Raw genomic sequence first — 57,671 nt, 5'->3', positions numbered from 1 at the left:
TATTGCTCAAGAAGCTTTTGTCAAATTATGGCAGCAAAAGCAAGATGAAGAATTCACTGATGAGAATGCTTTGCAGGCGTATTTGTATGTCCTTGTGAAAAACGCCTGTATCTCACATTTACGCAAAGAGAAAAACATAAAAAACACCTCCATTGAAGAAGGTTTAACAGTATCTGATGAAGCGTTTTTACATGAAGTTCTTAGGGAAGAAACCTATCAGCTTCTGTATGATGAGATCAAGAAACTGTCTCCTCAAGCTGAACTTGTAGTACGACTTACCTTAAAAGGTTATACTAATCAGGAGATTGCAAATGAATTGAGTGTTAGTATTAACACAGTTAAAACAGTGAAAAAAAGAGCTTATAAAGCTTTGAGGGAAGGTCTTGGTAGTCAGTTTGTTACGATTTTATTGACAAGTTTTATCCAATTTTTTTAGATTTTTTTCATAAAACTTGTCACCCACCTACATAAAGATTTGCGTCATGTGAGTAACACGAAAGGATATCTTGTGAAAATTAAGACGGAATGATGAATTTTGAAAAAATAAGGGAGTTGTCAGAATTATTGGCAAGAGGTTTTTTGGGAGCTTTAGATGAAGAGAAACAGAAAGCCTATCAGGAGTGGAGGAAAAATTCACAGAATAAGCAGATAGAAAAGGATATCCTGAATTTCGATGCTTTTGAAGATTGGCGAAAGAAAATCGAGAAAGTGGAAACGTCACAACAATGGGATAGTTTTCTAGAACGCATGGATAATCGACATATTGATAAAAAGGTAGTTAGGCTGAGTGTAATGAAAAGAATTGCAACAATTGCAGCTGCCTTTCTTATTGTATTTGTTGCCTATCAACTTTACCAATCATCAAACTTTGGCAAAAACTATCAGACTATTAGTGAGGCTGTAATCAAGCCTGGGACGCCGCATGCGCAGTTGGTATTGTCCAATGGTGATGTGGTTGACCTAGATGAGGAATCGAATGATAAGCTTACCGAGGGAAGCATGTCATTGGTGAACAGTGATGGTGAATTGGCATACAGTGAGTCTAGTGAAAGTGTTGAGCCGATCGTGAATACATTGAAGATTCCGAGAGGGGCTGAATATAAGTTGGAGCTTCCGGATGGAACAAAAGTTTGGTTGAATTCAGAGTCTGAGTTGAGTTACACTTTGCCGTTTGTCGGAGATAGAAGAATTGTAAACTTGAAAGGGGAAGCATATTTTGATGTTGCACCTAACAAAGTGAATCCGTTCATTGTGTCTGTGGAAAAACAGGATGTGGAAGTACTGGGAACGGAGTTCAATATTTCAGCTTATAAGGGGGATGAAAGTATTGTAACTACACTGGTAGAAGGTAAGGTCAAAGTATCTCATCAGGAAAACGGTCAGGTAAAAGCACAGGAGTTTTTACTGCCTAATGAACAATCTATTTATACCAAAGCAACAGGTAAGATTCATACACAGAAAGTGGATGTATATCCGTATGTCGCATGGAAAGATGGCCAGTTCGTGTTTAAGAGTGAGACTTTAGAATCTTTCCTAAGCAAGGCTGCTAGATGGTATGATGTAGAGGTGATTTTCACAGATGAGCACATAAAGGACTTAAAGTTTACTGGTGATCTACCCCGCGATATTGATATGAGTGGTATTCTGGAGGTCTTAAAAGCAGAAACCTCTGTTAATGTCAAGGTAGAGGGAAACAAGAGAATTTATGTATCCGAGTAAGTGTCGGCATTGATAAGAAGGAAGGTGGCGCGCAACCTTTCTGATGTCAGGGCTGCACAAGCTCCACGTAATTTTTAATGCCAAATTTTTATGAATAAGGTGACTACTAATCGCTTTTCATTGATTTGAAAGGCCTAACAAATTATGGTTTATGAGATTGTATATTACTTTAGCTATATGCTTACTACTAACACTCAATGCTACTGTCTACTCACAATCTAAGCGTGTGAATTTAAGCTTAAGAGATGTAAGTCTTTATGAACTATCTGAAGAAATCAGGAAACAAACTGGTTATAGTTTTTTTGTCAATGAGGATAAAGTAAAGGATTTGGACCACTTTTCCATTGATAAAACAGACGCTTCAGTTAAGGAAGTATTGGACGAGGTTTTGTTGAGTACCAATATGACCTATAGCATGGTCGATGACGTCATAGTGATTAAGGAAGAACCCAAAAAGCGAAGATCAGAGAGTATAAAGGTACAAGGAGTTGTGTCAGATTCTGAGACTGGAGAACTGTTGCCTGGTGTTAATATCAGGGTGAAGAACAGTCGTTTAGGTAGTATTACAAACTTAGATGGAGAGTTCTCTATCCTGTTGCCTCCAATGCAGAATGATATCATTCTTACATTCTCTTTTATTGGGTATTCTGTGCAAGAAGTGCCAATCGGAAAAGGTGAGAGTATAGTAAACTTGGACATAAAGCTTACGCCTGAAGCAAAAGGACTGGAAGAGGTAGTTGTTACTGGTTATCAGGAAATCGATAGAAGGGAAGTAACGAGTGCCATTACTACAGTTACCTCTGATGAACTTGATATCGTAGGGGCTATCAGTGTTGACAGAATGCTGGAAGGTAAGACGCCAGGTCTGATGATTACCAATATGAGTTCAACACCAGGTGCTGCGGCTAAGGTTCGTATCAGGAGCGGTAGTACTTTTACAGGTAACCAAAGTCCTCTTTGGGTTGTTGATGGTGTTGTTTATGAAGATCCGGTTCCATTGAGTGCTGAGGATATCAACAGTTTTGATAATGTCAATGTCATTGGTAATGCCCTGACAGGTATTAACCCTTCAGATATTGCCAAGATCGACATTTTGAAGGATGCTTCGGCAACAGCTATCTATGGTACAAGAGCAGCCAATGGTGTAATTGTGATTACTACTAAGAGAGGTGAAGTTGGAAAGCCATCTTTGAGCTACTCTGGTGGTTTTAGCTTTACGCAAGCACCATCTTATTCAGATATGAACCTGATGAACTCTAAAGATCGTATTGCGGTATCTCGTGAGTTGTATGAGCGTAACCTTGGTTATGACGGTACTTATGAGAACGTGGATCGTCTAGGGTATGCAGGTGCTTTAATGAATCTGTGGGATGGTACTTATAACTATGAGCAATTCCAAGATCAGGTAAGTTACTTGGAGACTTTGAACAGCGACTGGTTTGGAGAGCTGTACAGCAATTCGTTTAGCCAAAGACATGCTGTGAGTGCTTCAGGAGGTAGTGAGAATACTCGTTATTACTTCTCTTTAGGTTATGATGATCAGACAGGTACTGAGAATAATGTAGGCTTGAACCGTATTACTGCCAGATCAAATGTAGACTTGGACTTGAAAGATAACCTGTTGTTGTCTTTAAGAATGAGTGGCTCAGTGCAGGAAGGTACTTACAACCATAGTTCAATCAACTCATTTAATACCGCATACTATACAAGTAGAACAGTACCAATCTATGATCAGAATGGTGAATACTTCTACCAGAATCAATTGATTAACAGTAGTGCTGACGATCTTTATGCTGGTTATAATGTGTTGAATGAAATGGATAATTCTGCGAAGAATGTTACCAATAAAGACTTTACAGTCGCTGCAAATTTGCGTTGGGATATTTTGAAGAACCTTCGATTTACAACACAGGCAAGCTATAGAAACACTACAAACCTAACAGAGGAGTGGATCGGAGAAGATTCTTACTATATCGCAAAGCTTCGTGGCTATGATGAATTTGAGGATCTGGTGAATGCAGACCTGAATAATTCAACAGTGCCTTTCGGGGGTATTTATAGTGGTGGAATGGTAAGCCAAGACACCTATACTATTACGAACCAGTTGAATTTCCATAAGCAATATGGTAAGCACGCTATCAATGTGAATTTGGGACAAGAAGCTCGCTCAATTAATTATTGGGGTGCAACAGGATTTACTTCACCGGGTTATAACCACTATCAGGGCCGTGGCTTTGTGGCTATCCCGACCGTAAGTTATTACAGAGGTGTTGATCAATCTGGTCTTGACTTTTCAACTTATGATTATGATGGTATGATCAATTGGTTGACAGGTAATAATGGGTATGACGTTTATCCTACAATCACAGATAAGACGCAGAACTATATGTCTGCATTTGGTATCCTGAATTATGTATACGACTCTCGTTATGTGCTGAACTTTAATATGAGAAGTGACGGCTCCAATGCCTTTGGACAGTATGAACGTTATAAGTTCAAGCCTACCTGGTCAAGCTCTTTCCGTTGGAATATTCATAATGAGAGCTTTATGCAAAACGCAATGCTCTTTGATGAGCTGGCACTGCGTGGGTCATATGGTGTAAGGGGTACAATGCCGAATACTTCTCCATATTTGATTATCACTGATTATGGTAGAAACAATGCGGTTTATTACCCTGAGACTACTGCGAGTCTTTCAAGTTTCCCAAATGCCAACTTGAGATGGGAGAAAACACAAACAGTAAACTTAGGACTTAACTACAGCCTTCTTGGTGGAAGGGTGAGTGGTGCTTTTGATTATGCTTACTCTAAGAGTGATGACCTGTTACAGAGCCGTCCTATATCATTGGTAAATGGTTCAGCAACACAGATGTATAACTCAGGCAGTAAGGATGTAAGCAGTTATGAGTTTATGATCCGTACTGTGAATGTTAAGAGAAAGGATTTTGCATGGAGTACGCACTTTAACTTCTCTTTCGACCGTGATCGTGTATTGGAAGGGTTTGAAGGAGGATCAACACTTTCAGTTAGTAACTACCTGAATGGAAATATCTATAGAACTGGTTTTCCTACTAATGGCTTCTTCTCTTATCAGTTTGATAGCTTGAATACAAATGGTTTACCTGTGTTTAAGCACCTTGTCGAGGAAGGTATGACAGCAGAAGAGCAGCTTGAAAAAGCATTGGTATATGAAGGTAGCCGTGTACCGCTGTACTACGGTGGTTTCGGTACACAAGTTCGCTATAAAAACTTTAGAGTGGGGGCCAATTTCACATACAAGTTGGGGCATAAGACAAGAATGCTGAAACTGTACAATGGCAATTTGAGTCTGCCTCTGCCATATGAGAACATGACGAATGAATTCCTGAACCGTTATGATGTGAATAGTGATGTGAATGATACGAACATCCCAGCACTGTCAGATGCAGAAATGCGCTTTGTAGGTAATGAGGCTTCTGCTGATGGTTATGATGCAGTGTATGTTACAAATCAATCAACAGTGGTACCTGATGGTACAAATGCTTGGTGGATGTATGACTATAGTGATGCTAGAGTAGTAAGAGCGGATCATATCCGTTTGCAGACAATTTCATTGTCATACAATGTACCAACTAACCTGTTGAAGGGTACAGGGATACAGAGCCTTAACTTGGGTGTACAAGGAAGTAACTTATATGTTTGGGCATTTGACAAAAGGCTGAAAGGACAAGACCCTGAACAGGTGTCCGGCATTGGACTACCTTCCCTTCCTACTTATAGCTTTAGTATCAACGCATCATTCTAATTCGAAGAACCATGAGAAAGTTATTTATATTTTTTGCCCTGCTCCCAATGATTGGGTGCAGTGGTTTCCTTGAAGAAGTGGATCAGGATAAACTGGTACCTAAAGAGACAGATCACTTTGCTGCATTGTTGCTGGAAGAGTTTAGTACTCATTATCCAATTTTTAGTTCAATTGACCATATGACAGATAATCTTACAGAAGATCCATCTGCCAGTACGCTCAGAAAGTTTGGAATGAAAACCACTTACACATGGCAGCGTGAGATTGAGATTGATGAGGATGGTAATAGTACGTCATCGATGAATAATACTTGGGAGTATACGTATGAGGATATTGCGATTGCTAACTATGTAATTGAGTTGGTAGATGATGCAATGGGTGAGCCAGCTGAGAATGAATTTGTAAAAGGAGAAGCTTACTTTATTCGTGCGATCTCTTACTTTAATCTTCTCAACTTATATGGGCAACCTTATAACGCTGCTTCTGCGAAGGCTGATTTGGGTGTGCCATTGAGAACGGATATTGGTGTAGAGGAAACGTATAACCGAAACTCAGTCGCTGAGTGTTATGCGCAAATTGAAGCAGATATTGCAATGGCAAAAGAGTTGATCGAAGGTAGCAATGTGAAAAAGACCATTTGGCACCCTTCAGTAGTAGCTTGTGACTTGTTGATGTCAAGAGTGAAATTGTATCAACAACAGTGGGATGCGGCTATTGAATACGCCAATAAGGTAACAGAAAAAACAGGGTTATCTAAACTTTCTGCAGCTACTCCTTTTATCACAGAATCAAGCCAAGAAGTACTATACTCTTATAATACTTATTCTCCTTTGCATGGATTGTATGACAATTTAGGTGGATTTATAGAGAATGCTTATAGAGCCAGTACTGAGCTAATCGAGCTTTATGATGATGACGATATCCGTAAAGCAGCATTCTTTGCTGGGCTTGATGACGGAACAGGAAAAGTGTATTACAGAACAAGAAAGTACGGAACACTATTCACAACTTTGGGCTACACCAATATGAGAGTTGCCGAAGCTTACCTGAACAGAGCTGAGGCATATGCGCAACTAGGAAATGTGAGTGGTGCAATCAATGATATCACTGCATTGCATGCGATGCGCTACACTAATACAAGTGGAGTAGTATATCCAACTGATGCTGCTGAGGTATTGTCATTTGTACTGACGGAGCGTCGTAAAGAGTTGTGCTACGAAGATCACCACCGTTGGTTTGACCTGAGACGTATGAGTAATAGACCTACTATCGAGCATACTTTTACCTTGGTTCAGGAAGGTGTTAAGTTAGGAACGGAGACTTATACGCTATTGCCAGATGATTTCAATTATACTTTGCCAATTCCAATCAAGGAAAGGAATAATAACCCGCTAATTAGAAATAATGAGCGCTATGAGAAGATTCCTGTGATTGAAAATGAAATCATTCTTAACTAAGAAGTCTAATTTTTTAATTTAAAAAATACGGATTATGAAGATCAAAGGCTTATTATATTTTGTGATCCCAGCTTTACTTTTCTCCTCTTGTGTAGAGGAGGAAGCTGCTTTGGAGCCTTCAAATATAGATCAGGATAGAATATCGACTCAGATTGATTTATCAAATGAGACGATCAAAAGAATATACAATGACTACAATGTAGGACTGCTATATGAGTATGACACTACAAAAGACTTTGCTTATGTAGGTGGAACGGAGACTATGGCTCAGGTTTGGGAAGCAGTTGAGATCCCGATGATTAAATCACTATATGTGGATGAGACAGGTGGTATGTCCACAGATACTGTATCCTATTACCAAGAGCATCTGGATGGCGCATTGACATTTTTGGATACAACACTTTTTAGCTGCTTTGACCCAGAAGGGATGATTGCCTCTAAGATGCCTTACAAAGTACTGTTAAGTGCATCTGTTTATACTGAAAGTCAAATTAGAGGCCTGTCAGGTTCTGTATTAACGGAGTCAGATTCTAGATATGGTTCAAAAGCTTCAGGTCCTTTAAGATCTGCCTTCAATGACCATTCAATCGTATTTGCTATGGACATGGAGCATATTGCCAATTCTACTGATAAGTATGTTAAGGAAAACTTCTATGCTTTCTTTAGCCGTATTATTGGAATGCACGAATTGTATAACGCTGTTCCAGCAGCTTTTTTTGAGGGAAAGGAGTCTTATTATAATCAAGAAATGGAAGGCTTGTTTAGAGAAGAGAATGGCTATGATGAAGAGGATGCATTAACGCTCATCGATAAAGACTGGTTTTACTCTAAAGGGTTTGTTGATGCGCAATATTTCTATGAGCTATCGTCGTACAAGTACCTGAAGGACGAGAACAACCAATGGGTTAAGCATATCAAACCTCTGGAAGTAGCAAAGACTCCGGAGTTCGCAGCGGATGAGTTTGAAGATGTAAGGGCTTACCTAAATGAGATGATTCATAGAGATGCCTCAGAGCTGGAAGCATTTCCTGAGAACATCAAGGACAATATGCGTCTCCTGCTTGATACGTTTGAAGGTTGGGGCGTGAATGTAAAGGCAATTAACCCAGATTTGGAAGTGCTCAATTAATCATCAAAGCTTTAGTAACTATGAAGAAAATTCTAATAAATACATTGCTATTGAGCCTTTTTGGGCTCCTGTTCTTACAGTCTTGTCAGCAAGATCCTGTATTTCCTGATCCTGGTTTTGAAATAGGAGATCAGAGAGTAGAAATCCGTAGAGATACCGCTGATTACTATGATATATCCATGGCCATGGAAGTACCTAATAAGGTGGCTAAAATTGAAGTGCTTAATGCGTTGGATTATACAACTATAGAAGGTCTAGATGACTATAATGGGCAGACCGACTTTCAGTTTAGCTATAGAATAGACTTGACTCCTTTCGAGCAGGATACAGTACTGAACTATATTGTAAAAGTAACAGATCAGGATAGCCGTAGCTTTAACCAAGGTGTTAGGTTAGATGTGAAAAGAAAGTCTTTCCCTGAAATTAAGCTAATTGGTGGAACAAACATTGCTGTTGCAGCACCTGCTTATATCGTAAAAGGACTTGTATCTACAGGATTGAATGGCATTCAAACAGTAAAGGTTTCTTTTGAAGGAGAGGATCAGTTTGTATTTGAAGCGACTGCTGATACGACACTTTATGAGATGTCTTTACAAGAACAGCTATTTTTAGGTAATCTGGAGAGCGGTGTGAATTACAGTATCAATATCTTTATAAAAGATAGCAAGGGGCAAGAATCCAATACTCTGATTGCAGTTCGTAAAAGTGACTTTGTCAAAAAACCGACTGAAGTGAGGTATGTGAACAGTTCTGGAGCATTGATCAAACTAGGCTTCGAGTACAACGAGTATAACAATATTACCGTAATGGATTATATTTTTACGGGGGGTACTACTGCTTCTAACATTGGAAAAAATTACCGAAGTGAGTTCTACTATAATGACCAGCAATTGGTAGATACACTGAAATATAGAACAATTGCAGCAGATGGAACATTTGATCGTGCTTCCTACCTTGTTTATCATTATCAAGCAGGGACAGCTTTATTGGATAGTATTACTTCTTTTGATGTTGATTATGTAGATGGAGAAGCTATGCCTGCAGGTGAGTCTGAAATAGAGGCTGACGGTTTTGTATATGATGAGACAGGAAAGCTGCTATCGTTTGTGATTAGTAGAGGTACAGTAAGTGAAGTTAATTATAGCGATCCATTTAATCTAGGGGAACAGGTTTTCTCAGAGTATTGGCAGAGCACTAGTTATATGGTTAATTCTTCTAGAAGGCAACATTTCAATTATGATCCTGTATTGATGCCTACTTTTATGGAAGGATTCCCTCCAATTGTATGGCCTTCTTCGACTTTACAAGATATTTATAATGACCTGTTGTGGAATAAGTATATCATGTCAGGAGCAGTAACTCCAACCTCAGATTATGCATATTTGTATGTGCCTAAGTATACTTATAAGACAGATAACGATGGTAATGTCACAGAGATCATAAAAGCCAATACTAATTATAGGGATTATTATGATGCTCAAACGTATACTTTCTACTACGACTAAAAACTAAGTTTTCTTGAAGAAGATAGTGATGAATAGAATAATTGAATTTTGGTGTAAACTAACATTTCTCATTGCTGTATTGACAATTTCCTGCCCAATTTTTGGGCAGGATTTGTCTTTACGTGATGACATTACAACCGGCAAATTAAAAAATGGCTTTACTTATTATCTGGTACCGGAAGGAGAGCCAGGTAAAGTCAGAATAAGAATGGTAGCAAATGTAGGCTCTCAAGTAGAGACTTATGAGGAGCGTGGAGTAGCACATTTGCTGGAGCATATGATCTTCAAAGGCACTAAAAGCTTTCCGGGAGAAAAAAGCAAAGAGGCATTTGACCAATTGGGGTTGAGATTTGGAGGAGACTATAATGCGACAACTAATAGTACATTTACAAACTACAGGTTTCAAATCCCATCTAATAACAATGAACACTTGCGTCAAAATTTGTTTCTGTTAAAGGAAATGATGTTTGATATTCAGATGGAACAGGAAGCATTTGAGGTTGAGAAAAAGGTAGTCATTGAAGAGATTAACCGAGGAGAGACAAGTGATGCATCTCCTTATTTGATCAATACAGCTTTAGAAGGGCATAATGGAATAGGCACCATTGCGGATATTGAGAACAAGACATTAAAGGGGGTTCAGGATTTTTACGACAAATATTATACACCTGACCAACTAGCTTTGATTATTTATGGTGATGTAGATCCGAAAATTGCTAAGAAATATATCAAGAAGATTTACGGAAAGGTAGCGCCTGCTGCTCACCCACTAGACCCTGAGACAAAGTACATCGATCTAACAAAACAGACGGTTGTATCAGGTCAGTATGAGTTGTCAAGAAACCACAAACCTACGCTAGTGTTGGCATTTAAGGAAAGAGAAGGTGAAAAGGGTACTTATGCGGCATTCAAAAAAGAGTTGGTGGATAATATCTTTTGCTCTATTCTGGAACACCGCTTGAAGAATACAGAGAAGAAACTATCCAGAACAACGATCTCTACTAGCACACTGGTACCGGGTAATAATCTCTATAACCTGAGGTTGCAGGCAGATAAGATGAGCTATAGCGAGATGCTAGAAGCTTTCTGTCAGGTAGTGGCTCAAGCAAGAAAAGGCGGTTTTGATCAGAGAGAGATTGATTTTTATGTCAACCTGAGACTTTCCAGATTTGAAGAAGCTATCAATAGAAAGGAGCGTGTTTCTATTGATGCATTACAAAATGCTTTCCTGAAGGGAGAGCCTTTACAGACGCCAAAAGCAGCGTATGAATTGATGGCAAAGGTAGGTAACGCATTGAAACCAGCGGATTTTACTGAATTGCTCTCCACATTTACGACTTATCCGAAAACAATCCTTTTTGACGAGACACAAGACGCTTACACACCGAACTTTGACGAAGCATTGATCCTAGAAAAAATTGCTAAGATCAATGATTTGGATGTTGCTCCTTTTGAGTATGTAGAGCCAGTTCGCAAGTTTGCCAAAAGGCAGGTGGAAGTAGTACAGGCTGAGGTAAATATCGAGGATAGAAAAGCAGCAGCGATTGTTAAAAGAATACCATTGGGAGAAAACTTGTATCAGCTTAAGTATAAAAATGGAGCTTCCGTAGTGGTTTATAACTCTCCAATAGCTCCAACCATGATTAAGTTGATGGGCAAAGATGGTTTGAATACGATTCCTAAAGAAGACAGGGCTTTATTTTCAAAGACGTATAAGTATCTGACTGGTAGTTTCGGTACTTATTCAAATTCAGAAGCTTATACATTGAGGAAACAACTGATGGTCAAGGATGATGAGAGCGTTTCTGCTTATGGCTATGAGTTTGCCTTAACTGGAAAGCCGGAAAGTGCCGTTCAGATGATCCAGCTGTTTAACCTTTACCTGACTGCATCACAACAAGAAGAAACAAATGCATTCCTAAAATCAGCGGACAGACAACTTAGTAAAACTTCCCATGTAGATGCTTATGAACCTTTTAAGGAGATGGTTACGATGCAGGGCATAGAAACAGAGGAGGTGAATGCAAAATTGGATGAAGCAGTAATGAATAGACTGTTCTCTTATAATGAGCAGCTGAAAAAGAACATTGGCAACGCTATTATTTATGTAAGTGGTGATCTTCCGGAGAATATTGATGAGCTGATCTCTAAATATATTGGTACAATCAAAGGTGAAAAACCTCAACGTTTTGAGGAACAGGTAGCTAATGATGTGATTCATCCTAAAGGAATTATTAAGAAAGATTTCCCTTGGGGAAAGGATATCTGTCTTGTTGATTATCTGTTTAATAAAACCTCAGCACAAGCCTTGAGCTTTAAAGAGGATATGGTAAACAAAGTGCTGAAGCAGTACGCATGGGAGAAGTTACTCGAAATCATTCGTAAAAAATATGGTTTGGTATATGCCATGGGTAGCACTTCAGAGACTACTACTTATCCTACCAATTTCCAGTATACCAGTATCCGTTATATGATTGATGAAAAAAACATTATCAAAGCACATAACATTATGGTTGAAGAGGTGCTGGGACCAATGAGCAGAGGGGAGATCAGTGATAAGGACGTGGAGAAACTCAAGGCGATGATGGAAAGCCTTTACCTTATGTCTTTTTATGATACTAAAAGATTAGAAGGCGAATACTTACAGCAAGGATTGAAATACGGAAAACTCTTAACGAGAGCGGAAATAAAGGAAACCATTCAGAGTATTTCAGCTGATGAATTCAGAGCATTTATGAAGGAGATGATCGACCTTGATCATTATTTCTTGTTGATTAAAAAACCAAATATAAACAACTAGCATTAAGCTAGTTTTCAAAAGAAAAAGACTACAATGAAATTTATTGTAGTCTTTTTTGTCACTCCCTTTTGCTTTTTCTGCGTCTTGAAGTTAGAAAGGCGATTTTGATTGCATTTCGTGAATATTATTTGATCTCATATAAAGGTATTCTAAACTATCGGATTGGTTGTTTTTCGTTCTGATTGGGATAGAAATAAAGCTTTTGGTAATACCTTATTCTTCGAAACTGATGAATAAAACAAGGGTGTCAGCAAGTTGGGATGCTTAGGTATTACTTCTTTCAAAGAGTGATTTTTAGGATGCTTTATGGTCTTCTACTAATGTCAAGTTTATTTAAACTACAAATTTTTATGATGAAGAGAGTATTGGTATTCATATGTCTATTCATATGCATACAGAGCACTGTGCATGCTCAAGGAATCCACTTCGAAAAGATTTCATTGGAAGATGCGATGGCTAAAGCGAAAGCTGAAAACAAGCTTGTATTTATTGACTTTTATACGGTTTGGTGTGGCCCATGTAAAATATTAGCGAAACAAGTTTTCCCACTTGAGTCTGTAGGAAAACTCTACAATAGAGAGTTTGTAAGCATCAAGCTGGATGCTGAAAAAGAGGGAAAAGCTGCGGCAAAGAAATATGATGTATACAGCTATCCAACTTTGTTGTTTGTAGATGGTGATGGTAAGGCTGTTTACAAGGATACAGGAAGTATGGGAGTTGATGATTTTATTGCTTTGGGTAAAAAAGCAGTAGAGTCTGTAAACAGCGAGTACAGCTTGGAGAAATTGCAGGCACTATATCCTGAAAAGCAAAATGATGAGCGTTTCCTGAAAGTTTACTTCAAAAAAATGATTGAGTACGGACAAGACCCTTCTGATGGTATTGAGAAGTGGCTGGCAGTCCAAACAGAAATCAAGGAGAACGATGTGGACATGATGGAGTTCCTGATGAATAACAGAAAGCACTTGCTAGTAGCTGGGAAAGCAGAGGAAATCCTTGATGCTAATATGGAGGAGTACATGGACATCGCAACCAAAAGCGAAGAGAGAATTCTACGCTATATGAAGGGTATAATGGCTAAAAATACACGTGATAAAGCCGTTGAGGACAAAGACGCTGAACTGATGGGGGTGTTTTTGGAGAACTGGAAAAAGTTACCTAGTAATCTGAAAAAAGAGGAGAACCTAATCGACCATGAACTGACTTATCTTGTATTGGCTAAAGATTACAAAGCCTATAAAGCTAAGGCAGTTGAGCATATCGAAAGCCTTATCTCAGCAAAGTCGATTGAAGAGATTCAGAAATCGGACAAAGAGACGTATGAGAAATACAAGGCGAGTTATGAAGCACACCCTACTGCTATGGGTGCCATAAACTTGAAAATATATGAAGAAGGAGTAGAAGCGATTGCGATCATCAAAGAGATCTGTAAAAGAGGACAGCAATACCTATTTATGGTAGAGGGTAAAAAGGATTATAAGGTATTGCAAGGCTGGGTCAAATATGGTAATGAGTTAAGTGCCAATCATTATTTATTGTTGAATCTGGAAGCACAGATCCTAGTGAAAAGAGGCAAAATGGATGAGGCAATTGAGATGAAGAAAGCAGCATTAGAAAAATGGCCATCATCAGATAAAAAACGCCCTACGATTGAGTATGAGCTAGAGCAAATGATCAAAAAACAAGCTTAAGGATTTTAAGAAAATACGATAAATAATGAAAAAGATATATAGCACTATTTCTATGCTTCTGTTGCCAATCATGTTGATGGCACAAGGAATAGAATTTGAAAAAGGTACTCTTAAGGAAGCTTTGGAAAAAGCAAAGCAGGAGAATAAGCTACTGTTTATTGATGGGTATGCTGTTTGGTGTGGGCCATGTAAAAAAATGGACAAAACAGTTTTTAAGGAGGCAGAGGTAGGAGCCTATTTCAAGGAGAACCTTGTAGCCTTGAAAGTGGATGTAGAAAAAGGAGAAGGACCTGCCATTAAAGAAAAATATGAAATACATGGTTTGCCAGGCTATGTGTTTATTGATGGCGAAGGAGAAGTCGTCTACCGTCTTTCAGGTTTTATGCCAACAGAAAAATTTCTGGAAGAAGTGAAGTTGGCAGTTAAATACTTTAAGGATCCTCAGAGTGTAGGTAGACTGGCTGGACAGTATGAGAAAAAGAAAGAGGATGAGGGCTTCTTGAAATTGTACTTAGACAAGTTGAAAGCTAGTAACATGACAGGTTATTCAGAGATACTGGAGCAATACCTGCGTGTACAGAAGAGTCATAAAGAATCTAGTAAGGAAATGGTACTGCTTTTGGCTGATCACCATAAGGAAATCGTGATAGGTGGAGAAGCTTATCAGATCTATTTGGACAATATGGGTACAGATGAGTGGAAGAAATATGTGCGAAAGGATATTCGTGAAATATATCTGAACCTACCTAAAATGGCTATTAATCAGACAACAGAGTATGCGATCAGTAAGAAAGATACTACTTATCTGGAGTTGGCTCTGGAAGAGGCTGTGCGTATAGGACAAAAAGTGGGCAAAGCTCAACGTGATAGAGTATACACCTATTATTACTTGAATGCCAAGCTAGGTGAAAAGTACAAAGCAATGGTTTATGGAGGCAATGATGCCTTTGTAAAATCTTTGGATGTTGAAAAGCTGCGTGCCAACTACATAGATGTTACAACAAGACAGCAACAAGGAGATAAGGATGTGATGGGTGTTAGACCTTTTTCAGTAGGTAAAAGCCAACAGATCTCAGGAATGGTAAAAGCCTATGCAGAATTTGCTACCACTGAAAAGGATAAAGAGGATGTGCTGAGATGGATGGAGGTAGCCTATTATATTACGCCGGGTACTTATCTGACAATGAGTGACTACGCTAATATCCTATACATGTTTGGAGATAATAAGGAAGAAGCGCTGAAAATCAAATCAGAAGCTTACGAACTGGCAGTGAAAGAACACTATAAAAGAGTGGATACTATCAAGGCTGAGTTGGAAGCTATGAAAGAGGGAGAAGAAATAACCTTGTAAAAATATATTTCTAGTTGATTCAAATTCATATCAAAATTAAAAATCAAGGGGTAAGGATGAGAGATGATCTCATTAAATTTATGTGTGCCGTACTCAAATAGTTCTATTTCTTTATCCTTCCCTTGTGTTACCATTTAAATACTTATGCAAAAATTTTTTTTGATAGCGATGGCTCTGGTTGTATCGACGGGGTTGTCATTTGGGCAGAAAAAATACACTGACCTTTCACAGGAAGTACCATTTGATAAGGAGTTCAGAAAGGGCGTACTTCCTAATGGCTTAACATACTATATCAGACACAATGAAACGCCTAAAGGAAGGGCTAGTTTCTACATTTACCAGAATGTAGGCGCAGTGCTGGAGAAAGATGAGCAAGATGGTTTAGCGCACTTTTTGGAGCATATGGCTTTTAATGGAACGACCACTTTTCCTAATAACACGATGCTTGACATGCTGGAGCGTCATGGTGTAAAGTTTGGTAAGGATGTAAATGCTTATACTTCACTGAATGAGACTGTATATAACATTAGCCGTGTGCCAACTGCCAATGATATGGTTGTGGATTCTTGTATCATGATTCTGCGCGACTGGTGTAATGAGTTGTCGTTGGATGTTGATGAGATTGATGCAGAGCGTGGTGTAATCCATGAAGAGTGGAGAACAAGACAAAACGCTGGTAGAAGAATTCAGGCTCAGTTGGCGGAAGCTCGTTACAATGGCGCTATTTACGCAAGAAGAGATGTACTAGGAAGCATGGATGTTGTAAGAACTTTCGATCCTCAGGTTTTGCGTGACTTCTACCATGACTGGTACCGTACAGACTTGCAGGCTGTTGCTGTAATTGGAGATATTGATGTAGATGCAGTAGAGAAGCGAGTGATTGAATTGTTCTCAGCTATTCCTGCGATTGAAAATCCTAAAGAGCGTGTGTATATAGAGATTCCTGATAATAAGGAGCCATTGTATGCAGTGGCAACGGAACAGGAAACGAAGAATGTCAATGTGACGCTGATGGTTCGTCATAAAAAAGAAGGGGAGAATAACACATTGGCTCATTTGAGAGAAAACTTTGTGAACAGCTTCTTCAATGCTTTGATGAATAGCCGCCTGAAGGAGCTGAAAGCAAAGGGAGATGCTCCTTTTATTGGAGGAAAAGTGACACTTAGTGGCATGGTTAAAAACTATGGCGCATTTACAGTAAGTGCATCTGCAAAGGAAGAGGAAATATCAGAAGCAGTTGAAGCGATCTATACAGAACTGTTGAGAGTACAAAGACATGGGTTTACAGAAGGCGAATTGAGCCGTCTAAAAACAAATACACTGGTTTCTTCAGAAAACAAGTACCTGAAAAGTGATAAGATCAATTCAGATTCATACGGTAATTCTCTGAAGCAAGTATTCCTGCATGGGTCGGTAATTCCTGACGCTAAGTTCAATTATGAGTTTACAAAGGAAATTGTACCAACAATTACTAAAGAAGAAGTATCAGCTGTGGCATCAAAATACCTGACTGATATTAACCGTGTGTATACAGTGATTGGCTCAAGTAAGGAAGGTACCAAACTACCTACTTTAGAAGAGATTGAAGCAATACTTGCCAAGGCTGAAGCCAAAGAAATTGAGCCTTATGTAGATAATGCTCCAAAGGATGACCAACTGTTGAGCACGACTCCTAAAGGAGGGAAAGTGGTAAGCGAGAAGAAACTGGAGACGTTTGACGCAGAAGAGTGGACTTTATCAAACGGAGCAAAGGTGGTTTACCGTTTTGCAGATTTCCAGAAAAACACGGTAGCGCTAAGTGCAACAAGTGAAGGTGGTTCATCTGTTTACGAATTGGAAGACCTTCCATCTGTTGGCGGTGTAACTGGATACATGAAGTCATTCGGCATTGGTAAGTTCAACCCATCAGACTACAAAAAGGTGATGACAGGAAACACAGCAAGCAGTGGTTTTTCTGTATCAAGCTTGTCTGAGACGGTATATGGTTCATCTACAACCAAGGATGTTGAAACAATGCTTCAGTTAGTGTATATGCGTTTTGAGGAGCCGCGTTTCGATAAGGAGAAGTTTGACCAGCAAATGGAAAAAAGCTACGAAGCTTTGGAGACTAAGATAGAAACTGAAAAGTCTATCAAGCAGGATACACTTAGAGCTATTTTTAGAAATGGCAACCCACGTGTTTACGAGTTCAGTAAAGAATACCTAGATGCGATTACCTTCGAAAAACTGGAAAGAATCTACAGAGAGCGTTTCTCTGATGCCAGTGACTTTACTTTCTTTATTGTAGGTGACGTTAAGAAGGAAGTTTTGAAGCCACTTGTTGAAAAATACATTGGTGCTATCAAAGACCTGGACAAGGAAAAAGAGGCATGGGTTAAGAGAGATGAATATGAGCTGAAAGGCAAGAATGAGTATCGTATTGAGGTACCGATGGCATCACCTAAAGCATCAGTGATGCTTAAATTGACTGCTGATACCAAATACTCAAGAGAGAACATTATTTATCATGCAATCATAGGGTCTATCCTTGACTTGCGTTTTACAGAAAACATTAGAGAAAAGGAGAGTGGTACATATGGAGTTAGTGTAAAGCCAACATCTTCGAGACTCCCAGAGTCGAAAAATGTACTAAAAATCGGCTTTGATTGTGACCCTGAAAAGGCAGATTACCTGAAGTCACTGGTATATAAGGAGCTGAAAGAAATTCAGAAAAATGTAAGCGAAGCTGATCTGGAGAAGGTAGTCCTGAATATGAAAAAGAATGGGGAAAACCGTCAGGAAAGCAATGCTTACTGGATGAAGGCGCTATCAAAGTATTATGATACACAAGAGAATATCTTGGAGCCAGCATATTACGATGAAGTCATTGAAAATGTAACAACCAAAGATATCGAGAAAGCAGCCAAACGTTTCTTTAAGAAAGCTAATGTAATCGATATCGTCTTTGTTCCTGAGGAAGCAGGAGAAGAAGGTGTACAATAAATATTAGAGGTGGGAAGAAGTGAGTATAATCCTACTTTAAGGCATTGCGACGGTAACATCGCAATGCCTTTTTTATATGCTTCAATTTAAGCAAGAACTGAATTGGAATAGAGATTTTTTATTCTAACCCTTTCACATATTATGAGGTACTAAATGAAGCTGTTACCCTGATCAGCCCTTTTAGGGTTATGATATAATGAATGCTGTAAAATCCGGATTACCATCTGGAGCTAATATGGTTTGTTTCCTTTAGACCCGAACTTTGGTTGGTTATTTCAAGATGTCGCTCCTGACGGAGCTTTAAAAAAGATAACCGATGGCTTATAGCTACAAAGATTCAGCACCTACGGAACTAATAAAGTGAACAGCTCCATCGGAGCGAGACCTTTGTAGTACTTCTGTTTTTGTAAGGCAAGTGCCGTAGGTGCGGCACCTTCAGGGAGTCGAGTTATCATAACTTAATCTCAAGTCTATCAGAAACGGTGTCTGTTGTAAAAAAAATAATCCCAAAGAGGTTCTATAATAGTAGCCGTAGGCTTTAGCCTACGGCATAAGTAAATCCATTTATCTAACTCCAAAGGAGTTGAACCTATAAATCATTGAAGTGTTTAAAACATCCGATTTTAATGATACAGCTGCTTAAGGGGCAACATACCAGCTTAATTACCTTGTTATTCATTTCTTTAAAAGTCTGTTGAGACATATCTCTTTTTACTGCAACCTACCCAATAGTTCCTCCTCTCAGCTTTTTATAAAAGTTACTTTCTTATTCTTTTCGATTTAGGCTTTGTGATAAATATTGATGTTTGTAGACTTGTACAGTCTTTTGTCGTTGAGTATATGTTATAAAGGCATAGCAGTTTTTGTTTGTATGTCGTCACAGTTACAGCTGTTCGTATGTCATATTTTATGATTTGAAAATTGTTTAGGCAAAACAAAAAAGCCATTTACTCAAGAGTTTACCAAAGTGTAAAAACTGTATAAAGCTTGGGCTAATCAGGAGTATAGAGTAAGCGGAGAAAGGGCAGCATTTTTAGAGGTGAATTTTTTTAATGCAACAGTCAAAAAATATAAAATCAATGCAAAAAACCATTGTCTACTTGTTGACAGCTTTGCTGTTGGTTTCAGTTATAGCTTGCAAGGATAAGAAAGGAAACTGGGATTCGGAGAAAGAAGTAGAGACCAAGGTGAAGTCAGATAAGAATGACTTTTTGGTAACAATCCAGACAGATATGGGGGAAATGCACGCCATACTTTATCCACAAACACCACAACATCGTGAAAACTTTGTAAAGCTGGCTAGACAGGGATTTTTTGATGGACTGCTTTTCCATCGGGTCATTAAGGGTTTTATGATACAAGGAGGTGATCCAGAATCTCGAGATGCAGAAAGTGGCAGTTCTTTAGGAAATGGTGATATAGGATATTTGTTACCCGCTGAAATCACGCCTGAGTTACGACATGTAAAAGGAGCTTTGGCTGCAGCCCGAAAAGGGAATAATGTCAATCCTGAAAAGGAATCGAGTGCTTGTCAATTTTATATTACTGACGGGAACGTGTTGTCTGAAGCAGAATTGGAAGGGGTGTTGGTAAATCAGCACAAACTTTCTGAGTGTTTCAACAAGTTGCTTCAGATGGAGAAGTATGCTGACCTGCAATCAAAGGTTGCCTATATGCAGATGGAGCAAGACAGGAAAGGATATTATAAACTGATGATGGATTCAAAAGAGTTATGTGAAGAGGAGTTTGGTGTTGAGTTGGATAAACCTTTGGATCCGAAAACAAAAGCGGCATATACATCTATTGGCGGTGCTCCTGAGCTTGATGGAGAGTATACAGTATTTGGGCAGGTGATCGATGGGTTGGAAGTAATTGATAAAATTGCTGCTGCACGTACAAATAGGGCTAACCGTCCGATCAGTAATATAAAAATGGAAGTAAAGGTAGAAGAATTACCCAAATCGGAGATTGAAGAGAGGTATGGGTATCACTACTAAGATAAGAGGTGTTTAAAGAGTGTCTGTTTTCTTTGGAAAGCAGACTTTTTTTATGTGGCCAACAGAGAATGCAAAGAAACCTAAGTAGGAGGCATTTATACCAAATTAGACTTTTTCATTGATTATTGTCCTCTTAAAACATTGAAAACATAGGGACTTAACAATTATTTAATGCTAATAGTGAAACATTGTTCATTTTTTGGGAGTTAACGCACTGAGGAAACTTTCATGTTACTTTCGGTTTCCTTATGTTTGCAGGCAAAATAATTCAACCAAGTAATGATTATCACTGATTCACAAGAAAGAATATTAGAAAAAGCAACAGAGCTATTTATGAGGTTTGGTGTCAGAAGTGTCACCATGTCTGATATCGCAAAAGAGCTGGGAATGTCAAAGAAGACAATCTATCAGTACTATTCCGATAAAAATGCTTTGGTCAGAGCTTTTGCCAAAAACACATTGGAGTCTAATACTTGTATTGTCGATAATATCATTGATGAAGCGCAGGATGGTCTTTCCATGCTGTTTAGGCTTTCGGAGCATTTTAAGCAGATGTTGAAAAACATGAATCCTATTCTCTTTAATGATTTGCACAAGTATTACCCTGAAGTGTGGAAGCTTTATGAAGAGCATAAAGTTGAGCAGATGCAGGATAACCTTGTCAAGGCTATGGAAAGAGGGCAAGAACAGGGGCTGTTTTTGAAATATATTGATAAAAACATTTTAGCCAGAATGCGTACAGCACAGGTAGAAATGGGCTTTAATCCTTCAATTTTCCCACAAGATAAGTTTAGTACACTGGATGTTCAGATGGAACTGGCAGAGCACTTTATAAGGGGGATTTGTACAGAAAAAGGGATTAAGCTAATGGAAAAGTATAAAGCAGAGTTAAATAATCAATAATTATAAAACTAGATGAATAACAAACTTTTTACGCTTATCACAGCTTTCTTGCTGGCTATGGGAGCGTGTGTGTCAGCAAGTGCACAAGAGGCGGCTTCAGGTGGAGGCAATGCCTTTTCATTGCAGCAATGTATTGATTATGCAATGCATAATACAGTTGCAGTTCAGAATGCTGAAATTGATGCCAAGATTGCTGATGCAAAAGTGGCTGAAACAACAGGCTTAGGGTTACCTCAAGTAAATCTGGAGGCAAACTTTGTTGATAACCTAAAGATCAGAACTACATTTTTGCCAGCTCAGTTTTTTGACCCTGAAGCACCTGCAGGAGCACAGACACCTGTACAGTTTGGGGTGAAATACTCATCAGATGTTGCAGTGAATGTACAGCAATTGTTGTTTGATGGTACTTTCTTTATGGGTTTGAAAGCGGCAAAGACTTTTACTGAGCTTTCAAAAAAGCAGTTGACCCAAACCAAGATAGAGACAGTAGCAAATGTAACAAAGGCTTACTATACAGTGCTGATCAGCCGTGAAAGGCTGGAGATCCTTAAGGAAAACCATGATGCTATCGAGAAGATTTATAAGGAAACTAAAATGTTCTACGAAGCTGGTATGGTAGAGCAGATTGAAGTGGACCGTCTGGAAGTGGCATTAAATAATATCAAGGTACAAAAAGAAAATGCTGAGCAGTTGACTGTAGTCAGTGAGCAATTGCTGAAATACCAAATGGGTATGAAGCTGGACGAACAAATCGAGCTGTCAGAAAACCTTGAGGAAGCAGGTAAAGCGCTAGCAGCGTACAATGCTGAAAACACTAAGAATTTAAGAATTGAGCAATCAATCTTAGAGACAAGTATTGCGTTAAATGAATTGGAGCGTAAGGCCAAGTTCTCGGAGTACTATCCTAAGTTATACGCATTCGGTTCATACGGTTATACTGCCGGTGGCAACTCGATGAGTGATATGGGAGAGTGGTTCGACCTTGCAAATGTGGGTGTATCTTTCAAGATGCCAATCTTTAGTGGTATGATGAAGTCTAAGCAATTGGAACAAATCAAACTGGAAGGGCTGAAGCTCGAAAATACAAAAGTAGGTTTGGAGAAGCAGATCACTATTGAGCAGAAAAATGCGGAAATAGACTATGAAACCAACCTTAAGAACCTGCAAACTCAAAAACGTAATATGGAGGTAGCCAAGCATGTGCTTGATATTGCCAATATCAAATTCAAGGAAGGGGTAGGTTCTTCTTTGGAAGTGTCAAATGCGGAGAAAGATTATGTAACAGCAGCAGATAGCTATTACTCTTCTCTTTTCAATGCGATCACTGCCAAAGTGGATCTTGAAAAAGCCAATGGAACCTTGTCGGTGGACTAACTCCAGATACCTTATATATAAAGCTTTGAATTAGAACAACAGATTTAGAAATATCTCAAACCAATGAAAAATATAACAAATAGACTGGTTTTATTGGCAGCGGTTTCTGCCATGTTTACTGCTTGTGGCGGTGATGCGGCTTCTTTAGACGAGAAGAAACAGGTGCTTGAAGAAAAAAGAGAAGAGCTACTGACTCTTAAGGCAGAGATTGAAAAGCTTGAAACTGAAATTGCATCAGAGACAGATACTGATACAAAAGCTGGTTTGAAGAGAGTGACTTCAGTGACCGTTGCAGAAGGTACTTTTGCGCACTATGTAGATGTACCGGGTGAAGTTACTTCAGACAATAACGTATTGGTAGCACCAGAAACCAGTGGTGTATTGGTGAAAAAATACGTAAAGGAAGGACAGTTTGTCAGAAAAGGACAGACAGTAGCGACACTTGACGTAGAGGTAATGCGTAAGCAGTTAAATGAGGTGGAAACTTCTTTGGACCTTGCTCGCACATTATATGAGAAGCAGGAGCGTCTTTGGAAACAGAATATCGGCTCTGAAGTACAATACCTTCAGGCAAAAAATAACGTATCGTCATTGGAGGCTAAAGAAGCTAGCCTGAAATCACAGATCCGAAAGGGAGTGGTTACAGCACCAATTAGCGGTACAGTAGATGAGTTTTTCGCAAATGCTGGTGAGATGGCAGCTGCCGGACAACCACTGACAAGAATAGTCAACCTGGGTACTGTAGAGATCAATGCCGAGGTTTCTGAAGTATACAGCGGAACGATCAAGAAAGGTGATAAAGTATTGGTGACATTCCCAATGCTTAACCTTGAGAAGGAATTGACTGTAGATATGGTAGGTCAATATATCAATGATGTGAACCGTACTTTCAAAATCCGTATGAGAATGGATAACAGTAAGGACAACCTGAAGCCTAATACCATGGCAATGGTTCGTATCAAGGATTTTGAAAAAGCTGAATCTATTTCAGTACCGACACACTTGGTGCAAAATACACCAAACGGCAAGCAGTTTATGTACGTGATCAAGTCTGCCAATGGAAAGGATGTTGTTGAGAAAGTGGAAGTGGAAACTGGTAAATCCTACAACGGCATGACACTGGTGACAAAAGGACTTAACAAAGGTTCTATACTAGTGGACAAAGGTTACAGTGAGGTGATCAATGGTGAAGAGGTGTACATCGTAGCTGACAATTCTTAATTAAAAAACATTGGGTAGTGACGTTCGGGAATGAACCCTCCCGAACTAATCATTCACAATTCATTTGATATGAATCAGAAATCAAATCAGAATAAGCCACTGAAGGAGTTTAAACTCAGTAGCTTTTCCATTGACAACAGCATAAGTGTCTTTATCCTGACAGCGATTATTATCATGTTTGGGTATGTATCTTACAACTCAATGCCGAAGGAGCAGTATCCTGAGATACAGATCCCAATGGTATATGTTAATACGGTATACCCTGGTAACTCTCCTGTCGATATCGAAAACTTGATTACTAGACCAATTGAGAAAGAGCTTAAATCTGTAAAAGGTGTAAAAGAGATCAAGTCTACTTCTGCACAGGATTTTTCAGCTATTGTCATTGAGTTTAATGAAGACGTTGAGGTGTCTAAAGCACTTCAGGACACCAAGGATGCAGTAGACAAATCAAAAAGTGAGTTGCCTACTGATCTTGATACAGACCCGAATGTAGTTGAACTCGACTTCTCTGAGATTCCTATTATGGTAGTGAACCTTTCAGGTGATTTTGAGATCGACAAGCTGAAGGACTATGCAGAATACCTTCAGGATGAAATGGAGGAATTGCAAGAGGTATCAAGAGTGGATATCGCAGGTTCTGTAGAGCGTGAAATCCAGATCAATGCAGACATCTTCAAGATGGACGCAATGAAGGTGACGTTCTCAGATATCGAAAGTGCAGTAGCCAATGAAAACATGACCATCTCTGGTGGTGACGTATTGACAAATGGTTTTCGTCGTTCACTTCGTGTTTCAGGAGAGTTCAAGACCGCAGACGAGATCAGACAGATTATCGTAAAGTCTGAGGATGGAAGACCTATTTACCTGAAAGACCTTGCTGAAGTAAAGGATACATACGTAGAGCGTAAAAGTTATGCCCGTCTGGCTACAGGTGAAGAGTTTACAGCAAAGGGTGCTAACCCTGTAATCTCACTGAAAGTAGTAAAAAGAGGTGGTGAGAACCTGATTAACGCGACCAAGAAGATTGATGACTTATTGGAGGAAGCTAGAGAGTCTTACCTGCCAAGAAACCTGAATATTGCCATTACACAATCTCAGGCACAGGATATGGAAAACCAGTTGAGCAACTTGATGAACAACATTATTTCAGGTGTGATTCTGGTAGTAGCAGTACTACTGTTCTTTATGGGATTGCGAAATGCGATCTTTGTAGGTATTGCGATTCCATTGTCAATGCTGATGTCATTTGTGATCCTGAGCTTTATGGGAATCACATTGAACATGGTAGTACTTTTTGCCTTGATTCTGGCGTTGGGTATGCTCGTGGATAATGCGATTGTAATTATTGAGAATATCTACCGACTCAGGGAAGAAGGCTTTAATTCTAAGGCTGCTGCTAAGCAAGGTGCTGGTGAGGTTGCGATGGCAATTATCTCATCTACAGCAACAACACTTGCGGCATTTGTGCCATTGGCATTCTGGGGTGGTATCATGGGTGAGTTTATGAAATACCTGCCAATTACATTGATTGTCGTACTGGCTTCATCTCTGTTTATTGGTTTGGTGATCAACCCTGTGGTAGCAAAACAGTATATGGTTGTGGATGACCGTAATATGAACCGAAACCTCAAGCTGAAACTGATCTCAGGTGTTGCCTTGGTGGTATTGGGTATTGTCTTCTACATCGTAACGTTCTTTGGTGATAGCGGTAACTATACAATCGCTAACCTGCTAATGGTATTTGGTGTATTGACCTTGCTGAATGCTTATTACCTGAAAAAAGCTTCTTACTGGTTCCAGGACAAGCTGTTGGTTGCTTTGGAGAAAATTTACCTGAAAACCCTGAAGTGGGCATTGGGTGGTTATAAGCCAATTCTAATTACATTAGGTACTTTTGGCTTGTTAATTTTATCAGTGATGATGTTTGGTTTGAGTGAGCCAACAGTAGGTCTGTTCCCAGAGAATGAGCCTAGATATGTATACATGTATATTGAAGCTCCACTAGGTACAGATGTTCAGCAGACAAATGATATCACCAAGAAGCTGGAGAAACGCCTTTACAAGGAGCTGGAACCACATAAAGATATCATTGAGTCGATTGTAACCAACGTTGGTGAAAATACAAATGACCCTAACCAGAATACTGGTAGTGGTATCACTCCTCATAAGAGTAAAATCTCGATTGCGTTTGTTCCTTTTGAGAAGCGTAATGGTAAAAATACATCAATTATTCTGAGCCAATGTGCTGAGATCGCCAAAGAAATACCAGGCGTAAGCGTGGTGACGGATAAGGAGCGCAACGGCCCTCCAGTAGGTAAACCAATCAACATCGAAATAACAGGGCATGATTATTCGAAACTGATTGAGCTGGCAGATGAGATGCAATCTAAGATTGATAAGTCTGGCATAATGGGTATTGATAACCTCTCAATGGATATCAACGTGGGCAAGCCGGAACTGCAAGTACAGATTGATAGAAACAAGGCTCGTCGCTACGGACTTTCAACTGGTCAGATAGCCATGGCTTTACGTACAGCAATTTACGGTAAGGAAATCTCCAAATTGAAAGACAAGGAGGATGAGTATCCAATTATGCTTCGCCTGAAAGATCAGTACCGTTACAATGTATCTGCCTTGGCAGATCAGCGTCTGACTTTCCGTGACAATAAAGGTAAAATGCACCAAGTGCCAATTTCAGCGGTAGCTCACCTTGAGTACACTTCGACAGTAGGAGAAGTAAAACGTAAAGATTTGGACAAGGTGGTGACACTAAGCTCCAACATTACTGAGGGGTATAACTCAAACAAGGTAGTGGATGCTGTAAAGAAAGTAATGGAAGGTTATCCGATGCCAGAAGGTTATGCCTTCAAGTTTACAGGTGAGCAGGAAGAACAGCAGAAATCAATGGAGTTTTTGAGCAATGCAATGTTGATTGCAATGTGTTCAATCTTCCTGATTCTGGTATCACAGTTCAACTCGTTTGTAAAACCATTTATCATCATCCTGTCAGTAGTATTCTCCCTGATTGGTGTGTTCTTGGGACTTACGTTGTTCAAGAATGATTTCATTATCATTATGACCGGTATTGGTATTATTTCCTTGGCTGGTATCGTGGTGAATAATGCGATCGTATTGATTGACTATACAGATCTTTTGATCAATCGCCGTAAGGAAGAGTTAGGACTTGAGGGTGACGATAACCTACCAGTCAATGAAGTACTGGAGTGTATTGTTAAGGCAGGTTATACACGTCTGAGACCAGTATTGTTGACAGCAATCACAACGATTCTAGGCTTGGTGCCGATGGCAGTGGGTCTGAACATTGACTTTGCTGGAATGTTCTCAAGCTTTGAGCCGCAAATTTACTTTGGTGGTGACAACGCAGATATGTGGGGACCAATGGCAATGACTGTGATCTATGGATTGGTGTTCTCTACATTCCTTACTTTGATCATTGTACCTGTAATGTACTTGCTGTCTGTACAGTTTGGTAACATTATGGGAACTCTTCTAGGTAAAGGAGAAAGTGCTAAGAAAACAGCACCAGCCAATCAGAATGGGCACTATGTGTCTGCCCTTGTTGATAAAACAAAGGCACCAGTTTCTGAGTAATCGTGTTGGTGAAATATATATTGAAAAAGCCCAAGTACATACCGTACTTGGGCTTTTTCTGTTTTAGGGTTTTGTGAAAATATTTTAGGCATCTGTACGGTTTATTTCATTGATAGCCTCCCCCCATAAGTTGGCATAAGAGAAGTTCGTAGTAGAAGGTTGTTGGTTTTCATGATGCTCTATGAAATGAATGCTTGCTGTAGGGAAGTCAGTAACAAGACTGTCGTTGTCGATTTCAGGAAAGGGAACGGATATATTCATCAGGTCATTGACACCCGCATTAAAGCCATTTTGACCAACTTCAATAATTGTGGAACCATGGCTATTAACCAAGTCAAAATTATGAATCTCTATGTGGTTTTGGTGAAGCAATTCTGCCCATAACCAAGCATAGAAAAAGGAATTGGTATAATCATAATAAGGACTGTAAACAGGTGCTGACGACCGGGGATGCTTTAGCGGAATTTCATTGTTAAACTCCAATTTTTTGAATGGTCGGATAATTTTTTGTCTTGTCTCTGAAATCACATCATCAATCCCTACATGCTGACGCATTTTCTGTGTTAGGTCTTTTAAAAAGATATTGAAGGCTTGCTCTTTATTGCTTACGTAGGAATCATAAGATTCCTGACTGGCAAATGTATTAGTCATTTTGGCCTTGAGAGAAATAGCATCACCTTTTGTACTGGTCGCAAAATCTTTTAATACGGCATTGACTACAATATCGATGGGGTATGTGCCTACAGGGTGTACCCTGTTTATATTGATGTCGATCAAGTAATAAAAAGTGGCATCTTCATATTCAAGCATCATACTTAACTGATCGAATAGTTCAGCCTCAATACTGTCTATCCCTGTCCTGAACTCTTTGACAACACTTCTGAAATCATCAGGAACACTGTTTTCATCTAAGTAAAAATCAAAGTTGTTTCTACTTAACCGGATGATGTTATCTACTTTTAGCGATATAAATACCTGATAGAGTTGTTGAAGTATTGAAACCGCACAAAAGGTTTCATGTTCTTCCTGTGTAGAGAAGGCACCAGCTGTAAGGTTGAAAAACATTCTGCCGAAAACATTCAGGGGTTTCTTCTTCTCAATACGGGTCGCCTGAGAAGGATCAAACTTTAGATGTCCACTAAAGTACATACGTTAAAGGGTTAATGATAAGTGGTAAAGGAAATACACGTAGTAAGTTGTTGAATGGTATTGTGAGGAGTAGTGTTTTGAAGTACTTCCTGTTGTTTACTATAATTTATATAAAAAAATCCCCACCTGCTTATCGAACAAGTGGGGAAAGTATATAGATATTACTTGATGCCTTTGAAAATCACAATACAGGCTTTAAGTATCGTGCTGTATGGTTGTCTTTCTGCTTAGCTAAGTCTTCAGGAAGTCCTTCAAATACAACCTGACCACCATTCTTTCCACCTTCAGGGCCAAGGTCAATAACCCAGTCCGCAGTTTTTACAACTTCCATATTGTGCTCAATAATGATAACGGAGTGACCATTGTCTACAAGCGCATTGATGGACTTCATCAGTTTATTGATATCATGGAAGTGTAGGCCAGTAGTGGGTTCATCAAAGATAAACAGTACTCGTTCCCCTTCCTTGAGTGTACCTTTCACTAGGAACGAAGCCAATTTTACTCTTTGGGCTTCTCCACCTGATAAGGTATTGGAAGACTGACCCAACCTGATATAACCAAGCCCTACTTCTTGCAAAGGTCTTAGTCTGTCAGTGATTTTCTTTTTATCCTCAAAGAAAACCATAGCTTCATCAATACTCAGGTCCAGAATGTCTGCAATATTTTTTTCCTTGTATTTGATGTCAAGGATTTCACTTTTAAAGCGGGTACCATGACAGCTTTCACATGGCAGGTAAATATCAGCCATAAACTGCATTTCAATCTTGACAGTACCTTCTCCTGAACAAGCTTCACATCTACCTCCATCTACGTTGAAAGAGAAGAAAGCAGGCTTATAGCCTCTTTGTTTGGCTAGAGGTTGTGATGTGAATAATTCTCGTATAGCATCATAAGCCTTGACATAGGTCACAGGGTTGGAGCGAGAAGACCTTCCGATAGGGTTTTGGTCAACAAATTCAACATGTGAGATGGACTTGGTCATACCGTCCAGCCCTTCCATTTTGCCTGTTTCCTCGTTGTAGCTACCCAGTAATTTGCCAAGTGCAGGTTGCAGGCATTTTTTCACTAAAGTAGATTTACCTGAACCAGATACACCCGTTACACAGGTAATGGTATTAAGCGGGAATTTTACAGAGATGTTTTGAAGGTTGTTTTCTTTGGCTCCCAAAACCTCAATATATTCATTCCACTTTCTGCGTTTGGCAGGTACAGGTATCCTTTCTATTCCGTGAAGGTAACGTGCTGTATGACTCACTTCAGGGTCAGTCATATCATCTATTGTTCCCTGAAAAATCAATTCACCACCATAGACTCCCGCATCAGGCCCAATATCAATAATTTGGTCAGCTGATCGCATCACATCTTCCTCATGCTCCACAACAATTACGGTATTCCCCAAGCGCTTGAGTTCTTTCAGTACGGCGATGAGGTTTTCTGTATCTCTAGGGTGAAGTCCAATACTTGGTTCATCCAGAATATACATAGAACCTACCAAAGCACTACCTAGTGAGGTAGCCAGTTTGATACGTTGGTATTCTCCTCCTGATAGTGTGGAAGTAAGACGGTTAAGTGTCAGGTAACCTAAGCCGACCTTAATCAAATATACCAGCCTGTTGCGAACCTCAGCCAATAGTCTGTCCGCTACCTGATGTTCGTATTTGGAAAGCTGAATATTATCAAAAAACTCACTTACTTCTGTTATAGGAAGTAAAACGAGGTCAATAATGGACTTTCCATCAATCTTGACATATGATGCATCCTTGCGCAAGCGGGTACCTTTACAGTCAGGACATGTTGTTCTTCCTCGATAACGGGAAAGCATTACCCTGTACTGTATCTTATGAGTCTTGGATTCCAAGTGGCCGAAGAAAGCATCAATTCCCTTGAAATGTTTATTTCCAGTCCAAAGTACTTCTTTTTGCTCTTCAGTCAGGTCTGCATAAGGTCTGTGGATCGGAAAGTCAAAATGGTGTGCATTTCTGATCAATGGCTGAAGCCATTTACTCATGCTTTCTGTTCTCCAAGGAGCAATTGCTCCTTCATAAATGGAGAGAGATTTGTCTGGAATTACAAGGTCTTCATCAATGCCGAGTACTTTGCCAAATCCTTCACAACGTTTACAGGCTCCATAAGGGTTGTTGAAACTGAAAAGGTTGACGCTTGGCTCTTCAAACTTGACTCCATCAGCCTCAAATCGGTCAGTGAAAAGGTGACGTTGGGTACTACGGTCAGCATTGATCATCTCGATCAGACATTCGCCATGTCCTTCAAAAAGGGCGGTCTGAACAGAGTCTGCAATACGGAATTGGTTGTCTTCATCTTCTTTTTGTACCGCATTACGGTCAATCAGAATCTGGACATCATACCCAGTTGTATTGGCCTGAACATTTTTATACTCATCCTTATCAATTAACTCCTCAATAAAGCCCAGCTCACCATTGATCTCAACACGGCTGAAACCTTTTTGTAAAAGTAGCTTCAGTTCATCGTCAAGTGTTCGGTCTTCACTGATCTGTAAGGGGCTCAGCACAAGAAAACGGGTGCCATCTTCATGGCTGTTGATAAAGTTGACAATGTCGGTTACACTTGACTTACTGACTTCCTGTCCTGAAACAGGAGAATAAGTTTTACCGACACGGGCATAGAGCAATTTGAGGTAGTCATAAATCTCTGTTGTAGTCCCAACAGTTGAACGTGGATTCTTTGTTGTGACTTTCTGTTCTACGGCAATGGCAGGGCATACCCCCCTGATATATTCAACCTCAGGTTTTTCCATTCGTCCCAGAAACTGTCTCGCATACGAGCTCAGGCTTTCCACATACATGCGTTGCCCTTCAGCGAAAAGCGTATCAAAAGCGAGGGATGATTTTCCTGAACCGGAAACACCCGTGATCACCACAAATTTATTACGGGGAATGGCTACATCCACACCCTTGAGATTATTAACTTTTGCCCCTTTTACAATGATATATTGTTTTGGGTCGAGTTGATCTACAGAAATTGCCATGCTTGTCAGTCAATGTTTGCGTTCGGAATCGAGCATTCTCACAAATTTAGGATATTTTGTGGTTAGAACTTCCTTTTGTAGGAAAACAATCAACAATGGAATTTTGTGAACCCTTTTGAATAATATGAACCTGCGTTTTGTAACTGATTGTTATTTATCCTAAAAATTATTTGAATGATTTCATTATCCTGTGATTTGTATTTAAAATTGGTGTGGTTTTGAAGTGTATACGACCACCTGACTTTACCGGTAGCTGTTTTTTGATACCGGATAGAAAGCAGTTTCCAATAGAATAATAACTGTGCGGCAGTATTGTTTTGGAGTAATTCCCTGCCTGCAACTTTTTATTACAGTCATGAAAAAGATCATCAAAAGGGTGTACCTCGTTTGGGGCGTGTTTTGGTTTTTAGCTGTGTTTCTGGCATTGCTTCCACTATTTGCCATTATCATCCTTTACCCTGGTAAGAAGCTGCACCATTTGGCCTATTACCTCAATAAAGTTTGGGCCCATTGTGCATACCTTTTTATGGGAGCACCTGTTACGATCGAGCGAAAAGAAAAGCTGGACAAGAAACAGCCATATGTTTTTTGTGCCAACCATACGTCGTTTCTGGATACACCTGCTGTAGGGATGGTCAGTAACCGGTTTGCAGTTTTCTTGGGGAAAGATGCACTAGTAAAAGCACCATTGTTTGGCTGGATGTTTCGTAACCTGCATATTCCGGTTTACAGAGGACAGAGAGGGAATTTCAATTATGTAATAGAATCGTCTTGTGCTGCTGTGGACCGAGGACATAGTTTAGGTGTATTTCCAGAAGGAACCATGAACCGCAAGCCTCCGGTAGTGAAGCAAATGAAAGAAGGAGGTTTTGTGATAGCCATCAAAAAGCAAATACCAATCGTACCGATTACGTTATTGCATAACTGGAAACTGTGGCCATCACTAGCACCTGAGCTGAGTTGGTGCCCAGTTAAGATCGTACAACATGAGCCCATCGAGACAACAGGTTTGACTACCAAGGATATCCCAATGTTGAAAAAGCAGGTGATGGACACTATCAATGCCGAATTGGCGCAGTACTTCCCTGAGTATTACCAGACTACATTGGAGGAGGAAGTGAAATAAACTTTTGCTATTCTCTTTCCTGAGTTTGTAAATAGTTTGGTACTTTTGTTAGGAAGAGTTGAACCCCATAAAGCTTAAAATCAAATACCCGAGATGAAAATAGATAAAGAAGCGATAGAAAAGATTGCACACCTTTCCAGACTGTACTTCAATGAAAAAGATGAAGAGAGAATGGTGAAGAGTATGAATGATATAGTCAATTGGGTGGCTAAGCTTGAAGAAGTGGATACTGAAGGGGTTGAGCCTCTTACCCATATGACGGAGGTAACCAACAACTGGCGTGAGGATGAAGTGAAAGCACCACTCTCAAGAGATAAAGGCTTGAAGAATGCTCCTGAAAAAGATGAAGCATACTTCAGGGTTCCAAAGGTTTTGGAATAGTTATAAAAGCAGAAAGCCAATCAGTATTATGATTGGCTTTCTAGTATACAGCTGCTGAGACTCTCTCCTAAAGTATTTAACGCTATTGCTTGATCCTCTTTACCAGGCTTATACACCAACCACTCTTTTTTCTTGATGCTATATTGGTCAGGTTCAAACGTTTTAATTGAAATGGTTTTGGTGTCTCCATTGGTATCTGAAAACTCAAAAAACAAGATAGATTGAGGCACATCATTGACAGTTATATTACCTCTCTCGGTTTTGACTAATACCCCTTTTACCAAATCACCACATTGGAGGATATGGATTAAGTTGAAGCCTTTCTTGATTCCTGAAAAAACTAAAGCAAAAGGAATAGAATAAAGTGTCAGATAAAGTACCAGCACTGACTTGATACCTCCGAATATGCCAAGCGATTGTCCTTTAATAACAGCAACACCTGTTGAGGACTGAGCATATAGTACAGCAACAGAGTCACCCTCTTTTATCTCTTGCCACGGACTGTAGGAAAAGCCTTGCATGGAACTCGTTTCCTCATTTTTATTAGGGCTATACTTAAAAGTGTATTTATAGATATACTCATCGGATTGAGAAGCTCCCGTATCATCAATGGCTATTAATACCCCTTGTGTTTCTACTGGCTGTGTATGTAGTGCGTATGCTTCATCCCATTTGAAATCGGTAGAAAAAACAAGCGAAAGTAGCCAGGCAGCTCCTATACCAAGAAGACCAAACCAAAACCTTTTGGTCGATAGCATCAGAAATACTTTATAGGAGAAGGGTAATGAACGTGTTTTAGCAGTCATATTGGGTTTTTAGGTTAAATATTGAACTGTTATGATATCAAATAATTTACCTGTTGAATAAGGCTCTCACTTTTTTACTGAGTGTATCCACCATAACAACCTTGACTGGTTCTCCCGGCATATATACGAGCCATTCCTTATCGTCGTCATTGAGATACTGAGGTTTTACTGTTTTGACAGCAGCCCTTTTTGAATGCCCTTCAGTATCAGAAAACTCAAATATCATTCGCATGACAGGTTTGTCATTGATTACAACACCAGTACTTTCGGTCTTGACCAATGTGCCTTGAGCCATCTTGCCATATTCAAGGATGAAGATATCTTTCAGTCCTTTTCTAAATCCAACTATCGCAATGATAAAAGCAACCAAAGAAATCAGGCTGAACAGAAGCAAAACCCAGCCATTGAACATAGACAGTGACTGCCCCTTGATAATGGCAACGTTGGGGGATGTCTGGGCATACCTTACTACGACAGAGTCTCCTTCTTGTCGGTTTTCCCATGTGCTGTAAGACCACCCTCTAATGGCATTTTCTTGTTTTCTTTCTTGAGGTAGATAGCTGAAGGTGTATTTATAGATCGGCTTTTCATTGACAGACGCATTGGTTTCTTCTATGGCTAAAAGGACAGCGTTGGTTTCGGTAGCATTGGAGGAAAGTTGGTACTCGTCTATCAGGTAAAAGTCCGTAGAGAAGGCAACGGCAAAGAATCCGCTGAATAGTGCGATGGTCATACCAAGCCAAATACTGTTGTGAGATAAAATGACATCAATTTTTTGTCGTGTGGTGAGAAAACGGTTTTTCATTATTGGAAAGGGTAAGTGTGGTAATTTCAGTTAGCCTATTGAAAATAAATCAGGTCTGTTCCATAAGGCAAAACAGGATTGGGGATTATTTATGGGGTGTATTATAGGGCTAAATGAAGAGTCTCACGAATTCGCTTATGTAATAAGAGAGGAAGATGGTAAGCTTTATAAATTCCATGGAGTTGTTTTATTATAAAGCTTACCTGATTTATGGATAAAATAGCGTCAAACCATTACCAGGCTTTCCTGTGATGGAGCGGTTGTTTTCGGATACTCTTGATGCCTTTCTTAAGGCCAAAAAGGGTGACAGTAAGGGAGATTAAGGTGAAAGAGCCTAGAATGATAGTAGCCCAGATACCAAATATGGAAAGTGTATGTCCTTTGATAACAGCAACTCCAGGAGCTTCTTTTGCATATGTCACCGTTACAGTGTCGCCGACTTGCTTGTTGTCCCACGTGTTATAAGACCACCCGTTACCCCATTCTTTGCTTCCCTCAGGGTTTTCAAGAGCATAACTGAAATGATACTTAAATATGAGCTCATCATTGGATGAGGCATTTGTTTCCTCAATAGCCAGTATTTCACCTTTGGTTTCCACTGGAGCAGCAGATAACTTATACTCGTCTATCAAGTAAAAGTCTTGAGAAAAGATGGCCATAAACAGTCCAAAGAATAGGCTTATAAAAAAGCCGACAACAAACTGAGGGTGTGAAAAAACGAGCTTAACTTTTTGAGATAGTGACATCTTAAACAGTTTTTAGTCAAAAAATAGATTTCTGAAGGTATTACTCTTGTGCTTCCACCCACTCAATGGCACCTATGTCAGGCATGTTGTCATGAGGAGTACATGGAGATGCACCGTTTTCTGTAACTATACCTGCATCTCTTGCAGGGCTATTTTTATTTAATTCGAAACGTTGGTCTGAAGGAGATGAGGCAAATAAGGAATCTTGATCCGTGATTTGATTGCCATAATAAAGGTTGTCAGTACCTAGTTTCTCCACCAAGCTTTCAGTCGAGCGGAAAACATTTTTTTGAGAATTGATAGCCAATTGTTTGTCTGTCGCTTCTACTATTAGGATTTCATCCAACAGGTTACCCCAAAAGATATTGTTGGTTAGGGTAAGGTTCAGGTCATCCAGTCGCATAGTAGGATCATCTTCCCAGCCAGGTACATAAACATTGGAAATGCTGACAGCAGGGAGTTCTCTTACAAAGTCAATTCCAAAATTGGCAAAGGTATTATGTGTAAGGCGATAGGTTCCTCCTGATGTCAGTGCAAGGGTGTAGCTCAAACAATTGTTGACAATGGTATTACTGATTTCGGCATTGGTGCCAATCAGGAAAATACCAGTAGAAGACATGTTTTCAATAAGCGTATTATTGATGGTAATAGCAGGGGTGGCAGGCACTTCTTCTGACCATAGGTAAATACCACTTCCACCATTTCGGATGGTGGCATTGTTGATCGTATTATCATGGCTGGATGGCGCAAAATAGAGTCCATCCCATTGGCCAGCTACATCAAGATAGTCTTCTTCCCGTCTGATGCCTTCCAGCCTTACAGTATCTTCACAAGTACCATTGATATGTAGGGAGCCAAATACAATGGCGTAAGCATTATTGTTGAAGTAAATCTGGGAGCCAGCTTCTATATTTAAGATGGCGTTTTCTGCAATAAAAAGTGAGTCTGTTACTACGTGTGGTCGGTTGGAAGTCCAAGTTGTTTCGCCTTCAATAACTTCTCCTTTACTGTGAAAGAAGGCATCTTGCCCCCAAGCAACCAGTTTGACATCCTGAACATTGCCATTGGTTTCAAATACGACAGAGTCCTGTACCAAAAAAGGCAAGTCTTTGTCTTGAGGATTCACAGTAGCTTCCACCAAGACCAAAAGGCTATCATTTCCTCTAAGAAATATATCTTCTACACGATCGGTCTTGGCACCGTTGATTACCAGAGAATAAGACCCCGTTGGGTTGCCCAATGAAATACTACTGATATTGACAGCCTTATTGGATGTATTGATTGCCCTAAAGCGTTTCGTAATACTTTTTACCTCTGTGAATAAAGTGTCAAAGATGACAGAGTCCGCAGAAAAAGTCAGCATTGCTGATTCATCAGTAGTGATTTCCTCATTCTCAGGGTCACAGGCAAAAAGTGCCGCAAAGGCAGCAAGCGCAAAAAAGGTTTTTGTGATATATCTCATAGGGTTTTGTTTCAGGCAAACAGATGGGTTAGTATTTCTTGTTGATCTGCTCATACATGGAAGCAGGAACCTTGGACTTGAAGTCTGACTGCTTGTGTTCGGGACGTACCCAGTCCAAAAAGCCTTTTCTCCATACATAAGCAAGACCAAGTACCAAAATCAATACAAATACAAAAACTTCCAGCAAGGCAAACCAACCCCATAGACCATCTGTCTGATCGATCATCTCTTTGTTACCGAATACCGTTGCCCAAGGAAACAGGAAGACCAACTCCACTTCAAAAAGCAGAAAGATAAGGGCAATTACATAAAAGCGGATATTGAAACGGCTCCATGCATTACCGATCGGGTCTTCACCACTTTCATAAGTCGTGAGCTTCTCGTAGTTCGGACGGTTAGGGCGCAACAATGATGAAGCGACAAAACCTCCTCCCACAAACACACAACCTGCTATAATGAAAAGCAGAAGGTAGCCAAAGTCTGTTACAACTGAATTTTCCATTCCCTGAGCTTAGTCTTTTTATTTACAATTACTTTCAACGTCAACAAATATACAGAGTCTTCTTCTGATATACTTTTCTGTTGCCGCATTTCTCGATTTCACCTCCCTTAACCTCAATCCCTAAATCATTTTTAAACTTCCTAAAAATCGTGATCTTGCAACAGATTTGGACCGTAAAGTGTTTTACCGTCGAGTCATTTAAATAGACTAACCAGATAAACAGAATACATATAAAATCAACAATTAGTAGGGATATGGCAGTTGTATTGTTTGATAGTTTTGCAGAATGGAAAAAGTCTTGTGAAACAGAAGATAAGCCGCTTTATTTTCCTGTATTGGAATACGAAGCAAGAGAGCGAGGTCATCAGGAAGAGCAAATCAGGGCAAACCTCCTGAGAGCATATCAGGTGATGAAAGATGCTGTACAGACGGGATTGAAGGAGGACATGACCTCTAGATCAGGAATGGTAAACAATTCAGGTAAGAAGGTATTCAACTCCCCTGTGACGGTACTTTCTCCAGAGTTTCAGAAACTTATCAGCCGTGCTTTGGCAGCCAAGGAAGTCAACTCTTGTATGGGCAGGGTAGTTGCAGCACCCACAGCGGGAGCTTCGGGTATTATGCCAGGGGTGTTGGTGACATTGCAGGAGTTACATAACCTTAATGATGACACCATGATTGAAGGCATGTTGGTAGCTGCCGGCATTGCATTGATTATGGAAAAAAAATCGGGAATTGCAGGTGCCGTTGGTGGCTGTCAGGCAGAGACAGGAACTGCGGCGGCAATGTCAGCTGGAGCGATTGTCTATGCATTGGGTGGTTCTATCACACAGGTATTTAATGCTGTGGCAATTACAGTTCAATGTATGCTTGGGTTGGTTTGTGATCCGGTGGCAGGGCTAGTAGAAGTTCCATGTATTGTTAGAAATGCGAGTGCTGCAGCCATTGCCAACTCTTCTGCGCAGATTGCCATCGCTGATGTTAGCAGTGTAATTCCGGTTGATGAATGTGTGGATGCCATGGGCGAAGTAGGTGCACATATGGAAGATCGCTACAAGGAAACGGCATTGGGCGGGTTGGCAGCAACCCCAACAGGTAAAGCAATAGCCAAGCGTGTATTGATTTCAGATATTGATATCATTGAGGAAGACGAATCGGATCTGTAAGCCTCACAAACTGAAATCAATAAAAAGGATAGAGATTTATATGTTAATAGCATGTAGTTCTCCTCGAAAAAAATTATTTTTGTAGCCGTTTTTTTCGGTTAAACCAAAAAGATCATGGCAATAGAGTAAGCACTGTACACTAATCTATTGTTGGAAGAAATTATTAATGGAATAAGTGCGAAAAGGTAGGAACGTGCCGCTTTGGGCAGTGCAAAACTTTACACTTCTGCCTTTTTGTTCATAAAGACTAAAAAAATTCACTAGAACATGAACTTGAGAGACGTAGCATCAATTGCAGGTAAACCTGGACTTTATAAAATCCTGAAACCAACAAGGTCGGGTGTAATTGTCGAAACGGTAAGCGAAGCGAAAAAGAAAATGGTGGTAAATGCCAGCCAAAGAATTTCAGTTCTGAAAGAAATCTCGATTTACGTAACAGGACAGTCTGAAGAGTCAGTTCCGTTGGAAGAAATTTTCTCAATCATCAAAGAGAAACACGGAGACAATATCAAAATTGACGTTTCTAAAGACAGTGAACTGGAATCTTTCTTGGAAGGAGTACTTCCTAACTACGATACAGACAGAGTTTACAATTCAGATATCAAGAAACTGGTAAACTGGTACAACCTGATTGCTGCTAACTATCCTGAGGCTTTGGAAGCTGTTGAGACAGAGGACGAGGCTGAAGAAGAAGAAAAGGACGCTGAATAAGCAAGGTCAGTAATCCATTGTATAAATCCCCGAATTTCAATCCTTTCAGGTTTGGAACTCGGGGATTTTTTTTGCCTATATATTTTTTGTGTCAGTAGTTTTTAACAACCTTTATTTTCTTTTTAACCCCTCTTTAACACGCTGTGAATCAAAATACTGATACATTACACATATTTTTAGATAGTGTCGAATAAACTTTCCGTCATGAGCAATCAGCGATTTTTACTTTTCATTTTTTTATTATTCCCATTTTCCCTTTTAGCACAAGAAGAAACACCAGAAGAAGAAAAGGTATCAGTTTCGGTTTTGGTTTTGGATAAGGCTTCTGGTGCTACACTTCCATTTGCTCATATTACTACCAGTAAGAATCAGGGTGCAGTGACAGATATAGGCGGTAAAGCAACCTTGGAGATCGGAAGAGCTGATACCCTTTTTATTTCCTATCAAGGGTTTCAGACAGCAAAGGTGACAATCCCTGAGAATATGAAAGAGGATACCTTTTTTGTAAGGGCTGCATTGTCAGAACTGACAACCTTGCTGAGTGAGGTGGAAGTCCGTCCTTTTCCATCCAATATCAAGGATTTCAATGATGCTTTTCTTGGGTTGGGCAATTCCGATTACCGAACAGAGGCGCAGAAAAAAAATGACCTTGCCCGTGAACAGATAGCAGAATTCCAAAAGAGGGTTTCAATGTTCGATTATATGAAAGTATCTACCGATGCTGCCGAAAACACAAGCAATATGATCAAGCAGGCACAAGACATACAAAGTGGAGTATCTGTGGGTGGAAGGATTTACAGAAGCAAAAGGGATAAGGAGATGGAAAAGCTTAAGAAAATCAAGGAAGCTGAACGCAAGAGAAAAGAAGAAGAGCTGATGCGCAAACTTCAGAACCCTTTGGAAATGTATACCGAAACGGATACTACCAACAAAAAATAGCAGAGAAATATAAGATGACATCAATATAAAAGGCGCAAAGTAGGCGCCTTTTTTTGTGGGAAAAACCTGATAGTATTTCCGACAATAGGAATAATTTCCGCAATGTGCTGAAAAACTGTCATGCCATACTGACAATTTTTCACTAAAAAAGCCAATGGAATAAAGATTGGAATCAAATCCACAGAAAATACCTTTTGAGATTGTATGACAATGTCAAAAGGTTGGGAAGGCAATGGACAGCGTATCCATTTTACATTTGATATCTAAAAATTTAAATACTTTAAAAATACTATGGCAGAAAAAGGTAGAATTTCGGTAAACACGGAAAATATTTTTCCGATCATCAAAAAATTCCTTTACTCGGATCACGACATTTTCCTGAGAGAATTGGTAGCTAACGCAGTGGACGCAACGCAAAAATTGCAAAAGCTTTCTTCAATGGGACAGTATGATGGGGAGCTGGGAGAGCTGGCAATCCGAGTGGCTGTAGACAAAGACGCTAAAACAATCACCATCTCTGACAGCGGTATTGGTATGACCGAAGAGGAGGTGAAAAAATACATCAACCAAGTAGCATTCTCAGGTGCAACAGAGTTTGTTGAAAAATTCAAGGATGTAGACACTACCAATATCATTGGTAAGTTCGGTCTTGGATTCTACTCGGCATTTATGGTGTCAGACAAAGTGGAGCTCATTACAAAGTCGTATCAGGATGCACCAGCTGTAAAATGGTCTTGTGATGGTTCTACAGAGTTTGAAATCGAGTCAGCTGACAAAACTGATAGAGGTACTGACATTGTATTGCATATCAATGAGGACTCTCAGGAGTTTTTGGAAGAGCACAGAATCAGTGAAATCCTGAACCGTTATATGAAGTTTATGCCGGTTCCGGTAATCTTCGGTAAGGAAACCATCACTGAAGGTGAGGGCGATGACAAAACAGAAATCGAGCAGGAAAAAGTTATCAACAACACTACGCCACTTTGGGCAAGAGACCCACAAGAATTGAAGGATGAAGATTACCTGAACTTCTACCGTGAGCTTTACCCAATGTCGGAAGAGCCAATGTTCTGGATTCACCTGAACGTGGATTATCCTTTCAACCTGACAGGTATCCTGTACTTCCCGAAAGTGAAAAACGATATTACCCTGCATAAGGACAAGATTCAGCTTTACTCACGTCAGGTGTTTATCACGGATAATGTGGAAGACATTGTTCCTGAATTCCTTCGCCTGATGCACGGTGTAATCGACTCTCCTGATATTCCATTGAACGTATCACGTTCTTACTTGCAGTCAGATGCGCAAGTGAAGAAAATCAGCAACTACATCACACGTAAAGTAGGTGACCGTCTGAATGAGCTGTTCAACAAGGAAAGAGAAGATTATCAGAAGAAATGGGAGAGCATTGGTCTGTTCGTGAAATACGGAATGATGACAGATGACAAGTTCTTCGACAAGGCAAAGAAATTCTGTCTGCTGACCAATACAGAGGGTGAGTTCTTTACCATAGAGGAATACAAGGCTAAAATCGAAGCCAACCAATTGGACAAGAACGATAACTACGTATTTATCTACACATCTGATGAAGCTGGACAGCACTCATTTATTGAAGGAGCCAAAAGAAAAGGCTACGATGTGCTGAAGATGGATACAATGATCGATAACCACTTTATCGGTAATATTGAACACAAGCTGGAGAAAATCCAGATGAAACGTGTGGATGCAGATATTGCTGAAAAACTGGTTGAGACAGATGAGAAAACTGAATCTGTACTGACAGAGGATGAACAAAATAAAGTGATCGAGGTTTATAAAAAAGCATTAGGCAACGAGAACCTTGAGCTAAAAGTGGAAGCACTTTCTGCTGACGAAATGCCTGTAACAATCGTTCGTCCTGAGTTTATGCGTCGTATGCAAGAAATGGCAGAGATGCAAGGTGGCGGAATGGGTATGTTTGGTATGAATATGCCAGGTTCGCAAAATATTGTAATCAATGGTAACCACGAACTTGTAAGCCGTATCCTGAAAGCGGAAGACGAGGCAGAAGCAAGCAAGTTGGTACGTCATACTTACGATTTGGCAATGCTTTCGCAAGGAATGCTGAAAGGTGAAGACCTGACCAAATTTGTAAAAAGATCATTGGATTTGGTGTAAACGGGAACCAAAACCAAAATCCAAACATGAGTCACCCCGAATTAATATTTCGGTGGTGGCTCATGTTGTTTTAGGGCAATGATTAGTAATAATACAACACTAAATCTTGCTTATACCTTTGGGCCTGGGTAATCCAGCTTTTAAACTGCTTGATAGTCTCTGCTTCCAGTTCGTTGGCATATTTCTTTTCGAATTCCTGAATCAATTCCTCAGACATATCACTGTTTTCTAAAACAAAAACAGCCGGGAAATCATCCGGTGTAGGGATGTCTATTCCTCCTCCAATATCATACAACTTGAAACCGTCTGTGTTGAAAAAAGGATCACTTGTACCCGGATACCAATATCCATTTGATAAAAACTGCCCAAGATCTCCAATTAGCCCCTCAAGTGCATACCAATACTTGTATCCCAATCCTTCGTGTTCAGCTTTGCCGTCAGCAATAAATGCATTGATCAGTTCGGCATCGGTAGGCTCACCATCTTCAGTACCGAACCCGCAACGGGACAGTTGATTGAGGCAAGCTTTCTTGGCTTTTGATTTTTTGGAAGAAGGACAATCCTTATCCAGTCTGGAACGAACTCTTGATAGGTTTACTCGGTAAGGTGTTATTCCGTAACTCATAAAAAATGATTTAAAAAGTTTAGAAAATGATGAAAGTATTTTCTGAAGAGGATTGAAAATTTTCCTTTCACCTGCTTAAAAAATATATGCTGACCCAATATGGATATTTACCGTCTATGGACAAAGTAAAAAAGTGAGAAGACGAATGAACGGTGCTATAGCAGGAGTTATAGATTAGCCTTATTTCGCCCTTTTAGGGCTGATTTACATGTCTTTCTTTACGATGGGTGATACCCAGCGCTATTGTATAAGACCCTTTCAGGGCAAAAGTCCCGAAGGGACAAAATATATCAGCGATGGACTTTAGTCCATTGTCATGTAAATGATATTTCAGCCCTGAAGGGGTGGTATAATCCATAGTTCACGTTCATTTAGTCCATCATAATATAATGTGCGTTTTGGATTAGACTATCGCTGCTAGGACGTTATTTCACGATGGATTTCAGGCCATCGCTATTGTATAAAGTCCTTTCAGGGGATAAGTCCCAAAGGGACAAAATATATCAGCGATGGACTTTAGTCCATTGTCATGTAAACGCATCTTCAGTCCTGAAAGAGCGGTATAATCCATCATTCACGTTACTATACGGAATAACAGAAGGGAGAAGTGCTAAGCCCCATTGAATGAATTTTTTAGGTGTGGATATTCAAATAAAATTTAACACCAAATTTTCCAATCAATTCAAGAAATAGTTGTAATATAAAGTAACCAAGTAAAGTTTATCAGGTTAGGATAAGCGATCATGTAACCAAATAGTTAACTAACATGACTTTTGCGGAAACCCAAGCAAGGATCTTTGATAGAGATCCCTATTCCTCATTGCCTTCCTTTTGGGCAAGTCTTTCCAAATCAAGGACAGAAAAAATCCAAAGTATGTTCGGAGACTTACTCAAAACCCACGAACAAAATCAGGAAAAAAGTTGGCTCGATCAGGAGCTGATTCCTGTTCCGAATATGGAAGCATGGATTGAGGAAACCGTTTATTCCAAAATTTTTCCATCAGAAAACCTCTACCATTAAAAACGATGATGAGTCACCACTGAATGAGTATTTTGGTGGTGACTCATGTTTTTTTACAGCAGAAGTACAGACGGCAAGCTTACATAATATAATAATCATCAGCCTCCCATTTTTCAGGAACAGTGTCATACTTAAGCATTTGTTTGATATTGATTTCAATAGTACGGGAGATAGAAGAGACAGCAGTATCAGAGGGGCGGTTTTCAAAAGGGTCTTGCATAATAATGGCTGTTTTTTCAATATAAAAGAACATTGTAGCGATAGCGACCACCAGAGGGATTTCGACATACCCCAAAAAATCAACCAAGCCAAAAGGAAGAAAAATTACAAACAGGTAAATAAACAAGTGAACCACCAAACTGTAAGTGGCAGGAAATACCGTATTCTTGATTCTTTCGCACTTACCCATTGAGTCACAGAGCTTGTTGATGGTTTCATCCAACTGAACCTGTTGGTAAGCATTTAACCGTTTTTCCGCCAAAGCACTCTTCAAGTCACGCCCATTAAGTAATAGCAATGCATTGTGCTTGTTCTGGTGTTGCTCCAAAAACAGAATATCCTCATCACTTAAAAGACTTTTGATTTTTTGCAGGGGATCAAGTCCACGCAATGCATCACCCAATGCATAGCAAAAAGCAATTTGCCTAAATGAAAGTCTTTGGATAAAAGCTGTTTTCGCTTCTCCATCAGGAATATCGGCGGTAAAACTTAACAGTTGCCTAACAAAAGAGCGGGAATCATTTACGATAGCCCCCCAAACCTGCCTTGCTTCCCACCATCTGGAGTAAGCCTGATTGGTTCGAAAACCTAGTATTAACGAGATGGCAGTACCCAATATGGAAGGAATTGCCAACGGAATGGAAATACTTTTAAAAATATGCCCTTCATCAATCAGCCCGATGCCTGCCATATATACAGTCACCAGCCAGAATTCCACTTTGATTCTCTCAAAAATATAGAAGAAAGGAATGTGTTTATTGAGTAGCATAAGATGGAGTGGGATTGAGAATTTATAAGTACCAAATTGGAGAGCAGGTATCAGGAGTTGAGTTGATACCTGAATTGAAGTTAACAGAAAATTTAGGATTGTAGGAGTAAAGAAAGGAAGGTAGTAGACAAAGTGACACAAAAAAAGCAGTACCACAAGTGTAGTACTGCTTTCAGAAGAGTTAAACATTTTTTAGGATTCCACAATGGGTGTCGTATCATCCACCTCATTGCTAAGGTCAGCGATGATCTCATCCAAGTCCACGATTTCCAGCTCATACTTCGTTTTCTGAGCATCCATCTTTTGGATTTCCTCAAGCGCCTTTTTGTTGGTCGTTAGGTTTGACAAGTCTGCAATGGTGTTGTCAAGATCGACAATCTTGTCAGTCAGAAGTACTTTTCGTTTTTCGTACTTCTGTTTTGAAGAGCTTCTTGTGCTCATAATTAAGTGACAGTTTAGGTTATACATAGCACCATTCCATTACAAACAGTATGGTGGTACATTTTTCATAGTCTAAAGGTAAAGCAACCTTACGTAAGATGTGTTCAATGTTATTGTAAAACCTTTCTTATGTAAGGAAAATAAAGAATACGGAAGGAGATAGGTATAGCTACAGAAAACAGGCTGATAAGAACCTATTAGAAGTAATATGGATAGTCTTTTGGACTGAAACTTAGCTTATATATAAGCAAGTATTGAATTGGAATAGAGATTTCCTACTCTAATCCTTTCACATATTATGATCTACTAAATGATGTTATCCTGTTCAACCCTTTCAGGGTTATGATATATTGACTGCTGTAAAATCCAGATTGCCATCTGGAGCTAATATGGTTTGTTTCCTTCGGAAACGGTGTTTGCTGTATGAAAAAATAATCCCGAAGGGATTGAACAATAGTAGCCTTAGGCGTAAGCCTGAGGTATAAGTAAATTACATTTATCCAACTCCAAAGGAGTTGAACCTATAAACCATCGATGAGTTTAAAACTTCCGATTTCAATTATACCTCTGCTTAATAAAGGAGACCCAGTAACCACTACTGGGTTCCTGAGTGGAGCTGAAGGAATTTTCTTTAGTATTCAATTTAAACGATCTATAATGCAAGAGTCTATCAATAGAGACCATTGACCTCAACCTTTATGTAGCTAGACATGGGTTGGCTAGATAAGAGACTCATTTGCCCCAGATACCTTGTAGGAACAGTGCCTAGTATTGTTCTATTGAGCCATATCTGTTCTGGGTATTTCAGGCTTAATATAGTGCTACAAAGATATAGCTCCTACGGAGCAAATAGAGTGAAAAGTCCCATTTACTTTTTGTTCGGAGGTATACACCCTACCCGAAGGGACTAAATACACCATCGATCGGATGAATGCTATTGTGTAAAGCCCTTTCAGAGCAAAAAGTCCTGAAGGGACAAAATATGTCAGTGATGGACTTTAGTCCATCGTTGTGGAAATGATATTTTCAGCCTTGGAAGAGAGATATAATCAATAATGTGGATTATAGATTTATTGGAAGGAAACAAGCTGTTCAGCTCCGTAGGAGCAATACCTAAAGTCGTCAATGGTAGAATCATGGATATATCGTAGCCTAATGTAATACCTACTAGTAGCACAAATGTATTCCTACAGCTTTTTTTGATTAGCTCCGTTTAGGAGCGACATCTTGAAATAACCAACCAAAGCTTGGGGCTACAGGAGTTGAAGAAAGATGGATTGCGCAAACCCCAGATTATCATCCAAGGCTAAAACTCTTCAATCCAATTGGGAGTGTTTTGTATAATAACCACCGTTTCCAAAGGAAACAAACAATAATAGCGACAGACGTAAGCCTGTGGCACAGTGTTTTATGCTTTCCCAACCCCGATAGGGGTTGAATGGGTGCTGCCGATTATTTTGTACAACTTCATCATCCCATCACCCACACGAAAATAAAAATGCTTTCAACCTGTAATAGACAAAACGATTAAAAAGGCAGGAGAAAAATTAAAAACTAAAACAGAAAAAAAAACTTCAACTAAAATGCAACACAAGTCAGGTACTCCGTCCAGATATTGCTGTTTCATAAAACATAAACCTCTGTAGCAATTGATCACTATATTTTTTTCCATAAAAAAAGCCACCAAAGGCAGCTCAACAGATTAAAATAGTACACAAACCTAAGCCACATTCCCAAAATCAGGAATTTTTTGACGCACGTTCCCAACCCATTTATTACAAAGGAAATAATCGCCTTTTTGGATAGCGATATTATTTTCTGACAAAATAACAGCAACGATAAACACTTCTTTTGTCACAGTTACCAGAATCTTTTCCTCTGCTACTTCAGGTAACTTTGTGTTGTAGGAGTACCCTATAAAAAAACGGTATGGCTGCCAGCCACCCCAACCAGTAAAAACAAAACCATTTAGATAAAGTCCCCAGTTTTTACCATAAAGACTTCCTTTCCCTTCCGGACAGCGAAAAAAGAAATAAGCAAAACGCTGATGATGTCGGGCAATTCTATACGCCAGGTCTGCACAGTAATACTTTCTTCCTCCATTTCTTTTTATTTCACGCCCTACCGTACTGCGATGTACCCCAATTTCACGGGCAATGGCAGCATCCGTTTTATGGTTACGGATGCCCTCCAAAATTACTTGCCGTTGCTCAAAAGTAAGGTGTTTCATAAATGGTAAGACATGTAAATGGTATTACTCTCTACAGACTGATGCGAAAAGCGCTTATAATCAATTTAGTAGCAGGTTAACACTTTTGTTAAGTGCGTTTTCAATTAGCAGAAAAAATCATAGAGGACTAAATCATTCTCACGTACAAACCTACATCAGCAACCTTTAACTTTCTTAACCAATATTCATCACACTATTCCGTTGTTAATTTGCACACAATAAAGAAACTGTAAAAGTGAGTAACGGTAGCAGTGTGTTATCCAAAATCCTGTATTGAGTACATGCTTTTTTATTTGTAAAGTTACGTAAGCTATTGTTCGGTGATACCAAGTTTCAGGCAATGGTAAAAACAAATAAAGTGGAGAAGCATTTGCTGTTGTTATCTAATTAAGACGGGTAACTCCTACAAGCTTATCGTTGACCAGTCTTTAAATAGGTCAAAGAACCAGATAATATGCAGCGCGAACGATTGAGGTAAAAAGTTTGTCTTTATGATCTATTCGTGTTAAGGTTTTCATAAAAGCTATAAACCAGACTAAATCTGTTATAAAAGCTATGTGATTCAAATTATTAGAGTTTCTACTATTTTTTCAGGCAGTAGTTAGCTATTAGTTCTATTTATCATGGAAACCAACCTATCTTCTATTGAGAATACTTTCTACTTAGATTGATTATTGCTGTAGCTTGCAGATGAGAAAATAGGTAATTAAGCAGAAATGGGTGTCTAATTAAGTCTTGTATTGGTTGTGAGAAAGTGTATTTAAGTATTTTAAATGGTTCTTTATGCTTAAGGATATTATAACAAGAATAGTCGGTAATAATGATAATCCATTAAGAAAAGGTGGGAAAAGAAATTATGTTTTTATTCATATAAATAAAACCGGAGGGACTAGTATTGCAGAGGTAATTGGTTTGTCTAAGAAAAAACATTTAACAGTAAAACAACTAGTGAGACTTATTAATTCAAATGAATGGGAGAGTGCATATAAATTTGCGTTTGTTAGGAATCCTTGGGATAAAGTTGTTTCTCATTATAAATATAGAGTGAAAACTAACCAATGTAATATGCTAAATAGTCCCATTGGATTTAATGAATGGGTGGAGTGTACTTATGGGAATAAGAAAGACTACTATTATTATGATAACCCAATTATGTTTCAGTCGCAATTAGATTGGTTGAAAAATAATGAAGAATTAATAGATGTGGATTTTATTGGTAAATTTGAAAGAATAGTAGACGACTTTAAAATTGTAGCGAATAATATTGGTCTTGAAAATTGTGATTTACCTCATTTGAATAAAACAAAAAAGGTGAATTATCGAGATTATTATAATGATAATACTGCAGGGATAATAGAAAGACATTTTAAAGAAGATATAATGAAATTTGGATATGAATACTAATAAAGTAATAGGGGTTGGGTTCCATAAAACAGGGACATCTACACTTGGAGCTGCATTGACTAATTTAGGGTATAATGTGGCTGATGCTAGAGTGGATTTAGCACAAAAGTTAATTAGTGGAGATATTAGTTATGTGCTATCTGTTGCAGATATGTATGATGCATATGAAGATAACCCTTGGGCTTTGTTATATAAAGAATTAGATGATAAGTATCCAAAAAGTAAATTTATACTGACATTGCGTGATGAGGGAAAGTGGATTAAGTCTGTTTTAAATCATTTTGATAGAAAGCATTCAGATATGAGAGAGTGGATATATGGGAAAGGGAGTCCTAAGGGGAATGAATTAGTATATTTAAAAAAGTATAGGCAGCATAATAATGAAGTAATATCTTATTTTAAAGGAAGAGAGGATGATTTGCTGATTGTGAATTGGGAAGAGGGAAGTGAATGGAGTGATTTATGTAATTTTTTGAATAAACCAATTCCAAATATTTCATTTCCTCATGCTAATAAAGGTAAATATAGAAAAGGTGGTGGTATGTTTTTTTCTTATTTTAATAAATAATTAGTAAGGTGAGTTCTTGTTGGGTGTTACTTTCTAAATGATGTTAAGAAGTATTTTTTGGGATTTCTTTGGTAAAGTTTTCTATCAAGCTGTAGGTTTAATAATATCTATTTTTTTAGCTAGGATTTTAACACCAGAGGAGTTTGGTTTAATAGGTATGGCATTAGTGGTTGTACATATGTCGGAAGTGTATTTAGATTTGGGTTTTGGTGCAGCTTTGATACAAAAGAAAAGTATTACTAATGAATTATATAGTACAGTTTTTTGGTTTAATATAATTATGGGGATTGTATTAACCTTAATTGTATTTATGTTGTCTCCGGTTATTGCAGATTTTTACAAAAGAGATGAATTAGTTGGTATTGTAAAAGTATTTTCAGGGTTGTTTTTTGTTAGTAGTTTTGGCGTAGTTCAAAATATTCAACTAACTAAGGGGCTAGATTTTAAGTCACTTTCTTTGATTAATTTAGTAGGAGTGGTTATTGGAGGAGGAGGAGGAGTAGTTTTTGCCCTATTAGGATATGGTGTATGGGCGTTAGTTGTTCAGCACTTTTTTAGTCGTGTGGTAATTGTGGTGTTAAGTTGGTATGTGAGTAAATGGAGACCTATTTTTTATTTTAATATAAATGAAGTCAAAGATATATGGTCATTTAGTAGTAAAAAATTTATTGATACAATATTGACTAGTTTGTTTAATTCTTTAGATTTGGTGTTGGTTGGTAAGGTGTTGAATGCTAATCAATTAGGTTATTATAATAGGGCTAAGTCATTAAATATTTTATTAAAAGAGTATCTGTCTTCAAGTTTGATGAAAGTTTTGTTTCCGTATATTAGTGGTATACAGGATGATAAAGAAAAAGTGATTAAAGTATATCAAGATGTGAAGGGAGTTGTTACAATACTTTCATTTGGTGTGACAGCAATTGTATATCTATCTGCGGATTTGATAATTTTAACATTGTTTTCAGAGAAATGGCTAGGGTCTGTTATTTATTTTAAAATGCTATTGTTGTCTACTTTTTTTATTCCTATTAATGCAATAATTCAAAATATAGTAGTAGGGTTGGGATATATGTCTTTACGTTTAAAGGCTGGTTTGGTAGTTAAGTTTTTTAGATTATTAAGTTTAATGTTAGGTTATTTATTTGGTGTGGAAGTTTTTTTGTACTTGACTGTAATTGTAGGGTTTATTTCATTACTGATAAATTTTGTCTGTGTTAGGAAAGTCTTAGGAATGTCACTTGTAGATCAATTATTAAGTATTGTTATTAATGCTTTATTTGTTGGTTTAATGATAGTTTGTCTTAACTGGATTTCAGTTGATGTTTCGAGTATTTTGATATCTTTTGTTAAATCTTTTGTGTTTGTGTTTTTTTATATGATATGGGTAAAGGTCATGTTTAAAAATAAATACTTAATTATAGAAAAAGTTGTTGTAAGTCTATTTTATAAGGTGAGAGGTGATGTATAATAAAATAAAATCTATTGTAGGTAGGTGGGTAGAACAGGAGTTTAAATATTCTAATAAATATGTTTTAGTCTTTTCCCACCCTCGTTCGGGAACACACTTTATGGAGGCATTCTTAGCTAAGAATTTTTATCAGCAAGAAGATTTAATGACTGATAATGTTGTTTGGGGACATTGGAGTAATCGTCTTGTTAATGGAAAAGGAAATGAGTTTGGTAAATTGTTTGGCTCTCATATCTTTCCAAATCGAGGAATAGGTAAAGTGAAAATGCCTATTATCTATATATATAGAGATGGTAGGGCTGTTGCATATTCTATTTGGAAGACTAATAATTTTATTCATTCAAAATATAAAGGGATTTCATTTTCAGATTTTTTGAGGTTGAAGTTAGATTGGCGTGGAACTCCTGCAATTAAGGTTGATAACCCTAGTCAAAATATCGTAGAACATTGGTTTGAACATGTGAACACATGGTTTGATTACGCAAAGCGTAACAATAAAGTTGTTATTGTTAGATATGAAGATTTAGTACGAAACCCTTATCAAGTTTACTTGATGATTCATAATAAAGTGTTTAGCGATGAGCTGTTATTGAGTAATGATAATGTAAATCCAATCAGTAATGCAGTTGGCTTATTGCCAAATAAAGCAGTGATTGATTCGTGGAGAGAAGCATTTAGTGAGAGTGATTTAGACTTTTTCATGTCAAATGTTAAGCATGATGAGTTTTTCGATAAAGATGAAGAAAAATAAAATTCTATTTGTTGTTACTAGCTTTCCCACTCTATCAGAAACATTTATTGTAAATCAGATTGTAAGTCTAATAAATAAAGGGTGTGAAGTAAGTATATTGTGTACTGGACATGTATTAAGGAATGGTGTGATTCATCCAGTTGTCATCCAAAACTCATTAATGGATTTAGTGAGAGAAGATATTGCAATGCCTATTAATAAGCTGGAAAGAGTTTGGAAAGGAATACTAAATATAATGAGGTATTATAAGGATGTAGCATTCTTACTCAGCTCTTTTAATATCTTTAAGTATGGGGTTGCTTCTATTAATTTAAGACAATTATATAATCATTTACTCTTATTGTGTATTAAGGAGAGTGATTGTGATGTTATGCATGTTCATTTTGGTGATAACGCTGTTTTGGTTAATGATTTATTGTGTGAGTATGATATAGATAAGAAGATGGTTGTGACATTTCATGGTTATGATGCTCATGATTTTTCTTCTGAATTTTATAGAAAATTAAAACAATCAAGAGCTTATTATACATCTAATACAAACTTTACGAAAAATGAATTAATGAGATTAGGATTTGATACTTCGTTAATTTCTGTTCTTCCAGTTGGTTTAGATACTTCCTTTTTTTCACCACAAAAGAAAACTATTGATTTAAGTAGAGATGTTAAAATTGTGTTTGTGGGACGATTGGTTAAATGGAAAGGTTGTTTGTTTTTTATAGAGTTGATTAATGAAATTATAGCAAAAGGGAGTGGGGATGTAGAGGCAGTTATTATTGGTGATGGAGTTGAGTATTCTAAATGTGTAGATTTAATATCGAAGTTAAATTTAGGGGATAAAGTAGTTCTTAAAGGAAGTTTATTACAGGATGAAATAATAAAAGAATTAGATAGTGCAGATATCTTTTTGTATCCAGGCGGTGTTGATGAGAGCGGGAGATGTGAAAATCAAGGATTAGTGATCCAAGAAGCACAGTCTATGGGGCTTCCAGTAATAGTTTCTAATATAGGGGGGATGCCTGAAAGTATTAATCATGGAGTAACTGGTTTTGTTATTGATTATAATGATAAATCATCATTTGTAGAAACAACTATTAAATTAATTAAATCTCCAGAATTAAGAAAGCAAATAGGAAAGTGTGCTAGAAATTTTGTGATTGAAAACTATGATAATAAAGTTCTAGCTGATGAAATTTTAGATATTTATGCTAAATGATCCATTGATTTCAATAATTATTCCTTCTTACAATAGAGCTGATTTAATATCAGAAACACTTAATTCTGTTTTATTACAAACATATATTCATTGGGAGTGTATTGTTGTTGATGATGGATCAATAGACAAAACTCTAGATGTTGTTCAAAAGTTTGTTGATTCTGATGATAGAATTAAGCTTGTATCTAGAAAGCGTGGTCCAAAAGGAGCTGCTACTTGTCGAAATATAGGTGTAGATTTGTCATGTGGTGATTTTTTGATTTTTCTTGATTCAGATGATCTTATAGCTCCTTATTGTTTAGAGAAAAGGTTGTACAAGATTTTAAATACATCATTGGATTTTGTTGTTTTTCCAATGGTGTTTTTTTGTGAGAAAATTTTAGATGATACTCAATTGTTTTCAAACCCTTCAATGAGGGGTGATTTGTCTCAATTTTTAAGTTATTCGTTTCCTTGGTCAATAACTAGTCCTCTTTGGAGAAAATCGTCATTTAAGAAGTTAAAAGGGTTTGATGAAAATTCTATTGGTGGTGGACAAGATTGGGAGTTGCATGTAAGAGCTCTAATAATGTCTATGTCATATTTAGTTTGTAATGATGAATTGCCTGATTGTTTCTATAGAAAGCATGAAGGGGTTAGAATTAGCAATCAAGTTTCAAAAGCAAAAATAGAGAGTAGAAAAGAGCTTTATACCCGAATTGGTAAGTTATTGTTGGATAAAGTTACTTTAGATAGAGAACAAAAGGAAAGCTTTGTAGGAGTGTTTTTGCAGTTAGTTTGCGAGCCATTTTTAACAATAGATTATAGGTTGTCAATCTTATCTTGGAAAGATTTTACAGATAAGTTGTCAATCTCTAAAAGAGTGAAATTTACGGGGTTAATTTATTTAAAAATACTTCATTTATTAAACAGTAATCAGAATAGGTATTTAAGAAGAGGGTTCTTTTATGGTACTTCTGTTTTACCTGATTTTTCTAGAAAGTCATATTTAAGTTCTGATAAAAAGTTGGAGGTTTTAAAATTCATAAATGTTGAAGAAGATTGTTCATCTATTATATAGTGGTCTTGGCGGTCATGCAGAGTATTTTTTTAACTTCTACATAGGGCTTTTGAATGAAAATAGTGATTTAAAGTGTTTTCCTGTGTTTTTTGGCGTTGAACCACTGAGAGAGAGTTATATAAGGAAATGTAAGGAATTGGGAATAGATTATTACTATGTAAGAAAGAATGTAGGTGTTGCAGCATCTGCTCATTTTAAGGTCTATAAGTTGCTTAAAAAACTACAGCCAGAAGTAGTAATAATCCATAGTAATTTACTTATACCTGTTAGTTTTCTGTATGCCAAGTGTTTTTACTCTGCTAAATTACTTTTTGTAGAGCACCAATCAAATGATTTAAAAAGAAGAAGAGAGTGGTTGTGGACGCTTATGTCTATGAGACTTTCGGATTACAATATTTATTTGACTGAGAGGTATAGGAGCGAAGTTGAACGGAAAATAGGTTTTTTGTTTAATAAACCTAAAGCAAAAGTAATTAATAGTGCTTTGGATATTGATTTGTATCCAAGATATATTCCTAAAAAGGATTGTTTGAAAGTTATAATTGGGATGCAAGGTAGAATGGTGAGTATAAAAGATCATACTACTTTGATAAAGGCAATTTTAATTTTAAATGAGAAATATCCAGAAGTGTCATGGATTCTTAGATTAGCTGGTGATGGTGTTACAAGGGAAGGGTTAGAAAATATAGTGTCTGAGTTAGGGTTAGAGAGTTGTGTAGAATTTTGTGGAATGTTAGGTGAGGAAGACTTGAAAGATTTTATGCTTTCTTTAGATATATATGTTCATGCTACGTTTGGAGAAACAATGAGTACTGCAATTATGCAGGCTCAAGCTTATGGTTTGCCTATTATTGGATCTGATGTTGGGGGGGTAAATAATGTTATTACACATAATGTAAATGGATTACTTGTTCAGGTATGTAATGATGAAGAGTTAGCAAATGCTATATATTATTTGAAGAATTATGATGTTAGAAAGTTGTTTTCTGATAATTCAAGAAGTTATGCGCTAGATAACTTATCAATAAATCAAATGATTGACAAGTATCTTGGTTTTATTTGATATTTATGATTCCAAAACTAAATAAAGAGAGCTTCTTACAGCTAGAAGCTTTAAGAGGGTTAGCTGCATTATATGTTTTAATTAACCATAGTAGAGGATGGTTATGGGTAGGAGGGACATATTTTGTGGAAAATAACCTTAAAGGTGAACTTACAATGATTGGTCAGTTGGGTATGTATTTAAATATGTTTACTCGGTTAGGTCATGAGTTTGTAGTTTTGTTTTTTTTATTATCAGGCTTCTCGATTGCTTATGCACTTCATAATAGTAAAGATGTTATTTCTTTTTTAGTAAGAAGAGGGATTCGCTTATATCCTCCTTATTTGTTGTCAGTTTTATGGGCTCTATTTGTTGTTTATATGACAAGAGAGGTAACGCCTGATTTATATAAGGGTGTATATGAGGGAGTTCAATATAGAGGATTATCTAATGTAGAGTATTTTTTAAGTTTTGAGTCTATAGCACTTTTATTTGTTTATGTTCCAACTGGAATTGTTGTAGCACAATTTTGGTCATTAGGTTATGAGGTCGTTTTTTATTTAATAGCGCCATTTGTTGTATCAAAAAAGAGTATTTATTATGTAATCATATCTTCCTTATTGTATATTGTTGGGACTTTCTTTAAAGTGGAATATTTTTTATTTAATTTTGTTTTTGTATATAATTTTTATTTCGCTATCGGTGTTTTTTTGTTTTGCTATTATATACCTATAAGAAAGTATCTTTATCAAAGAGTAAGTGTGTATGTACTTATGGTGTTTGTTTTATTGCTTTTTATAGTGATGGTTGGTTTGAATATTTTATGGGGTGGGTATTCAAGACTTACTGAATTAATAGCTCTCTTTTTAGGAGGGATAATGATAGAACTTTTTCTAGAGAGAGGGTTTAAATCAATACTCCTTTCATTTATAGGTAAATTTAGTTACTCTCTTTATATTACTCATTTAGCAACTATAACTTTATTTATATCAATAGTTATTTATTTGTTTGATTTAGAGCCACCATTTGTTTCGCCTTTTTTTTATTGGTTGTCGCTACCTTTTTCATTGTTGGTTGCATATGTTCAATACTTAATTATTGAAAAAAATACTAAAAGGTGGTTAGACTTGAAGAGGAAATATTTATGAGAGTATTATTTATTCAAAAGGTGAAAGGGTTGGCAGGATCAGAAAACTATTTTTTGGAACTTATTCCTTCGTTACTTGAAAGAGGAGTTAAGTGTGAATTTGTATCTGTTAGGCAACCGATTGATAAACAGAAGCCGTTATTGTTTAATGAAAAGCTTGAGTCATATGGTGTACATGTACATGATGTAATTATTGATAGTGTTTTGTCTTTGTCTTTTTTAAGAAAACTGAAGGGTATTATATCTAAAGGAGGATTTGATATTGTGCACTCTCATTTAATACATGCTGATTTTTGGTGTGCTTTGGTTAAGTTTATTTTTAGAATTGACTATAGGCTAGTGTCTACAAAGCATGGTTATAGTGAACAGTTTATGGAAAAGTATGGTTTTGATACTTCAATACCAATTAAGGATAGTTATTACTGGATTTGTAAGTTCAGTGAAAAGTATATAGATAAATCATTTGCTGTATCAGAAGGACTAAAGCAACTTTTTGTTGACCTTTCAATTAGCACTCCATCAAAGATAGAAGTTATCCATCATGGGTTTAACTTTTTAAAAAAAAGTGAGGCAAATCATAACTTTCGTTTTTCAGATCATCAGTTATTAATTGTTGGAAGGCTGCTTTCATTAAAAGGTCATAAGTTGCTGTTTGATGCATTATTGATTATTAAAGATCATTACCCAGATGTTATACTTGTAGTGGTAGGTGGTGGAGAGATGAGAGAAGAGCTAGAAGAGTATGTAAAGACTATTGGAATTGCAGAACATGTGATTTTTAGAGGATTTCAAGAAGATATTTATAGTTATCAAGTTAGTTCAGATATTCAAGTAGTTGCTTCTATGGCAGAAGGTTTCGGATTAGTTTTAGTTGAAGCGTTTAATGCGAAAGTAGCAACAATTGCATTTGATGTTCCTGCCTGTAATGAGGTGATTGAGCATAATAAGACTGGAGTATTAGTAGCTCCATATGACACTTCAGCAATGGCATCAGAAATTATATCTTTATTGGATGATGATAAGCAAAGAAGCATGTTAGTTACTAATGCATATCAAAGACTGAAATCTTATTTTTCTAGAGAAAGAATGGTGAACCAAACGTTGAATTTTTATAGATCAGTCTTAAACTAATATGAGTGATGGTGTAGTAGGGAAGTGACTCTTTCTTAATCTGACTCTGAAATATCTCATGTGTTTGGTTACATAGGTTTTGCTCCTATGGAGC

At 38.1% G+C, this 57,671-nt stretch carries 42 protein-coding genes (1 of these 42 running past the window's edge); 31 read left to right on the top strand and 11 right to left on the bottom strand.

The features are described 5' to 3' along the window. The 15 genes from V6R21_RS26695 to V6R21_RS26625 form a co-directional block, all read left to right on the top strand. On the top strand, positions 1 to 436 hold the 3' portion of the coding sequence (locus V6R21_RS26695) for an RNA polymerase sigma factor (protein WP_334246568.1). The gene continues 125 nt to the left of window position 1, outside the view; only the last 436 of its 561 coding nucleotides appear in the window; its start codon lies beyond the left edge, outside the window; its stop codon occupies positions 434 to 436. 89 nt (positions 437 to 525) lie between these two features. Next, a complete protein-coding gene (locus tag V6R21_RS26690) occupies positions 526 to 1,719 on the top strand; it encodes a FecR family protein (protein ID WP_334246567.1) in 1,194 nt (397 codons plus the stop codon). A 151-nt stretch (positions 1,720 to 1,870) separates the two neighbouring features. Then, positions 1,871 to 5,503 (top strand): SusC/RagA family TonB-linked outer membrane protein, encoded by a 3,633-nt coding sequence (locus V6R21_RS26685; protein WP_334246566.1) that lies wholly within the window; start codon positions 1,871 to 1,873, stop codon positions 5,501 to 5,503. A gap of 11 nt (positions 5,504 to 5,514) precedes the next feature. Next, positions 5,515 to 6,960, top strand: a complete 1,446-nt coding sequence (locus V6R21_RS26680; RefSeq protein WP_334246565.1) for a RagB/SusD family nutrient uptake outer membrane protein — start codon at positions 5,515 to 5,517, stop codon at positions 6,958 to 6,960. A gap of 34 nt (positions 6,961 to 6,994) precedes the next feature. Continuing rightward, positions 6,995 to 8,089: a hypothetical protein gene (locus V6R21_RS26675; protein WP_334246564.1), complete on the top strand. Its 1,095-nt coding sequence runs from the start codon at positions 6,995 to 6,997 to the stop codon at positions 8,087 to 8,089. A gap of 20 nt (positions 8,090 to 8,109) precedes the next feature. Then, on the top strand, positions 8,110 to 9,594 hold the full coding sequence (locus V6R21_RS26670) for a hypothetical protein (RefSeq protein WP_334246563.1): 1,485 nt from the start codon (positions 8,110 to 8,112) through the stop codon (positions 9,592 to 9,594). 28 nt (positions 9,595 to 9,622) lie between these two features. Further along, positions 9,623 to 12,394 (top strand): M16 family metallopeptidase, encoded by a 2,772-nt coding sequence (locus V6R21_RS26665; protein ID WP_334246562.1) that lies wholly within the window; start codon positions 9,623 to 9,625, stop codon positions 12,392 to 12,394. A 350-nt stretch (positions 12,395 to 12,744) separates the two neighbouring features. Next, positions 12,745 to 14,085, top strand: coding sequence for a thioredoxin family protein (locus tag V6R21_RS26660; RefSeq protein WP_334246561.1), 1,341 nt, complete (start codon positions 12,745 to 12,747; stop codon positions 14,083 to 14,085). A 25-nt stretch (positions 14,086 to 14,110) separates the two neighbouring features. After that, on the top strand, positions 14,111 to 15,436 hold the full coding sequence (locus tag V6R21_RS26655) for a thioredoxin family protein (protein WP_334246560.1): 1,326 nt from the start codon (positions 14,111 to 14,113) through the stop codon (positions 15,434 to 15,436). A 144-nt stretch (positions 15,437 to 15,580) separates the two neighbouring features. Next, positions 15,581 to 18,418 carry a M16 family metallopeptidase gene (locus V6R21_RS26650; protein ID WP_334246559.1) on the top strand — a complete coding sequence of 946 codons (2,838 nt, stop codon included), beginning with the start codon at positions 15,581 to 15,583 and terminating at the stop codon, positions 18,416 to 18,418. Between the two features lie 1,079 nt (positions 18,419 to 19,497). Then, on the top strand, positions 19,498 to 20,415 hold the full coding sequence (locus V6R21_RS26645) for a peptidylprolyl isomerase (protein WP_334246558.1): 918 nt from the start codon (positions 19,498 to 19,500) through the stop codon (positions 20,413 to 20,415). A 279-nt stretch (positions 20,416 to 20,694) separates the two neighbouring features. Then, positions 20,695 to 21,318 carry a TetR/AcrR family transcriptional regulator gene (locus V6R21_RS26640; RefSeq protein WP_334246557.1) on the top strand — a complete coding sequence of 208 codons (624 nt, stop codon included), beginning with the start codon at positions 20,695 to 20,697 and terminating at the stop codon, positions 21,316 to 21,318. 12 nt (positions 21,319 to 21,330) lie between these two features. After that, positions 21,331 to 22,692: a TolC family protein gene (locus V6R21_RS26635; protein WP_334246556.1), complete on the top strand. Its 1,362-nt coding sequence runs from the start codon at positions 21,331 to 21,333 to the stop codon at positions 22,690 to 22,692. 63 nt (positions 22,693 to 22,755) lie between these two features. Then, positions 22,756 to 23,913 (top strand): efflux RND transporter periplasmic adaptor subunit, encoded by a 1,158-nt coding sequence (locus tag V6R21_RS26630; RefSeq protein ID WP_334246555.1) that lies wholly within the window; start codon positions 22,756 to 22,758, stop codon positions 23,911 to 23,913. A gap of 69 nt (positions 23,914 to 23,982) precedes the next feature. Then, positions 23,983 to 27,528, top strand: a complete 3,546-nt coding sequence (locus V6R21_RS26625) for an efflux RND transporter permease subunit (protein WP_334246554.1) — start codon at positions 23,983 to 23,985, stop codon at positions 27,526 to 27,528. An 84-nt stretch (positions 27,529 to 27,612) separates the two neighbouring features. Here the strand turns inward: V6R21_RS26625 and V6R21_RS26620 are convergent, their stop codons facing one another. Together V6R21_RS26620 and uvrA are read right to left on the bottom strand one after the other, a co-directional pair. Then, positions 27,613 to 28,677, bottom strand: a complete 1,065-nt coding sequence (locus V6R21_RS26620; RefSeq protein ID WP_334246553.1) for a hypothetical protein — start codon at positions 28,675 to 28,677, stop codon at positions 27,613 to 27,615. Between the two features lie 181 nt (positions 28,678 to 28,858). Continuing rightward, a complete protein-coding gene (gene uvrA / locus V6R21_RS26615) occupies positions 28,859 to 31,684 on the bottom strand; it encodes an excinuclease ABC subunit UvrA (protein WP_334246552.1) in 2,826 nt (941 codons plus the stop codon). 355 nt (positions 31,685 to 32,039) lie between these two features. On the opposite strand from uvrA, the gene V6R21_RS26610 reads away from it, so the two are divergent. Beyond that, entirely contained in the window at positions 32,040 to 32,810 is a 771-nt protein-coding gene (locus V6R21_RS26610) for a lysophospholipid acyltransferase family protein (protein ID WP_334246551.1), read from the top strand. Positions 32,811 to 32,903: 93 nt separating this feature from the next. Further along, positions 32,904 to 33,191, top strand: coding sequence for an Asp-tRNA(Asn)/Glu-tRNA(Gln) amidotransferase subunit GatC (gatC, locus tag V6R21_RS26605; RefSeq protein ID WP_334246550.1), 288 nt, complete (start codon positions 32,904 to 32,906; stop codon positions 33,189 to 33,191). A 26-nt stretch (positions 33,192 to 33,217) separates the two neighbouring features. Here the strand turns inward: gatC and V6R21_RS26600 are convergent, their stop codons facing one another. From V6R21_RS26600 to V6R21_RS26580, 5 genes are all read right to left on the bottom strand, one after another. Further along, a complete protein-coding gene (locus tag V6R21_RS26600; RefSeq protein WP_334246549.1) occupies positions 33,218 to 33,997 on the bottom strand; it encodes a hypothetical protein in 780 nt (259 codons plus the stop codon). Positions 33,998 to 34,043: 46 nt separating this feature from the next. Further along, positions 34,044 to 34,802, bottom strand: a complete 759-nt coding sequence (locus tag V6R21_RS26595; RefSeq protein ID WP_334246548.1) for a DUF3592 domain-containing protein — start codon at positions 34,800 to 34,802, stop codon at positions 34,044 to 34,046. Positions 34,803 to 35,035: 233 nt separating this feature from the next. Then, a complete protein-coding gene (locus V6R21_RS26590; protein ID WP_334246547.1) occupies positions 35,036 to 35,548 on the bottom strand; it encodes a DUF3592 domain-containing protein in 513 nt (170 codons plus the stop codon). Positions 35,549 to 35,588: 40 nt separating this feature from the next. Then, positions 35,589 to 37,010 (bottom strand): right-handed parallel beta-helix repeat-containing protein, encoded by a 1,422-nt coding sequence (locus tag V6R21_RS26585; RefSeq protein WP_334246546.1) that lies wholly within the window; start codon positions 37,008 to 37,010, stop codon positions 35,589 to 35,591. Positions 37,011 to 37,038: 28 nt separating this feature from the next. After that, on the bottom strand, positions 37,039 to 37,512 hold the full coding sequence (locus tag V6R21_RS26580; protein WP_334246545.1) for an NADH-quinone oxidoreductase subunit A: 474 nt from the start codon (positions 37,510 to 37,512) through the stop codon (positions 37,039 to 37,041). 254 nt (positions 37,513 to 37,766) lie between these two features. On the opposite strand from V6R21_RS26580, the gene sdaAA reads away from it, so the two are divergent. From sdaAA to htpG, 4 genes are all read left to right on the top strand, one after another. Next, on the top strand, positions 37,767 to 38,678 hold the full coding sequence (sdaAA, locus tag V6R21_RS26575; RefSeq protein WP_334246544.1) for an L-serine ammonia-lyase, iron-sulfur-dependent, subunit alpha: 912 nt from the start codon (positions 37,767 to 37,769) through the stop codon (positions 38,676 to 38,678). A gap of 267 nt (positions 38,679 to 38,945) precedes the next feature. Next, positions 38,946 to 39,389, top strand: a complete 444-nt coding sequence (locus V6R21_RS26570; RefSeq protein ID WP_334246543.1) for a DUF5606 family protein — start codon at positions 38,946 to 38,948, stop codon at positions 39,387 to 39,389. A 204-nt stretch (positions 39,390 to 39,593) separates the two neighbouring features. Then, entirely contained in the window at positions 39,594 to 40,328 is a 735-nt protein-coding gene (locus V6R21_RS26565) for a peptidase associated/transthyretin-like domain-containing protein (RefSeq protein WP_334246542.1), read from the top strand. Between the two features lie 291 nt (positions 40,329 to 40,619). Next, on the top strand, positions 40,620 to 42,485 hold the full coding sequence (htpG, locus tag V6R21_RS26560; RefSeq protein ID WP_334246541.1) for a molecular chaperone HtpG: 1,866 nt from the start codon (positions 40,620 to 40,622) through the stop codon (positions 42,483 to 42,485). Between the two features lie 82 nt (positions 42,486 to 42,567). On the opposite strand, the gene V6R21_RS26555 is transcribed toward htpG, so the two are convergent. Beyond that, the gene (locus tag V6R21_RS26555; protein ID WP_334246540.1) at positions 42,568 to 43,110 is read right to left on the bottom strand and encodes a DUF7691 family protein; all 543 of its coding nucleotides are present in this window, start codon (positions 43,108 to 43,110) and stop codon (positions 42,568 to 42,570) included. Between the two features lie 766 nt (positions 43,111 to 43,876). Between V6R21_RS26555 and V6R21_RS26550 the strand changes: the two genes are divergently transcribed. Then, positions 43,877 to 44,131 (top strand): hypothetical protein, encoded by a 255-nt coding sequence (locus tag V6R21_RS26550; protein WP_334246539.1) that lies wholly within the window; start codon positions 43,877 to 43,879, stop codon positions 44,129 to 44,131. Between the two features lie 79 nt (positions 44,132 to 44,210). On the opposite strand, the gene V6R21_RS26545 is transcribed toward V6R21_RS26550, so the two are convergent. The 3 genes from V6R21_RS26545 to V6R21_RS26535 form a co-directional block, all read right to left on the bottom strand. Then, the gene (locus tag V6R21_RS26545) at positions 44,211 to 45,119 is read right to left on the bottom strand and encodes a bestrophin family protein (protein ID WP_334246538.1); all 909 of its coding nucleotides are present in this window, start codon (positions 45,117 to 45,119) and stop codon (positions 44,211 to 44,213) included. Positions 45,120 to 45,311: 192 nt separating this feature from the next. Further along, positions 45,312 to 45,560 (bottom strand): hypothetical protein, encoded by a 249-nt coding sequence (locus tag V6R21_RS26540; RefSeq protein ID WP_334246537.1) that lies wholly within the window; start codon positions 45,558 to 45,560, stop codon positions 45,312 to 45,314. 1,720 nt (positions 45,561 to 47,280) lie between these two features. Beyond that, positions 47,281 to 47,790 (bottom strand): helix-turn-helix domain-containing protein, encoded by a 510-nt coding sequence (locus V6R21_RS26535; RefSeq protein WP_334246536.1) that lies wholly within the window; start codon positions 47,788 to 47,790, stop codon positions 47,281 to 47,283. Between the two features lie 783 nt (positions 47,791 to 48,573). Here V6R21_RS26535 and V6R21_RS26530 point away from each other — a divergent pair. The 9 genes from V6R21_RS26530 to V6R21_RS26490 are packed head-to-tail and all read left to right on the top strand — an operon-like array spanning position 48,574 to position 57,577. Then, on the top strand, positions 48,574 to 49,194 hold the full coding sequence (locus V6R21_RS26530; protein WP_334246535.1) for a sulfotransferase family 2 domain-containing protein: 621 nt from the start codon (positions 48,574 to 48,576) through the stop codon (positions 49,192 to 49,194). Continuing rightward, on the top strand, positions 49,184 to 49,762 hold the full coding sequence (locus tag V6R21_RS26525) for a sulfotransferase family protein (RefSeq protein WP_334246534.1): 579 nt from the start codon (positions 49,184 to 49,186) through the stop codon (positions 49,760 to 49,762). Before V6R21_RS26530 ends, V6R21_RS26525 begins: the two co-directional genes overlap by 11 nt. Before the next feature lie 40 nt (positions 49,763 to 49,802). Further along, complete coding sequence (locus tag V6R21_RS26520) at positions 49,803 to 51,233, top strand: lipopolysaccharide biosynthesis protein (RefSeq protein WP_334246533.1); 1,431 nt, start codon at positions 49,803 to 49,805, stop codon at positions 51,231 to 51,233. After that, on the top strand, positions 51,226 to 51,984 hold the full coding sequence (locus V6R21_RS26515) for a sulfotransferase domain-containing protein (protein ID WP_334246532.1): 759 nt from the start codon (positions 51,226 to 51,228) through the stop codon (positions 51,982 to 51,984). Before V6R21_RS26520 ends, V6R21_RS26515 begins: the two co-directional genes overlap by 8 nt. Further along, positions 51,971 to 53,197, top strand: coding sequence for a glycosyltransferase (locus V6R21_RS26510; RefSeq protein ID WP_334246531.1), 1,227 nt, complete (start codon positions 51,971 to 51,973; stop codon positions 53,195 to 53,197). Before V6R21_RS26515 ends, V6R21_RS26510 begins: the two co-directional genes overlap by 14 nt. Continuing rightward, the gene (locus V6R21_RS26505; RefSeq protein ID WP_334246530.1) at positions 53,187 to 54,257 is read left to right on the top strand and encodes a glycosyltransferase family 2 protein; all 1,071 of its coding nucleotides are present in this window, start codon (positions 53,187 to 53,189) and stop codon (positions 54,255 to 54,257) included. Before V6R21_RS26510 ends, V6R21_RS26505 begins: the two co-directional genes overlap by 11 nt. Then, on the top strand, positions 54,226 to 55,320 hold the full coding sequence (locus V6R21_RS26500; protein WP_334246529.1) for a glycosyltransferase: 1,095 nt from the start codon (positions 54,226 to 54,228) through the stop codon (positions 55,318 to 55,320). Before V6R21_RS26505 ends, V6R21_RS26500 begins: the two co-directional genes overlap by 32 nt. Positions 55,321 to 55,325: 5 nt before the next feature. Next, positions 55,326 to 56,447, top strand: coding sequence for an acyltransferase family protein (locus tag V6R21_RS26495; RefSeq protein WP_334246528.1), 1,122 nt, complete (start codon positions 55,326 to 55,328; stop codon positions 56,445 to 56,447). Next, the gene (locus V6R21_RS26490) at positions 56,444 to 57,577 is read left to right on the top strand and encodes a glycosyltransferase family 4 protein (protein ID WP_334246527.1); all 1,134 of its coding nucleotides are present in this window, start codon (positions 56,444 to 56,446) and stop codon (positions 57,575 to 57,577) included. The genes V6R21_RS26495 and V6R21_RS26490 overlap by 4 nt, the downstream gene beginning before the upstream one ends. Positions 57,578 to 57,671: the final 94 nt, after the last annotated feature.

This window comes from Limibacter armeniacum (genome assembly GCF_036880985.1).
Classification (GTDB): Bacteria; Bacteroidota; Bacteroidia; order Cytophagales; family Flammeovirgaceae; genus Limibacter; species Limibacter armeniacum.
Note: the sequence above shows the minus strand (reverse complement) of the source record. Positions and strands in the feature narration are given on the sequence as shown.

What these genes read in the sequence shown, in the direction of transcription:
- V6R21_RS26690 (WP_334246567.1), top strand. Translation starts at nt 526, where the DNA reads ATGATGAATTTTGAAAAAATAAGGGAGTTGTCAGAATTATTGGCAAGA.
- V6R21_RS26685 (WP_334246566.1), top strand. Translation starts at nt 1,871, where the DNA reads ATGAGATTGTATATTACTTTAGCTATATGCTTACTACTAACACTCAAT.
- V6R21_RS26680 (WP_334246565.1), top strand. Translation starts at nt 5,515, where the DNA reads ATGAGAAAGTTATTTATATTTTTTGCCCTGCTCCCAATGATTGGGTGC.
- V6R21_RS26675 (WP_334246564.1), top strand. Translation starts at nt 6,995, where the DNA reads ATGAAGATCAAAGGCTTATTATATTTTGTGATCCCAGCTTTACTTTTC.
- V6R21_RS26670 (WP_334246563.1), top strand. Translation starts at nt 8,110, where the DNA reads ATGAAGAAAATTCTAATAAATACATTGCTATTGAGCCTTTTTGGGCTC.
- V6R21_RS26665 (WP_334246562.1), top strand. Translation starts at nt 9,623, where the DNA reads ATGAATAGAATAATTGAATTTTGGTGTAAACTAACATTTCTCATTGCT.
- V6R21_RS26660 (WP_334246561.1), top strand. Translation starts at nt 12,745, where the DNA reads ATGATGAAGAGAGTATTGGTATTCATATGTCTATTCATATGCATACAG.
- V6R21_RS26655 (WP_334246560.1), top strand. Translation starts at nt 14,111, where the DNA reads ATGAAAAAGATATATAGCACTATTTCTATGCTTCTGTTGCCAATCATG.
- V6R21_RS26650 (WP_334246559.1), top strand. Translation starts at nt 15,581, where the DNA reads ATGCAAAAATTTTTTTTGATAGCGATGGCTCTGGTTGTATCGACGGGG.
- V6R21_RS26645 (WP_334246558.1), top strand. Translation starts at nt 19,498, where the DNA reads ATGCAAAAAACCATTGTCTACTTGTTGACAGCTTTGCTGTTGGTTTCA.
- V6R21_RS26640 (WP_334246557.1), top strand. Translation starts at nt 20,695, where the DNA reads ATGATTATCACTGATTCACAAGAAAGAATATTAGAAAAAGCAACAGAG.
- V6R21_RS26635 (WP_334246556.1), top strand. Translation starts at nt 21,331, where the DNA reads ATGAATAACAAACTTTTTACGCTTATCACAGCTTTCTTGCTGGCTATG.
- V6R21_RS26630 (WP_334246555.1), top strand. Translation starts at nt 22,756, where the DNA reads ATGAAAAATATAACAAATAGACTGGTTTTATTGGCAGCGGTTTCTGCC.
- V6R21_RS26625 (WP_334246554.1), top strand. Translation starts at nt 23,983, where the DNA reads ATGAATCAGAAATCAAATCAGAATAAGCCACTGAAGGAGTTTAAACTC.
- V6R21_RS26620 (WP_334246553.1), bottom strand. Translation starts at nt 28,677, where the DNA reads ATGTACTTTAGTGGACATCTAAAGTTTGATCCTTCTCAGGCGACCCGT.
- uvrA (WP_334246552.1), bottom strand. Translation starts at nt 31,684, where the DNA reads ATGGCAATTTCTGTAGATCAACTCGACCCAAAACAATATATCATTGTA.
- V6R21_RS26610 (WP_334246551.1), top strand. Translation starts at nt 32,040, where the DNA reads ATGAAAAAGATCATCAAAAGGGTGTACCTCGTTTGGGGCGTGTTTTGG.
- gatC (WP_334246550.1), top strand. Translation starts at nt 32,904, where the DNA reads ATGAAAATAGATAAAGAAGCGATAGAAAAGATTGCACACCTTTCCAGA.
- V6R21_RS26600 (WP_334246549.1), bottom strand. Translation starts at nt 33,997, where the DNA reads ATGACTGCTAAAACACGTTCATTACCCTTCTCCTATAAAGTATTTCTG.
- V6R21_RS26595 (WP_334246548.1), bottom strand. Translation starts at nt 34,802, where the DNA reads ATGAAAAACCGTTTTCTCACCACACGACAAAAAATTGATGTCATTTTA.
- V6R21_RS26590 (WP_334246547.1), bottom strand. Translation starts at nt 35,548, where the DNA reads ATGTCACTATCTCAAAAAGTTAAGCTCGTTTTTTCACACCCTCAGTTT.
- V6R21_RS26585 (WP_334246546.1), bottom strand. Translation starts at nt 37,010, where the DNA reads ATGAGATATATCACAAAAACCTTTTTTGCGCTTGCTGCCTTTGCGGCA.
- V6R21_RS26580 (WP_334246545.1), bottom strand. Translation starts at nt 37,512, where the DNA reads ATGGAAAATTCAGTTGTAACAGACTTTGGCTACCTTCTGCTTTTCATT.
- sdaAA (WP_334246544.1), top strand. Translation starts at nt 37,767, where the DNA reads ATGGCAGTTGTATTGTTTGATAGTTTTGCAGAATGGAAAAAGTCTTGT.
- V6R21_RS26570 (WP_334246543.1), top strand. Translation starts at nt 38,946, where the DNA reads ATGAACTTGAGAGACGTAGCATCAATTGCAGGTAAACCTGGACTTTAT.
- V6R21_RS26565 (WP_334246542.1), top strand. Translation starts at nt 39,594, where the DNA reads ATGAGCAATCAGCGATTTTTACTTTTCATTTTTTTATTATTCCCATTT.
- htpG (WP_334246541.1), top strand. Translation starts at nt 40,620, where the DNA reads ATGGCAGAAAAAGGTAGAATTTCGGTAAACACGGAAAATATTTTTCCG.
- V6R21_RS26555 (WP_334246540.1), bottom strand. Translation starts at nt 43,110, where the DNA reads ATGAGTTACGGAATAACACCTTACCGAGTAAACCTATCAAGAGTTCGT.
- V6R21_RS26550 (WP_334246539.1), top strand. Translation starts at nt 43,877, where the DNA reads ATGACTTTTGCGGAAACCCAAGCAAGGATCTTTGATAGAGATCCCTAT.
- V6R21_RS26545 (WP_334246538.1), bottom strand. Translation starts at nt 45,119, where the DNA reads ATGCTACTCAATAAACACATTCCTTTCTTCTATATTTTTGAGAGAATC.
- V6R21_RS26540 (WP_334246537.1), bottom strand. Translation starts at nt 45,560, where the DNA reads ATGAGCACAAGAAGCTCTTCAAAACAGAAGTACGAAAAACGAAAAGTA.
- V6R21_RS26535 (WP_334246536.1), bottom strand. Translation starts at nt 47,790, where the DNA reads ATGAAACACCTTACTTTTGAGCAACGGCAAGTAATTTTGGAGGGCATC.
- V6R21_RS26530 (WP_334246535.1), top strand. Translation starts at nt 48,574, where the DNA reads ATGCTTAAGGATATTATAACAAGAATAGTCGGTAATAATGATAATCCA.
- V6R21_RS26525 (WP_334246534.1), top strand. Translation starts at nt 49,184, where the DNA reads ATGAATACTAATAAAGTAATAGGGGTTGGGTTCCATAAAACAGGGACA.
- V6R21_RS26520 (WP_334246533.1), top strand. Translation starts at nt 49,803, where the DNA reads ATGTTAAGAAGTATTTTTTGGGATTTCTTTGGTAAAGTTTTCTATCAA.
- V6R21_RS26515 (WP_334246532.1), top strand. Translation starts at nt 51,226, where the DNA reads ATGTATAATAAAATAAAATCTATTGTAGGTAGGTGGGTAGAACAGGAG.
- V6R21_RS26510 (WP_334246531.1), top strand. Translation starts at nt 51,971, where the DNA reads ATGAAGAAAAATAAAATTCTATTTGTTGTTACTAGCTTTCCCACTCTA.
- V6R21_RS26505 (WP_334246530.1), top strand. Translation starts at nt 53,187, where the DNA reads ATGCTAAATGATCCATTGATTTCAATAATTATTCCTTCTTACAATAGA.
- V6R21_RS26500 (WP_334246529.1), top strand. Translation starts at nt 54,226, where the DNA reads ATGTTGAAGAAGATTGTTCATCTATTATATAGTGGTCTTGGCGGTCAT.
- V6R21_RS26495 (WP_334246528.1), top strand. Translation starts at nt 55,326, where the DNA reads ATGATTCCAAAACTAAATAAAGAGAGCTTCTTACAGCTAGAAGCTTTA.
- V6R21_RS26490 (WP_334246527.1), top strand. Translation starts at nt 56,444, where the DNA reads ATGAGAGTATTATTTATTCAAAAGGTGAAAGGGTTGGCAGGATCAGAA.